Consider the following 56,747-nt stretch of genomic DNA (forward strand, 5'->3'; position numbering starts at 1 on the left):
ATTGCACCTCCGGGAAATTCACCGCGCCCATGGTCGATCCGGTGATGAAATAGTCGACCAGCTTGCGCGCGACCTCGCCGCCAATGCGCTCCTGCGCCTCCTCGGTCGAGCCGCCGATATGCGGGGTGAGGATGACATTGCCAAGGCCTTGCATCGGGCTCTTGAAGCGATCCGAATTCGAGGATGGCTCGACCGGAAACACGTCGACGGCGGCACCGGCGATGTGACCGTCACGCAAGGCGCCCGCGAGCGCATCGAGATCGACCACGGTGCCGCGGCTGTTGTTGATGAAGAACGAGCCCGGCTTCATCGTCCGCAGCTCCTTCTCGCCGATCATGCCTGCGGTTTCCGGCGTCTCCGGCACGTGCAGGCTGACGACGTCGCTCTGCGCCAGCAGCTCTTCCAGCTTCTCGACCGGCTCGGTGTTGCCATGACGGAGCTTGTCGGTGCGGTCGTAATAGATCACCCGCATCCCCATCGCCTCGGCCAGCGTCGAGAGCTGCGAGCCGATATTGCCGTAGCCGACGATGCCGAGGGTGCGGCCGCGCACCTCGCGGCTGCCCGCCGCGGATTTGTCCCAGCCGCCCTCATGCGCCGACACCGAGCGCGGAAAGATCTGGCGCAGCAGCATCACGATCTCGCCGATCACGAGCTCGGCGACGCTGCGCGTGTTGGAGAACGGCGCGTTGAACACGGGAATGCCGCGCTTGCGCGCTGCCAAGAGATCGACCTGATTGGTGCCGACGCTGAAGCAGCCGACCGCGAGAAGCTGGTCGGCGGCCGCGAGCACGTCATCGGTGATCTGGGTGCGCGAGCGGATGCCGAGCAGAGACACGCCCTTGAGCGCGCGCCGCAGATCCTCGCCGTCCAGCGCCTTGGTCAGCCGCTCGACATTGGTGAAGCCCGCGCTCTTGAACAGGTCGACCGCGCTGTCATTGACGCCTTCGAGCAACAGCGCCTTCGCGTTCCGCTCGAGGCTTTGGCCTGAGGCTGACATGGAATCTCCGTGAGTCACGATTTGCCGCAGCTCATAGACCGCGGAGGAGAGGCAGCACAATAGGGCTTGGATAGGGGGAGAAGATGGCGGAGTGGATGGGCCTGGCATCCCACTAGCCCGTCATCCTGAGGCGTGAGCCCCGTGGTGCGAATGCACCGCGGGGCGAGCCTCGAAGGATGAACGGCCCCGAGGCAGCCGGGAGCCGGGCCGTCAGATCACATAAAACCCGTGCGTGCCGTCAAGGCGAAGCTGCTCGACGAGGCCATATTCCCAGTCGAGATAGGCCTGCATCGCGGCTTGCGCGACGTCGGTACCTTCATAGGGGCGGCGGTAGCGGTGGGCCGGGTCGGGCTTGGGCAAAGCGCGCGGCGGGCCGACCTCGAGGGCGCCGTCATAGCCGCCTTCGAGCACGTAGACCTCCCAGCCCATTTGCGCGAGCCAGGACGCCGTCATGTCGGCGCGGACGCCCTTGTCGTCGGTCAGGAGAATGCGTGCGCCACGCACCGGCGCGGCCATGTCGGTTTCTTGGACGAGCTGGCCGCCGGGATAATGGCGGAAGCCCGGGAGATGGCCGGCCGCATATTCCTCGGCATCGCGCACGTCGAAGCGATAGAGCGTGCGATCGGTCTGCGCGACGAGCGCGGCCATCTCGCTCGCGCCGATATGACGAACGCCGGCGCGATAGGCCACATCGCGCGCATTGGCCGGGCCGCCCTCGAACGATCCGATCGCGCCGCGCCTGTCGGCACCGTGGTCGAGCGTATGCCGCGCCAGCGTCCAGCCGATGGTGCCGTTGCGCAGCGCCCGCACCTTGTTGGGCACGCCGGCATTGATCAGCGACTGGGTGCCGATGATCGAGCGCGTGCGGCCGGCGCAATTGACGATGATGGTGGTCTCAGGGTCGGGCGCGGCCTGCCCCGCCCGCAGCACCAGCTCCGCACCAGGGACGCTGACCGAGCCCGGGATGTTCATGGTCGCGTATTCGTCGAAGCGGCGGACGTCGAGGATGGCGACGTTGGCCTTGTCCGCGATGAGCTTCGCCACCTCGTCGGCGCTGAACGAGGGCGTGTGCCGCCGCGCCTCGACCAGCTCGCCGAATGCTTTGGAATAGGAATTGACGTCCTCGAACACCTGATAACGCGCATCGCGCCAGGCCTTCAGACCGCCGTCGAGCGCGCTGATGTTGCTGTAGCCGAGCGCAGCAAGCCGTTCGGCGCCCGCAGCGACGAGGCCTTCGCCGTCATCATAGAGCACGATGGCCACGTCCTTGCGCGGCAGCCGCACCTCGGCTTCGATCCCGATTCGATCCGCGGCCATGTTGCCGGCGAACAGCGGATGACCGGTCGCGAAGCCTGCCTCATGCCTGAGATCGAGCAGCGCGATCTCCTCGCGCAGCAGCAGCGCGCGGCGGATGTCGGCAGGGGTGACGGTCGGGAGCTTCATGGCGTGGACCCTGGGGGAGGACAGGCCATGGCTTTTGAACGATTGTCGAAGTGTTGGCTAGCCTTTCCGGCAGCGGCTCACTCACCCGGAACCAGCCGCCCGAGCGGCAGCTGCGCCGGACGGCGCAGCTTGCGGCGCGACAGATAGAGCAGGATTCCCGTGACCGAGAATAACGGCATCGAGATCGCGGCCAACATGAATGCGAGCTTGCCCGGCCACCCCAGGATCGCGCCGCGATGGATGTCGTAAATGGCGGCGATGATCTTCTCGCCGAACGTCTTGTCGGCATAGCGCTCCGCGGAAACCAGCTGACCGGTGACGGCATCGACGCGGAATTCGTCGCGCGTCGCCTCGAGCGTCATATCCTTCCCCCACGACCGGATCCGCATCACCGTGCCGGGGCTGGCCGGCAGCGTCAGCAGGGCCCTGGAGAAGCGGCCGCCTTCCTCGCGCTGGAACGCCGTCCAGGCCTGATCGAATCCGATTGGCACCGCCGGCTCGGCACGGCCGTCCGGGCGCGGCGGCTTTGCGGCCATCTTCGCTGCGGTGACGTGCGGTCGCGACAACAGCCAGGCGACTCCGTCCTTGTACCATTCGAAGGAGAACCACAGCCCGGTGAGCGTCATCGCCAGATAGACCGGAAGGACCCAGGTGCCGATCACGGTGTGCAGCGACCGGTGCAATCCGCGGCCGCTGAGCCCGAGATTCGGCTTCAGCCACATCTTCACGCTGCCCGCACGACGCGGCCAACGGAGCACGAGGCCTGACACCAGCATGACGATGAGGCCGAGCGCGATCGTGCCGGTGACCGGACGTCCCCAGCCCTTGGCATCGCCGGGAATGAGCAGCCAGCGATGCAGCCTGCGGACGGTCGCGAAAAACGCCTCGCCGCGCGGCGCACCCAGCACACGCGTGTCATAGGGATCGACATAGAGCGAGGCCGGCCGGCCGCCCTGCTCGTCGCGGCCGAAGCGGATGTGAACCGCCGAAGACGGGTCGCTCGACAGCGTGACGGCGACGACCTTGCCGAAATCCTGCGCCGCCTTCAGCCGCGCAACCAGCGCGTCCGGCATCAGCGCCGGCGTCGTCCGCGGCGCGACCTGCATGATGCCGGCGTTGAGATAGTCGACGATCTCGTCCTCAAAGCTCATGGTCGCGCCGGTCAACGCGATCAGGGACACCAGCAGCGCGAGGACCAGGCCGGCGATGGAATGGACCTGGAACAGGATCGCCTTGATCGTGTGTCCCCGCTGCACCGTCATCGCTAGAACTTCACCGTGGCCGACAGCGATACGCGGCGCGCATCGCCGATGGCGACGTTCAGAGCGCTGCCGGTGGTGGAGGTGTAATAGACCTTGTCGAACAGATTCTTGACATTGAACTGATAGGTTACCGGCAGCTTGTCGACCTTCGTGTCGTAAGTCGCAAAGATGTCCGCGACCGTGTAGGACGGCAGGAAGAACGTATTGGCGGTATCGCCCGGCCGGTCGCCGACATAGCGCGCGCCGCCGCCAAGGCGCAGGCGTCCGGGAAGCGCGTCGCCGAAATCGTAGACGAGGTAGAGTGAGGCCGTGTTCATCGCGGCGTTCAGTAGCTTGGCGTTGCCGACGACGGGATCATTGATCAGGCGCGCGTCGGTATAGCCGTAGCTGCCGATCATGCTCCATTGATCGGTCAGCCTGCCGGTGACATCCAGCTCGACGCCACGCGACCGGGCAGCGCCTGAGGTACGCGCCGCCCGATCGCCGCCGCCGAGGTCATCTATCACCAGCACGTTCTTCTTCTGGATGTCGTAGACCGCCAAAGTGCCCGATAAACGTTTGTTGACGTCGAACTTCAAGCCAGTCTCCCACTGCGTTCCCTCTTCGGGCGCAATGGTGGAGTCGACGACGAAGCCGGCAGGAGCACCGGAGAATGCGGCGATGGTCGAGGTCGGCTTCAGCGACTGCGTATAGCTCACGTAATAGGAAAGCTGGTCGTTCAGCTTGAAGATGACGCCACCGAGCGGCAGCACCTTGTCGCCCGAAAGATTGGTGTTCGTGATGAAGTTCGGCCGAGCCTTCCCGGCGAGCTGTTCGTATTCCATCCAGCGCACGCCACCGACCACGGAGAGCCAATTGGTCAGATGGAACGTGTCCTGGGCGAAGAAGCCGCGGGTGCCGAGCTTGTCGGTCTGCTCGCTGTCGGTTGCCGAAACGGTCGTGCCCGGCACGACCAGCCCGTAGACCGGGTTATAGAAATTGAAGCTCGGAGTCGCCTGGCGGATCAGATCGTGGCGGTCGATCGTGCGGTACAGCGCCTCGCCGCCGAACAGGATCTCGTTGCGGAAGCCACCTACCCAGACGTCGCCCTGCAGATAGGAAGTGCCGTAGCTGGCATTGCTCAGCGAGTTGCGCGTGCCGTCATTGCTGCGGGTCTCGACGCCGGTCGCGGCGTTGACGCCGGTGATGCGAAGCTGATTGGCGCTGAAGGTCTCGGTGTTGTAGCTGTAGGCCGCCGTGACCTTCCAGTTGTCGTCGAGCTTCTGCTCGACCGAGGCCTGGATCAGATCGGAGGTCCCCCACATGTTGTTGAAGGGCTCGTCGAGCCGGCGCGTCGCCGGGATCGCAAGCGGCGCGCCGTTGACGAAAGCCGTGCCGCGATCGAACGGAGTGATGAACTCGCGGTGCTCGTAGGTGAGCTGAACCGTCGCGTTTTCGCCGTACCAGGCAAGCGACGGGTTCACCAGCATTTCCCGATGGCGGCCGAAATTGCGCCAGTAATCCTCGCTGACGCCGTAACCGATGAAACGATAGGCGAGACCGCCGTCACCGATCGGGCCGGTGACGTCGAGCGTGCCGTCGGCGCCGGTCTTGGACGCACTGAAGGCCGAGCCGAGGAGCGTGACCGAACCGTGCTGATAGAGCTCCGGGCGCTTGCTGATGGTGTTGACGATGCCGCCGGGATCCATGATGCCGTAGAGCAGCGAGGCCGGCCCCTTCAGCACCTCGACGCTTTCGACGGCGGCGTTGAGGCTGCGGCCTTGCACCAGCGGCATGCCGTTGCGCATGATCGAGCCGTCGCGATTGTCGCCGAAGCCGCGGCGGATCACGGCGTCCTGGGTGCCGGCGAGCGTGTTGGTCTGGGTGATGCCGCTGATGTTGACCAAGGCATCGTCGATGTTGCGCGGGAGCTGGTCCTTCAGCACCTGCTCGGGCACGACGTTGACGGATTGCGAGGTATCGAGAGGCGAGGCGCCGCTGCGCAGCGTGGTCGCGCTCGGCATCGCGCGGTAGCCGAGTTTTGCGGCCTGCTGCGCGGCAGCCGCAGTTGCGGCTCGTTCCGATAGTGTCGGCGCTGCCGGCGCGGCGGCATTCCGGCTGCGCTGGCGTGCAGCAGCTTGTGTCCGGCGCTGGGGCGATTCAGATGCGCGCGCGGGCTTCGGCCGCTGCACCGGTGCATCCACCGTTACCGGCGGCAGCGCCGATTGCGCCTGCGCATTCGTCGAGGGGCATTCAGCGAGCAATACCGCTGCGCCAATGAGAAGACACGCACGGCTCTTGCCGGCGCGATGATGATGGCTGCTGACAGGCAGGCCATCCGCGGAGGCACGCACTTTCAATCCACTTCAAGTCAGAACATTGAAGTGTGCGGCTGTAACAGCCGCGGACTATGAAGAGAACCGTAGTCGGGATTGAATCGCTCTAGTGTTGAATCGTTCTAAGCGCATAGCGGTGCTGAACGGCAATCACCGATTGATGGCGCAGCGATCGCAACACGCTGCACGCGAATTCGCGGCAACGTGTCACGGAATTTTGACATCTCACGCAATGGCGGGCGTCATCAACGCGTCGAGTTGCCGCTTGAGCGCGGCACCGTCCGACAGGGCGCGGAACGGCGGGCGCACGCGCAGCCACGCGGTATCTCCGGTCTGCGCCGCCAGGACGGCCTTCAGGGTCGCGAGGAACGAGGGCGTGTTCAGCACGATGTCGATCGCGGCCTGCATGCGCGCCTCGACATCCTTGCCTTCGACCATGCCCTTGACCAGCTCGGGCACGACGTTGGCCATTCCACAGATGGTGCCGGCGCCGCCGGCAGCAATCGCACGGGTGATGTCGGCTTCGTTGCCGACGGTGATGGCGAGCTCAGGCGCGGCGGCACGGAACGCCTGGAACTGCTTGAAGTCGCCGCTGGAGTCTTTCAGGCCCGCGACCACCTTGCCGTAGCGCTTGCGCAGATTCGCAGCAACCGCCGTCGGGATCGCCACGCCGGAAACCTGCGGGATGTGATAGAGCGAGGCGCGCAAGCGATCGTCGGCAACGCCATCGATGATGGCGGCGAACGCATCCTCGATGCCCTCGGGCGAGACGTTGCGATCGAAGTAAGGCGGCAGATACAGCACGTGACGCAGGCCGAGGCCGAGCATCGCGCGCGTCAGCGCGATGCTGTCAGTGATCGCGGGAAAGCCACCGCCGATCCCGATGCGTTCCGCAGCAATGCCGGCCTCGAGCATGGCCTCGACGGTCGCGATGCGTTCGGTGACATTGAACGAGGTGCCCTCACCGGTGGTGCCGAACAGCACCACGCCGTCGACGCCCTTGCCGAAGAGCTGCCTGGCATGGACGGCGAGCCTTGCGGAATCCACGCTGCCGTCCGTCGCCAGCGGCGTCACCGATGCCACCCAGAATCCGTGAATTGCTTCCGTCATGACACCACCCATTGCTGCGGCCTCGGACTCAGCCTCTGATCTCAAACGATCCCGGGAAGCCTTATCGAGCCTTGTTTTTGCTTTACTTTTATTCTTGTACCTTACATACAAGAAAGACGCAAATCCTTTTAACCGTCGCTGCGCGCATGAGACGCAGCCGAATCTGGAGGAGGTCTCGCATGAACATGGTGACCCCCGTGAAGCGTCCGGACCAATTGCTCGGCGAGTTGCGCGACAAGCTTGGCGCGGCCGCCGTGCTGATCGGCACCGACGTGCCCGCGCGCAATTGCAACGACTGGAGCGCGAGCCTGCCGCAGACGCCGCTGGCGGTGATCCGCCCGGTCGATGCGCAAGGCGTGGCCGATGCGATTGCGACCTGCCGACAGGCGCGCCTGCCATACGTGCCGCAGGGCGGATTGACAGGGCTGTGCCGCGGCGCCTCGCCTGAAGCGGGCTGGGTCGCGATTTCGCTGGAGCGCATGACCGGCATCGAGGAGATCGATCGCGCCTCCGCAACGATGACGGTGAAAGCCGGCACGCCGCTGGAGGCGATCCAGAAGGCTGCGGACGAGGCCGGCTTCTTCTTTCCGCTCGACCTCGGTTCGCGCGGCTCCTGCGCCATCGGCGGCAATCTCTCGACCAATGCCGGCGGCAACCGCGTGATCCGCTACGGCATGACGCGCGAGCTGGTGCTCGGCCTGGAAGTGGTGCTGCCCGACGGCACCATCATCACCAGCCTCAACAAGCTGATGAAGAACAACGCGGGCTATGACCTCAAGCATCTCTTCATCGGCTCCGAAGGCACGCTCGGTATCATCACCCGCGTCGTGCTGAAGCTGTTTCCGAAGCCGCGCTCGACCATGGCCGCGCTGTGCGCGCTGAAGGATTATGCCGCGGTGATCGACCTGCTCGGTGCCGCACGCAGCGGGCTCGGCCCGCTGCTGTCGGCCTTCGAGGTGATGTGGCCGGATTATTGGGACGTGATCACGACACGCGCCGGCGTGAAGCCGCCGGTCGCCGCCGGCCACGGTCTCTATGTGCTGGTCGAAGCGCAGGGCACCGACGAAAGTCTGGATGCGCCGCGCTTCCAAAGCTGGCTCGAGGAGCTGATGGAGCGCGGGCTGCTGGCCGACGCCGCGGTGGCGCAATCGCTGGCGCAGACGCAGAGCTTCTGGCGCGTGCGCGACATCTGCGCCGAATTCGGCCAGGTGCTGGGGCCGCATATCTCCTACGACATCGGCCTTGCCGTGGCGCGCATGGACGAGTTCGCGACGCGCTGCAAGGCGGCCTTGGCCTCCGGCATCAAGGGCTGCGAGAGCGTCTATTACGGCCACATCGGCGACGGCAATCTGCATCTCGTGTCCTGGGTCACGGGCCTCACCGTCGAGCAGCAGCCGAAGGAAGAGATGGACGCGATCATCTACGGCCTCGTGCGCGAGCTGGGCGGCAGCGTCTCGGCCGAGCACGGCATCGGCACGTTGAAGAAGAAGTGGCTGGGCCACGCCCGCAGCGAGGCCGAGATCGCGCTGATGCGGACGCTGAAGGCCGCGCTCGATCCCGATCATCTGCTCAATCCCGGCAAGGTGATCTGAGAGCGCGCATGCGGTCGCTCAAGCTCGATACGCCGAAATCGCTGTCGCAGCGCGTGATGCAGCGATTGCGGCAGGCGATCATCGACGGCGAGTTTGCGCTCGGCGCCGCCATCTCCGAGGAGATGGTGGCGAACTCCTTCGGCGTCAGCCGCACGCCGGTGCGCGAGGCGATGGGCCAGTTGCAGGCGCAGGGCCTCGTCGTGATCCGGCCGCAAGTCGGCAGCTTTGTGTTCACGCCTAGCGCGGAGGACATCACCGCGCTCTGCACTTTCCGGATCGCGCTGGAGCCGAAGGCCGCCGAGCTCGCCTATCGCCACGACCGCGACGGCACGGTCGCAACCATGAGTGAGGCAATCGCGGCGATGGAGCCGGCGGTCGCGGCGAAAGACAACATCGCCTATGGCCGCGCCGATGCCGCCTTTCACGAGGGCCTGTTCGCGCATTGCGGCAACCGCTACCTGGTCGAAGCCTATCAGCTCGTCTCCGGCCGCGTCGCCGCGCTGCGCACCAATCTGACCTCGCCGATCGACGTGCGCACCCGCTCGTCTTTCGACGAGCATCGCAGGCTGCTCGATCTGTTTGCTCGCGGCGAGTTCGCGGCGTTCGAAGCGTTGATGACCACGCACATCACGAATTCGAGCGTGGTTTATGCCAAGGCACTGAAGATGAATTGAGAGCGACAGATTATTGTTTGAGCATGATCTTTCCGGAAAACCGCTTCACACTTTTCGGGATCATGCTCTACCGCGTATCCTTCGATCCCGGCCTGTCGAGAAAATCCAGCGCGGTGTTGATCTGTTCGAGCTGGTGCTCGATCTTGTCGCGGTCGTCGACCGACGAGGCCTTTTCGAGCTGTTCCACGAGCTTCTGCTTCCGCAACAGCAGGTTCTCTATGACTGTACTCACCGCTCCCCCATCGCCCCGAGGCGAATATCGAGGCAAATAACCAGACACTGGCGCCGGATTAGCGGACGCGCGCGCAAACGTGGCTCGCGCGGGTGCCTGAATCAGAATGTTCGCAGGGGCGGTTGGTTCCCAGGTGCACGAGACGAATTGGAACTCAACGGGAAAGATCCGCGATCAGGCGATCCATCTCCCGCTTGTTCACGCCGTCCTTGATCACGCCGTCGCCGAGCAGAAGACCATCGATTTCCGTGCGCGCATATCTCGAGAGCGCCCATCCCAGCGGGGCATCAAGCGCACCGGCAAGCGAGAAGTGATAGAAGCGGCTGTCGGGATCGGCCTCGACCCGTCGCTTCAATTGCCTGGCGACGCCGATGCCGCTGACCGTGCTCGCCTGCATAGCGACGCCGAATACGCCCGGCACCTGCTCCTCGGGCAACGGGTAGAGGAAGCGCCTGATGTGGATACGCGAGTTGTGCGACGTCGCCTTTCGCGCCTCCTCGCTGAAGAGTCCGACATTCGGCCTGACGAACTCGAATTCCTGCTCCCGCGCCTGCCGGATCTTCCGGCATTCGAGAATCCGATCAGGGCGCTCGTCCAATAGATGCGCCGTCCCGCAAACCGGATCGCTGGAGATTTGGACAACGAAAATCTTCGGCTTCACGCCCGACGCTGCGGCGAGCTGCTTGACCGCATTGTATGCCTCCAATGCCGTGGTGGCGCCGAAATTGTCGAAGAAGCCGCCGTCCGCGATGCCCTCCCTGTCCTTGCAACCGGTCTCGATCTCCTTTCTGCCTTTGAGCGCCGGATCAGTGACGGGAAACCAGCCCCATTCCTCGAGGCCCGGGAACCTGGCACTGCTATTTGCCGCCGTGCTCAGCGGCAGATCGACCTGCTCGGCGATATTGACCTTGCAAGGCCCAACCTCATGCATCCAATCCGTGCGCAGATCGCTGACCGGCATGCGGTCGCCGCCATAGATCGAGGTGGTGTTGAGGACCAGAGATAGCCTGGGGCTGGTGTCGGACCAACGGCTCCTCATGGGAGTGCTGAAGAGGTCGGAGGAGCGCGTGTCGAAGGGTGTGACGAGCGAACGCCACCTCGCCTCCCATGTCCGCTCGAGCGCAACACTGCGGGCCGCAAAGATCGGAAGGACGATATTGATCGGTTCGCTAGTCACCGTGGCTCCAAGGATGCCGGCCAGAAAATCCTGCTCATGAAACTTGTCCGAGCACGATTCCAGCGGGCCTATCCGCTCGGTGGGGCTGCAGCTCGCATTTGGAACGGCCAGCAGCGATCGGAACAGCGCGAGGCCGACCGATCCGCCCGAGACGCCGCTGGCAATGAAGAACTTTGGCCGTGAGCTCGGGACGCGATCGACGATGTGGGTCAGTATCTTGGATGTCCAATAGCTCGCCCGAATACCGCCGCCAGCAGCCGCAACGATAATAAGGGTCGGAGTTGCCGTGCCCTGTGCCCTGACCGACCGGCGTATCGCCTCGTCGAGTGGGGTCGCAGCCCTGAAGACCGCATCGCCCCGGATCGTATCCGTTCGAGGCGATGCAAGAAAATACAGCAGCACCTGTTCGGCGATCACCACTAGCACGACGGCCACCACAACCGCCCGGACGGTGCGCGAATCTCTCATCTCCAAAGAAAGCCCGACCAGCAGAAGCTGCCATCCGGCCAAGCCGACCGCCAGCGTGAGGGCTGACCCGAGCCACTCGCCAATCTGCGCCGGCACGGTCGCAATGGCGAGGACGCAACCGAGCCCGACCGCGCCGAGGAGCCAAGGAACTCGGGCCAGCAAGCACACCACGAGCGTCTGCCCGGCGACCAGCACCCCTATCAGGAAGTAGACGAGACAGAAGAGGAGATATTCCAGAGAGTAGACGCTCTCGGCGACCGCCGCCAGCAACAGCCCCGTTGGCAAGCTCACGACTCCGGCAATTCCGGCAGCTGCCAACTCATGCTCGCGAAATCCAAAACGGGTGGCCTCGTCCTCCCCGACCGTCCTGCCGGCAAACAAGGCTGGAACACATCCGAAGATACTCGCGAACAGAAACCCAATCGCAGCATAAAAGCAGAAGCCGGACCAGGCGTCATCCTGAGTAGATCGCAGGAGATCACGACCTTGATCCGGATAGACGATCGCAAGCCCGAAAACGGCGATGATCAGGCAGCCGGCCACGATGAACGGTATGTTCTTCAATGCGACCTCCCCGCGACCCCGGCCAAGGAATCAGTCGCCAGTCGGCCTGAACTCGCTTGGACGGGCGGACGCTGTGCGGGCAGCTTAAGACAAACACTAGCAGAAATTGTAGTCGGATCGAAACACGTCGGCATCACCCGGTCGGGTGATCGCCGCCATCCGGCGGCATCGACTACGTTCGCAAGCGCGCCCGGACGTCCCGAGGATCGGTAATCCGCCGAACAGATGGAAGATCGCAACGCCTAAGGTATCGAGGCGATGCCCGCAAGCTGCACGGACGCGACATGGGTGCGGGTGACCGAGACCGAGAACACGGCCAAGAGCGCGCAGAGCATGCAGAGCCTCATCCGCACCGTCCTGCGATCGGTGATCGGCAGGAACAGGAAAAACAGCATTGCCAGGATCAGCAGCGTATCGACCAGAAACATGGATCTCTCCCTTGATACGGGGAGAGGATGATGCGGCGTGGCCCGCTGGTCTGTGGACGGCATCACACACCTCGCGGCACTGACCTCGCGCGGCAGGCGTGATACGGTCATGCAAAACAAACGCCGTGCGTTCGGACGGATGAGGGAGGCGTGCCATGCACAAGGTCTGGATCGAGGCGGCGTTGAACGGACCCTGGAGCCGCGCGCTTCAGCCCGGCATTCCCGACACGATCGAAACGATCATCGCCGAGGGCATCGCCTGCGCGAAGGCCGGCGCGGCCATCATTCACACCCATGCCTATGACGGCAGCGGGCCGCAGAGCTTCGACTGGCAGGTCTATGCGCGCATCATCGAAGGCATTCGTGCCAGGGTCGACGTTCCCGTCTATCCGTCCATCCCCGGCCTCGACGCACGCGGCAATATTGCGGACCCCAAGACGCGCTTCGTCCATATCGAGGCGCTGGCCGAACGCGGCCTGCTCGAATTCGCGGTGATCGATCCCGGCAGCGTCAACTTCACGCTGACAGCGACCACGGCAGAGGCAAAACCGGCGGAGACCTATCTCAATCCGGAGACCCACATCCGGCACGGGCTTGGCGTTGCCAAGCGGCACGGCATCCATCCTGCCTTCGCCATCTACGAGCCCGGCTTCATCCGCGCCGGCGCGGCGCTGGCGCGCGCGAGCGGCGTGAAGACGCCGATCTATCGCTTCATGTTCTCGCAGCAATTCGCGTTCTGCTTTCCGCCAAAGCCTTACGGCCTCGCCGCGCTGGTCACGCTGGCGCAGGAGGAGGCGGCCGGCGCACCCTGGATGGTCTCCGGCCTCGGCGTCGACATCACGCCGCTGGTCGGCGAGACCGTGGCGCGCGGCGGCCATATCCGCGTCGGGCTCGAGGATGCGCTACTGGGCTCAACGGCAACCAATCTCCGCCTTGTCGAGGATGCCGTGAAGATGGTGCGCGCGCACGGCGGCGAGCCGGCGACGGTCGCCGAGGTCCGGCAGGCGCTCGCGAACGGTTAACGCGCCCCCTCACCCGGATTACGCCCGGCGGAACCGCAATCTTTCACGCGTCCGTCGGTTGTATTCGCAGGCCCGGAGTCTTATGCGTAACGCCATGGACACCCAGATCATCGCCGCCGAAAAGCCCCTGATGGCACAGGCGCGCCCGCGCAAGCCGGCGCCGTTCCTCCCGATGAGCCGCGCCGAGATGGATGCGCTCGGCTGGGACGCGTGCGACATCGTGCTGGTGACCGGGGACGCCTATGTCGACCATCCCAGTTTCGGCATGGCGATCATCGGCCGGCTGCTCGAAGCGCAGGGCTTTCGGGTCGGCATCATCTCGCAGCCGGACTGGCACTCGGCCGAGCCGTTCAAGGCGCTCGGCAAGCCAAAGGTGTTCTTCGGCGTCACCGGCGGCAACATGGATTCGATGGTGAACCGCTACACCGCGGACCGGCGCATCCGTAGCGACGATGCCTACACGGCCGGCGGCGAAGGCGGCAAGCGGCCGGACCGCTGCACCGTCGTCTACGCCCAGCGCTGCCGCGAGGCGTACAAGGACGTAGCCGTAGTGCTCGGCGGCATCGAGGCCTCGCTGCGCCGCATCGCGCATTACGACTACTGGTCCGACAAGGTGCGCCGCTCGGTGCTGGCCGACGCAAAGGCGGATCTCCTGCTCTACGGCAATGCCGAGCGCGCCGTGGTCGAGGTGGCGCAGCGGCTCGCCGCCGGCGAAGCGCCGCGCGCGCTCGACGACATCAGGGGCGTCGCACTGTTCCGCAAGGTCCCTGCGGACTATGCCGAGCTGCACGCCGACGATCTCGACTCCGCCGACGAAGGCGCAACGCGCCAGAAGGGCGCGACCGTGATCCGGCTGCCGGCGCTGGAGCAGGTCGAGCAGGACAAGGAAGCGTATGCGCGCGCGTCGCGCGTGCTGCATCGTGAGAGCAATCCCGGCAACGCGCGGCCGCTGGTGCAGCGTCACGGCGATCGCGACCTCTGGCTCAACCCGCCGCCGATCCCGCTGACCAGCGAGGAGATGGACGCGGTCTACGACCTGCCTTACGCCCGCGCGCCGCATCCGTCCTACGGCGAGGCAAAAATCCCCGCCTGGGACATGATCAAGTTCTCCGTGACGATCATGCGCGGCTGTTTCGGCGGCTGCACCTTCTGCTCGATCACCGAGCATGAAGGCCGCATCATCCAGAACCGCTCCGAAGGTTCGATCCTGCGCGAGATCGAAAAAATCCGCGACAAGACGCCGGGCTTCACCGGCGTGATCTCCGACATCGGCGGCCCCACCGCCAACATGTACCGGATGGCGTGCAAGGATCCGAAGGTCGAGGCGGCGTGCCGGCGGCCGTCCTGCGTTTTCCCGGAGATCTGCCCGAACCTCAACACTTCGCATGACGATCTGATCCGGCTCTATCGCAAGGTGCGCGAGACCAAGGGCATCAAGAAGGTGATGGTCGCCTCCGGCGTGCGCTACGACCTCGCGGTCGAGAGCCCCGAATACATCAAGGAGCTCGTCACCCACCACGTCGGCGGCTATCTGAAGATTGCGCCCGAGCATACCGAGCGCGGCCCGCTCGACAAGATGATGAAGCCGGGCATCGGCGCCTACAACCAGTTCAAGCGGATGTTCGATGCCGCGGCCGAGCAGGCCGGCAAGAAATATTACCTGATCCCCTATTTCATCGCGGCGCATCCGGGCACGACCGACGAGGACATGATGAACCTCGCGCTCTGGCTCAAGAAGAACCGCTATCGCGCGGATCAAGTGCAAACCTTCCTGCCCTCGCCGATGGCGACCGCGACGGCGATGTACCACACCGGCGTCAACCCGCTGCGTGGCGTGCGGCGCGGCGGCAGCGACAAGGTCGAAGCGATCAAGGGCCTGCGCCAGCGCCGCCTGCACAAGGCCTTCCTGCGCTACCACGATCCCGACAATTGGCCGGTGCTGCGCGAGGCCTTGATCGAGATGGGCCGCCGCGATCTGATTGGCTCGCGTCCCGACCAGCTCGTGCCTGCGCATCAGCCGCCCGGCACCGGCAAGGCCGCCGGCACCAAGCGTCCCCTGCGCCCCGGCGGCAAGACGCAGCGGTTCACGACCAAGGGTCTGCGGGTGATGAAGTAGCAGGCCGCTCGCCTGCTAGAGATCGAGCACCACCTCGCCTGACACGGCATCGGTCACGCCGCGTCCGTTGCCCTGGTCCTCGAGCACGGACCTGAAACTGTCGAGCGTCTTGATCATCGCCGAACGCGCCGCGACCAGCGCGTCCTGACTGGACCATAGGCCGATCAGGCAGAAGGTCTGCTCGCCGGTCTTGATGATGACGCCCTGCTTCAGGCCCGGCCATTTGGCCTTGCCGTCCCGATGCGCGTCGAGGAAGGCGGCTTCCTCACCCGGCTTCACCCTGAACCTGACGACGTTATAAACCTGCATGATGCGCCTCCTGAAAATGGATTGATAAAAGCGGGCGCCGTTCGAGGGTCTCGACGAAATGTCCGGACGGCAACCCGGCCGATTGTTGCCCTCGCACGCAGCGCCGTCACCGTGACAAATCATCATGGCGAAGCGAAAGGCGCGAGCCGGATCAGGTCCCGGTTCGGCCGGCCGTTGATCATGCTCCCAGAACCAAAATGTCGAAAACAACCCCATGCACAGTAGACGGCATGAGCGGGATCAATGGGTTAGACACTCTGCGCAGCGGTTGATCGGAAGGGCAAAAAGTCGTTGCTCCGTCGGGCAAAACAGGAGCAGGATGGCATCATCGGGCGTTGCATGAAATACGACCGCGAGGCAGCGGCGCTTTCCTTGTTTCCGGCGTTAGTCGGCCGCGCCGATATCGAGATCCGAAAAATCCAATTTCCCTGTCGTTGCTTCGCGCTCTGTTGATGCGCGATCGATCGTGCGCGGAAATCTCTTGACCGCTTCGCAATCATGTAACATATCAAGTTACATGAAACGCGACAGCCGATTGTCCGGCGTGCTCCACGTCCTGCTGCACATGGCGCAGCAGCCGGGCCCCTTCACGTCCGAGACGCTGGCGAAAGCCATGGACACCAACCCGGTGGTGATCCGCCGCATCATGGCGGGCCTGCGCGACCTCGGGTACGTCCGCTCGGAAAAAGGGCATGGCGGCGGCTGGACGCTTGCCTGCGACCTCTCGAAGGTGACGCTGCGCGACGTCTACGCCGCGCTCGGCAGTCCCTCGTTGCTCGCCATGGGCAACCGCACGGAGGCGCCCGGCTGCCTCGTCGAGCAGGCCGTCAATGCCGCGCTCGATCAGGCCTTTCACGATGCGGAGGCGCTGCTGCTGTCGCGCCTCGGCGAGGTGACGCTGGCGATGCTCAGCGACGACCTTCGCAAGCGGCTCGGCTCCCGCAAGCATCAGGGCATGAACGCGCATCGCGCGTGATCGCTCCATTTATCAAGGCAACATCATGACCGACGTTCAAGCCATGTTCTCCGATCCGCAAGCCGTGGCGCGATACACCGAAGGCCCGCCGCGCTTCGTTCCCGGCTACAATGCCATGCTGTCCATGGCAGCGATCCTGCTGGCCGAACGCGTTCCGGAAGCTGGGAAGGTGCTCGTGCTCGGTGCCGGCGGTGGCCTGGAGCTGAAGGCCTTTGCGCAGGCGCATCCCACCTGGAGTTTTGACGGCGTTGATCCCTCCGCGGCGATGCTGGCGCTCGCCGGGCAAACGCTGGGACCGCTCGCGCCGCGCGCGCGGCTTCATCACGGCTATGTCGACGACGCTCCGCGAGGACCGTTCGACGGTGCCAGCTGCCTCTTGACGCTGCACTTCGTCGACGTCGCGGAACGGCGCCGCATCGCCTCGGAGATCCGCCGCCGCCTCAAGCCGCGTGCGCCGTTCGTGGTCGCGCATTTGAGCGCGCCGAACGGCGAAGACGAGCGCCCACTGTGGCTATCGCGGTACTCCGCATTCCTGGCTGCCTCCGGCGTCGAGCCCGACAAGGCTGCGGCGGCGCGGAACGCCGTCACCAACCATCTGGAAATCCTCGCGCCCGCGCAGGATGAGGCGATCTTGCGCGAGGCCGGCTTTTTGGATCCCACCCTGTTCTATACCGGGTTCGCCTTCCGCGGCTGGGTCGCCTACGCGTGAGGCGTCACCACGGCCGGGCATTCATGCCAGAGCCGGATGCGCCGGGGTGTGTGGACATGATTCCTTATTCCGCGAAATCGGCGATGTCCGTTCTGCCATCAAATCCGGACATGGCCAGTTCGCCCCTGCGAGTCGGCAAAGGGCCATTTCCGGAAGTCAGTAGCCTCGCATCATGTCGATGTTCGCGATCAGCATGAGCCTGCTACTTCCTCAGGTAATAAGTGTTGGCAGAAGTGTTACATCAGCGTATACAACCTCACGATGCTCTCGGTGACGCGTAGCTTAGTTGGAGGATGAAAGGGTTGGCACCCAGACCCTTCGCTTAGCGCTCACCCCAACAGGGGGCGATAACATGCACCCTTTTCAGCTAAAGTCGTCCTGGCGATTGCGGGGATGATCGCTGGGTTTGGGCCCATCAATGCGGGTCCGTTGGACAAGTCGATGGAACCTCAATCGGCAATTCGGCACGTCCGGTTCGAGACGCCGACGCTGCCGCCGATGGCCTACACGATGTTTTGCCTGCGCTACGAGGATGAGTGTCGCGTACAGCCACAATTTCGCGGAGGGCTGGTTCGCCTAACCGGAGAACGCTGGGCTCTTCTCAGACAGATCAATCAGATCGTCAACCGCAGCATCATTCCTGACACCACCGAAGCAGGCTCGGGCGTCGAAGCCTGGTTGATCAATCCGGGTCGTGGCGATTGCAATGATTACGCAGTGACTAAGCGCCACGAACTGCTCAATCGCGGCTGGCCTTCAGGTGCACTGCTGCTGAGTGAGGTCGTGACGGACTGGGGAAAGCATCACCTCATTCTCGTCGTGCGTACCAGAAGCGGCGATCTGGTTCTCGACAATCTGACGCCAGTGATCAAGCCGTGGGCGCGTGTGCCCTACCGCTGGGTTCGAATTCAGTCGCCGAACCATGCTCGCCTGTGGACCACTATCGCCGACCGTGGGGAGTGCGCATCCGAGTTCTGCCACCGGCAAATCTTGCCTGCGTCAGCCTTGGGTCACAAGCGGCGCTCGAGCAGGTCCTAGCCCCGCGTCCGCTCTGCGTCCCATAGCCGACATTGCAAATGCCTAAGCCCAGTTCGGCTGAGGGCCAAAAGCGGGCCTGAGCTGGCCAAGCCGCTTCCTTGCGGAGACTTAGATGGCAAACGAGGCCGGCGCTTCGCCAGCGCAATGCCAGCGCCACATTTCATTGAAGGCCGTTTCGATGTGTCGAGCCATGCCGACCGTGTCGAACAGCGGCCAGGTGGACCGCTGCGCCGCCAGCTTGCTCCTGAGGGCGGTCTGCAGTTCGGGATCGTGTGCGATCCGAAGCGCCAAACCTTCATAGTCGTCCAGCGATGTTGTCACCAGCTCGGGAAGGCCGACAGCCTTCAAGAGACTGGCTGCAACACGCCCCACAAAGGCGGTGCCAAGGCAGGTCAGGACTGGCAGGCCAGCCCAAAGGGCGTCGCTGGCCGCGGTATGACCGTTGTAGGGCAGCGTGTCCAAATACAGATCGGCGAGCCGGTGGCGTGCCAAATGTTCGTTGGCCGGGACCTGTGGGGCGAACACGATTCTCTCGGCGGCGATGCCGCGCGCAACGGCTTCATGCCTCAGATTCCCGTTGGCGATCGGGTCCCCATCTAGCAGCCAAAGGACGCTGCCGGCGGTTTTGGCAAGCAGCCTCATCCAGACATCGAACAGCACGGGCGTGATTTTGATCGTTCTGTTGAACGCGCAGTAGACAAATGCATCGTCCCGCAGCCCGACCGCGCTGCGGGTCGGACCATCGGGCAGCAGCGGTCGCCTCGCGTCGGTCGGCAGATAGCTGTCGGGAAGATAAATCACCTTCTCGGCGTAATATTCCCGCTCGGCTTCCGGGATGACGATCCGGTCGGCCATGATGTAGTCGATATAGGACGCGCCCATCGTACCGGGAAAGCCGAGATAGTTGACCTGGATGGGAGCCGGCCGGCGCGCCAGGATTTTCGGCCGCGCACCGGCGGTGAAGCCTCCGAGATCGACGAGAACCTCGATGCCCAGCCGGCGTATCAGCTCGACCACGTCCTCGTCGGTCAGATCGCTGACATCTTCGAAGCGTTCGAAGGCCGTCTTCAGGCGGTCGCGCATCTGGCTGCGATCATCGGGTCCGTAAGAGATGGCGCTGACCTCGAAGCGCTCGCGGTCGTGCGCCTCGAAAACGCCGGCCATCAAATGCGCCATGGCATGATTGCGAAAATCGGCAGACAGGTACGCGACGCGCAGCCGGGAAGCCGGTGACGGCGTCGGGGAGATCGCGGCACCTCGTTCCGGGGCAATGTTGGCGACATAGGTCTTCGCACAGGTCAATTGGCGTGCAGGAGACGACGAGGCATGAAAGAAGATGAAGGGATCGACCGGCACGCCGGTATCGACGGCCTCGTCGAGAGCGGCCTGGTCACGTTCGAAATTGCGCCAGTCGGCGCGCGTCCGCCTCGAGGCAACGAGCTTGCTCAGCGCGAACGGGAAGGCCTTGGTCAGTGCGACCGTTCGTTCGAGCGCTCCGATCGCTTCGTCCTCTCGGCCCATCTGGGTGAGGAGCTCGGACAAGGCGAAATGGTACTGGGGATCCGACGGTCCAAGCTCGACGGCACGTTGGTAGCAGCCGCGCGCTTCATCGAGCTGGCCGAGCTGCCGGAGTGCACTGCCTCGGTTTGCGAACGCCCCGCTTGATGGCGCGATCGCGATGGCGCGATCAAACTCCGCGATGGCGCCATGAAACTCCTGCCGCGCCATCAGGATCGCGCCGCGATTGAGATGCGCATCGGCGAAGTTCGGCGACAGGGCAATCGTTTTCGCAAGCCAGGCGAGCGCGTCGTCCGTCTTGTCCAGTGCACGCAGCACGTTGGCATAGTTGAAAAGAACGTTGGGATTGCCGGGATCGACGCGGGCGGCCTTCTTGAGCAACGGCTCGGCGTCCGCAAACTGGCCGCGCTGGGCGTGCAACAGCCCGAGCATATGAAGCGCGACCGGATGCGTTCTGCTTCCCTTCAGAATGACCGCGTAGGCCCGTTCCGCGTCCGACAGATTGCCCGCGCGGTGCGCCACAATTGCCTGATCCAGACCAGCCGACGGATGGAGCGAGGAGGCGGCCGTCCCACCCTTGCTACGGCCTTGCTGCGACATGTGATGAAGTTCTTGGCTCCGCTGACGAAGTCGCGCTTTTAGAAAGCGGGCGTAATCTCGCGTCAAAGTTGGTGGCAGTCAACCCAAAATAGAAACACTGCAAGCAAACTCAGCACTCATATGGCCGCTTAGGGTCAAAAGCAGATGGTTTGCGGGCTGGGCTACAAGGTCCGCTAAGGGCCAGAAGGCGACATTCTTAACTATTGCGGCCTGTCATGATAACCTCCGACTAACATCTCGATCGTTCGGAGGAACAGTGGTCCACGATCTAGTGTCGTTAGCTGATGCCGTTTCTGACGAGCAGAGTTTCATTCGACTTCTGCAAAGAATGGCATTCGATCGGAAGGACGAGCAGCAGAAGGGATTGGCCGCCCCAAGCTCGCCATACGAACCCGGAGCTAACGGCTGGGAAAATGGTTCGATAGAAGCCTTTTTGGAAGCGGCGGCAGCCTGGGCCGAAGCGACACAGGACACTTCCAGTCTGGAGGCAAAGGCGGCCAACATCTGGCGTCGCGCGGCGCAGATCATTGTCGCGGGAGCATTCTATGAATGATCTCGCCGGAAGCGCGATGTCCGCAATGGGTCAATCGCGACGGTTTGGCCCCTGACAGCCGACATATCCCCGGCCATGGGATGCGGCAGCGATGGGCCAAAAGACGACAATCCACGCCCGACTTGATACAAGGACGCCGTCACGACGGGGCGCTAGGGCACGACCGCGAAAGCCGCACATGAGCGAAGGCCAAGACAGCAGCCGACTTCCCCCTATCCAGGCGATTGATGCAATTCGTGGAGCGCCAAGCATGTACGTTGGAGAGCATCCGACGGGAGCGCTGCTTGCGGGACGCATGGCGGAGACTCTGATCTTGCTGGACGCAACTCCCCTGAAGGTTGTGAATGCCGGGGCATGGTATTCAGTTTATGCAGAGAAAGACTGGCTGGCGAGGGAAAATGGCACCCCTTCCTTCGATGCATTTTATCGCTTAGTTCCTTTGCAAGGTGGCGGGCGCTTTTGTGACAGAGCCGAGGTCTTACTCACCGCGTTGGCCCATGCTGTCGCAACGGTCGGCGTGGATGGCACGAACTGGATCAGGGGCGAACCAGCGGAAGGCCATTTACCTGACGGGATTACCTTGTCGTTGCCTCAAAATAGAGGGCGATTGGTTGTTTTTTGCTATGCGCAACCCGTTGCAGCGGGGTCCAAGGCGTCCAGCTAGGTGGTCCGCTTAGGGGCAAAATGCGAAGAACTCAGGTTGAGCAGATCTGGCCCGCTCTGACTCAATGAGCGGACCTGCGGCAGGCGAGGCGCAACTTCGCAGATGGGCCACGTCCAGACATCGCCGATGGGTATATAGAATCATCGTCCACCCTGGAGAACAGCCAAGTGGCCCGAATAGAATCCTTCGTATGGATCGTAACGACTTTCATAATCATTTTGGCCGCCACTCAACTACGGGCTTTAGCAACACCAGAAGCGTCTGCATGCGGCTACCTCACTGGTCTAATTGATAAGGCACCGTCATCAGGGCCGTTGTTCCTGCCCAGCTATCCGACCGTCGAACCGGGGCCTCTGCATGGCGCCGCCTACCTCTATGACAATGCGGTAGCCGCCATCGCATTGGTCGGTTGCGGTGAGCAAGACAAAGCGTATCGGATTGGCTCGGCGATTCTCTGGGCCATCGACAACGACCGCACCTGGCATGATGGACGGCTCAGGAACGCTTACGCCGCGGGTGTGGTGACGAATGGCCCCGTAAAACTTCCAGGTTGGTGGGACAATACTCAGAACAAATGGTTAGAGGATCGATATCAGGTGGGCAGCGATGTTGGTAACATGGCATGGGCCATGTTGGCGTTGCTGTCGATTGACGTGAACGCCGGCTCTCGGTTCCGCGATGGTGCCGCACGGCTTGGCGCCTGGGTCGCGCAATGGGCCGATACGCGCGGTACTGGCGGTTTCACGGGCGGTACGTTTGGGCACGAGCCGACGCCGGAAGTGCGGACATGGAAATCGACTGAACATAATACTGACCTCGCCGCCGCGTTTGGCCTTCTTGCGATCCGTACGGGCGATTCGCGCTGGCGCGATAAGGCAACCGTTGCTGAGTACTTCGTAAATACGATGTGGGATCCGGGGTGCGCCTGTTTCGCCGCAGGGACCGCTGAAGACGGTGTCACGCATAATCCGATTTTGGCTCTGGATGCCCAGATCTGGCCCTTAACAGCGCTTCACGGAGCGGCCGGGAAATTTGCATCGGCAATGACGACCGCCGAACAGCGAATGAGTGTCGGCGGAGGCTTTTCTTACGGTGAAGACCGGCACGGTGTGTGGACCGAAGGGACGGGCCAAATGGCTCTCTTGATGAAATTGCTCGGCAAGACTGAGAGGGCAGAATCGTTGATCGCTGTCATCGAATCCCAGAGGTCGCCCGATGGTGGGTTCTATGCCACGACTGTCCGCGCGTTACCGACGGGGTTCGTGTTGGACACCGACCCGACCAAGCCGCGAAACTATTTCCGATTGTCACATCTTGGCGCAGCTTCGTGGGCTGCCCTCGCGGAACGTGGGTTCAATCCCTTTACGATGACAAAAGGACTTCCCTAGCTGAGCCGCAGTTGACCGTGGCTCTCTCAGTGCTCAGTTCGCATCCGCCGACACACCATCTTCCGACGACGAAGTACGGTCTCCCACCGACGTGAGCGGCGGCATTCTCAGCGGCTGCAGAAGCAACGCCGCCGTTAACCCTGTCGGCAAATGATTCGCCGCAGGTCGGCAATCGCCGACAAGTTGCCTCATTGCAGCGGAGAATTTCCAGCGGCACTAAGCTAGGTTAGAGGCGCTGTATGCTGAAAATGGCGTTGTTGGGCTTCCTCATCCTGTTGAGTGTAGGGGTGCTGTCGGCAATGGAGCTGAACGCTCCACCGCGCCGCGCCCTCGCGATCGCCCAGCCGCTTGCCGAGCAGAGCGCAAGCGTCTCCGATTCACATGACGCGTTGCCGAAGGCCGATCGCCTCGAGGTTGCCGCTGTGAGCAGCGCGATGCCGACACAAATTGCTCCGGTCGATAACCACGTTGCTCCGCAAGACATCCAGGTCGGTTCGTCCGCGCCGGAACCGATTGTCCGTCATCGGCGCGACGCAAAGACGATCGCGACCGCCGAACGCCCCAAGCCGAAGCCAAAGGCAATTGTTGCCAAGCGAACTGCGAATGCTCAACGTGCAAAGGCCGCCGGCGAGACCGAGCCCTGTCGGCTCAAGGCGTTCGGCGGCCTGCTCAAGGCATTGAATTTGACAGGTTGCGAAATCTGAGGCCGCTTCCGAACACGGCCAGAGCAAGGTCGAACGACCTGACGTCGTGGTGCGAACCCGGGCCTGCTTACGGGCACACCCCTTGCAGCCATTTTCCCTCGGCCGACGTCTCGCAAACTCTCCCGATCATCCATATGTTGCCCCCATGAAAAAGATCGGCTTTCTCTCCTTCGGCCACTGGACGCCCTCGCCGCAGTCGCAGACCCGCTCGGCGGCGGATACGCTGCTGCAATCGATCGAGCTTGCGGTTGCGGCCGAGCAGCTCGGCGCGGACGGCGCCTATTTTCGCGTGCACCATTTCGCGCGACAGCTCGCCTCGCCCTTCCCGCTGCTCGCCGCCGTCGGTGCCAGGACCAGCAGGATCGAGATCGGCACGGCCGTGATCGACATGCGCTACGAGAACCCGCTCTACATGGTCGAGGACGCCGGCAGTGCCGATCTCATCGCCGGCGGACGGCTGCAGCTCGGCATCAGCCGCGGCTCGCCCGAGCAGGTGATCGACGGCTGGCGCTACTTTGGTTATCGCCCGGCTGACGGCCAGAGCGATGCCGACATGGGCCGGCGTCATGCCGAGGTCTTCCTCGACCTGCTGCGCGGCGAAAGTTTTGCCGAGCCCAATCCGCAGCCGATGTTTCCGAATCCGCCGGGGCTGCTACGCCTCGAGCCGCATGCCGCGGGCTTGCGCGAACGGATCTGGTGGGGCGCCGGCTCGAACGCGACCGCGGTGTGGGCGGCGCAGCTCGGCATGAATCTGCAGAGCTCGACGCTGAAGAACGACGAGACCGGCGAAGCCTTTCACGTGCAGCAGGCCGCGCAGATCCGGGCCTATCGCGCAGCGTGGAAAGAGGCCGGCCACAGCCGCGAGCCCCGCGTGTCGGTCAGCCGCAGCATTTTCGCGCTGATGAACGATCGCGACCGCGCCTATTTTGGCGGCGAGCGCGGCGGCGAAGACCAGATCGGCTTCATCGATCCGCGCACCCGCGCGATCTTCGGCAGGTCCTATGCCGCCGAGCCCGATGCGCTGATCGAGCAGTTGCGGCAGGACGAGGCGATCGCCGAGGCCGATACGTTGCTGCTGACGATTCCGAACCAGCTCGGCGTCGACTATTGCGCGCATGCGATCGAGGCGATTCTGAAGCATGTCGCGCCGGCGCTCGGGTGGCGGTAGTCCGCCGGCTTGATCAGGATGAGGCGCTCCATGAGCGCGTTACGTTCGACAGGTCGATCCGCAAGGGCGGATGCTGCCGAGTTCGAGGTTGCTTCGCGCCGGATGCTGGGCCGGTTTCCGGGGTCTTGTGACCCGGTTCAGCCGCCGCTCAGGCTGTGGCTGATGCGCGTCACGACCTCGTCCCATTGCCGCTTCTCGGCCGCGGGATAGTTGATCAGCACGCAATGAACGTAGCGGCTCGAGAAGTTGCAGCGGTCATACCAGATCTTGTCACGCTTGATGCTGGAAACGACGAAGAAGCCGGGCGTGATCCGCTTGTAGACGATCGCCGATGGCGGTTGCTTCGCCGCGAGGAACGCGGCGGGCGAAATACCCTGTTCGCGGCGAACGGCCTGCACGGTGAGATCGGCGCCGCCGTCGGGCGTACGAAATTGTTGGCCATATCCGTCTGGTTTTCCGGCCTGTTCCGTGAAGACCGAGGTGGGAATGTCGACCGATGTTCCAGTCTCGGGAATGCGATAGGTGGTCCAGCTGTCGGCCCGGGCAAGAACCGGGGACATGGCAGAGAGTGCAATGACAATAGCGGCTATCGTCTTCATGTCGGCCTCATCAGTTGCGCGGCGCCAATTGCAGCTCCAGCAAGGCGATCCGCTGCAAATTCGCCACGTCACGCTCTCCCGCACCAGCCGTACGCAGGATGGACTCGGCGAGCGCATTGACGTGCGAGGAATGCACGGGCTCCGGCAGGGTCGCGACCGCAGCTTCCAGGGCGGTGGTCATGAGCTCGATCACCTCGGGGGAAAATTCTGTGTTGGAAAAGTTCTTCATCTCGCGAGCCGGCCGCTTGTGCGAGCCATCGGCCTAACGCCGGGAAAAAGTGGAAGTTCCTGCAATGGGCCTGCGCAACCTCTGGCGATCGCGCAGCCAGATCGATGCCATACTATCCTTGTCTTCCTGACGGCGCGTTCGCCGCCATTCGCCGGATTGCGCGATGAACCAGCATCTGTCCCTCGTCAGTCTCGTGGTCGCCGACTATGACGAAGCGATCGCCTTCTTCACGCGCGCGCTGAATTTCGAGCTTTGCGAGGACTCGCCGCTCGGCGGCGGCAAGCGCTGGGTGGTCGTGCGGCCACGGGGCAATTCCGGCACTGGCCTGCTGCTGGCGCGCGCGGACGGTCCGGCGCAGACGGCGCGCATCGGCGACCAGACCGGCGGGCGCGTCTTCCTGTTCCTGGAAACGGATGATTTCAAGCGCGATCACGCGCGCATGACCGCCGCTGGCGTACGCTTCGTCGCGGCGCCACGGCATGAAGCCTATGGCGTCGTGGCGGTGTTCGAGGATCTCTGTGGCAACCGCTGGGACCTGATCCAATCAGTCAAGCGCAGTTGACGCAGGCGCCGCCTCGCGCAGCCTCACCCCGTCTTCGTGCCGGTGACGACGGCGAGCGCCTCGACGAGGCGGTCGAGATCGGCCTCGTCGGTAAAGAGCGCCGGGGTGACACGGATGCATTGGCCCTTGGCGACGCCGGCACGGCGCACCGTCATGACCTTGTGGCTGTCCCGGAGCTTCGCCACGATGGCGTCGTTGTCTACCTTGCTGGTCTTGCCGGCGAGGCGGAACGACGTGATCGCGCCGTATGAGCCGACTTCATCCGGCGTCAGGATCTCGATGTCCTTGAATCCACGGGCGCGGCTCACCCAATAGTCGCGCAGATGGCGCAGGCGGGCCTGTTTCGCCGCCGCGCCGATCTGCTGATGCAGCGCCACGGCCGTCGGCACCGTCAGCACCGTGGCGAAATTGACCGTGCCGGTATGAACCCGCGAGCGGATATCGGTCTCCGCAAAATCCTCGTCACCCATGTCACGGTCGATGTCGGCGAGGCGGTCCTTTCTGATGTAGAGGAAGCCCACGCCGAGCGGCGCGCCGATCCATTTGTGCAGGTTGAAGCCGACGAAATCGGCCTCGAGCTCGCTGACCCGGAAGTCGATCTGTCCCCAGGAATGCGCGGCGTCGACGATGGTGTCGATGCCCTTGGCCCTGGCCATGCGGGCGATCTCGGCGATCGGCATCACGAAGCCGGTGCGATGGCTGACATGGGTGAGGAGGAGAAGTCTTGCCTTCGGGTTCGCCTCGAGGATTCGGGCATAGGCGTCGAGCACCGCTTGGCGGGTGGCGGGCTCCGGCACATCGAACTTGACCACGTCGACACCGCGGCGGCCCTTCAGTGCGTTCATCGCATATTGCATCGAATCATAGTCGAGGTCGGCGTAGAGCACGCTGTCGCCGGGCTTCAGCCTGTTGTAGCCGCCGATCAGGAGCTGCAGCGCTTCGGTCGCACCGCGGGTAAGCGCGATCTCCTCCGGCGCCGCGCCGACCGCCTCCGCCACCTTGACGCGCACGGCCTCGAAATCCGCTCCCGCGCGTTGCCGCGCGTAGTAGGTGTTCTGAAAGTTGATCATGTCGGACTGGCGGATGAACTCGCGCCGCACCGGCTCGGTCATGATGCCCCAATAGCCGTTCTCGAAATTGACGACATCGGGCGTCACGGCATAGAGCCCCTTCACGGCCGACCAATAGGCCTTGTCGGTGGCGATGGCCGCGGCAGATCCCGTCGGCTGCGCCGGAAGGCTCTCGGCCGCCACGGCCGGTGCCGCCAGCGACGCGACGGCTGCAGCCGCAAGGCCCTTCAGGATCGACCGGCGGTCGGACGACATTGTCTCAGTCGGATGCATATCAGTCTCCACGATGCGCGGGATAAGGAGCAGCGATCGATAGAGCGTGAATGACGGAGCGATGACAATTCGATGATGCCGAGGTGAGTTCGATCAAACTCCGCGAGCCGATTCCGGCGAGGCAAACCGCGTCAGCCAATACCGGCGGGCCGAATGAGATCGACAAGATCGCGATTAGAAACGGACGACGGCGTCGTCAAACCGCCGCGCTGAAGGCGCCGCCGTCGGGATGAGGCGCCACCGAGCCCGCGGGGGCATGATTGACGACGAGGCCGGTCGGCACGGAGTTGTAGCGCGACAGCGCTGCGGTGACCCGCCGCATCGCCGCCGAACCGAGCTCGCCGGCGCGCACCACCGGGATGATCAGATCCGCATGCGCGGCCAGCGCGATGGCGTCGGGCTGAAGCGCGAGATTGCTGGCATGGACGACGATCAGGTCGAACTCCGAGCGAATGTCGTCCTCGGGCCGTGCGTCGGCTTTACGGCCGGCACTCAGCAGCTCGACGATCGACTGAAGTCCGGCCGTGGTCGAGCCGTCCTGCCATTCGGTCACCGGCGGCTGGGCACCGGCGAATTCCGGCTGCAGCCGGATCAGCACGCTCATCATGCCGCGATTGACTGCTGCGCGATTGAGCGAGCGCGCCACGGTATTGCCGCCGGCGCTCTTGCCGACCGACAGCACGAGGGCGACCTTGCAGCCGCGCACCGGCGTGCGATCGATCCGTTCGAGCAGCGGACGCAAGTAGGCGCCGAGATCGATCTCGGCTGTGGCGGCAACCGGCTTTTGCCAGACCGTGTTGAGAACCGCTCCGGATGCCAGATCGGGAATGCGCGCCCAGACAGGCAAGTTTGGCATCGGCTCGGGCGGGGGCGCGGCAGGCGCTGGAGGCTGGACTTGCCGATGGGGCGTGCCCTCCGCTTTCGCACGTACAGGCGCTTGAGCGGGAGCCTCTGCCGGATCGCTCTTGTCGGACACGCTTCCCATCGCCGCGACAGCGGCGGTCGAGGTCAGCAGCGAGCCGATGGCGAGCGCGGCAAGCAGCAGAGCGAGCGGCGGGCGCGTCGAGCGTCGCGGCGGAATGGCGGGCGATGCGATCTTGGTCTGGGAGCTCTGAAGCTGGCGCTGCTCGTTGGTCGTCTTGAACCGCGACAGAAACTGCTCGTAGATGTTCCTGTTGGCATCGGCGTCGCGCTGTAGCTCCTGGAGCTTCACCAGCGCCTGGCCGTCGACCAGCATCTGCGTCTCGAGCGCCTTGAGCTGCTTTTCCAGCGCGTTCTGCTGTTCGAGCTGGGCCTCGTACTCCGACTTCGCGGTGTCGATGTTCTTCTTGCGCTCGACCTCGATCTGCCGGTTGAGATCGGCGAGCTGGCTGTAGGAGATCGCCAGATCGGGATGGCGGTCGCCGTAGACCGCCTTCTTCTGTGCGATCTGGTCATTCAGGGTCGAGCGTTGCGCGCGCAGCATGCTCAGGAGGTCCTGCTTCACGGGACCTTCGACATTGGCCTTGAGATCGCGCTGCACCTGCTCGTAACGCGCCTTGGCTTCCTCGGTGCGCAGGCGCGCGGCGGAGACCTGCTGGTTGAGATCGGTCACCCGCAATTGCTGGGTGGTGGAATCCTTGCCGGCATTGAGGATCTTGTGCTCGAGCCGGAAGGCCGCGACGGCATCTTCCGATGCGCGCAGGCGCTCGTTCAGTGTCTTGAGGCGGTCCTTGAGCCAGTCGGCCGCCTCGTCCGTCGCGTCGGTGCGGACGCGGCCCTGGCTCGCAACGAAGGCATCGGCGATGGCATTGGCGTAGTACGCCGCACGCTCAGCACTGTTCGAGGTGAACGAGATGGCGATGACATAGGTCAGGCCGCGGCGCGAGATATCGAGACGGTTGCGGAATTTTTCGAGCAGGCGCGTCATGTCGGTGTAGCCGCCCGCGATATCCTCGTCCTCGGCGATCTGGAGCTTCTCGATCAGCGGGCGGAGAAAGCCGTCCGATTTGGCGATCTCGATCTGGCTCTGGAGCGCAGCGGCGTCCTGGCCGATGCCGGGCAGCACGTCCTGGTCCGGGGTCACGCGCAGTTCGCGGGGATCGACGACGACCAGCGCCGTCGCAGCATAGCGCACCGGCAGAACCATCAGCACGACGACGCCGAGAGCAAACAGCGCTGCTGCCAGCGTCAGAATGCGGCGGCCGTTCTCGCGCAGGAAAGCGAGTGCGCCCGAGACGGTCAGCGATCCCTCGATCCGCGCAGGCGCAGCGCCGTCAGGCTTTGCCGCAGCAGCCCGCGGCGCTTCCCACGAAGCCGCAGGCTCCGTCGGGGCGATGCTTCGCGGAGATGCGCTTCGACCGAACGCCATAGGATTGGACTCGAAATCAACTGACAACCACGGCTCAGAGGCTTGCTACACCGTAAATATCCATGGTTAACCGGCGGTTACGGCTGGGAGCGCGGGGCGGTCATAGCTCGCGGCTTTGCTCAGCCGGAAACGCCGGTTCTTCGCTTCGAACATTCGCCTGCTGGCCTGCTCTCGGCCTTGCGCAGGAGTGGCGGGCCGTTCGGAACAGCTCATGCTCAAACCATTGAAATCGCTATTAGATAAATGCGGCGGGTTGCGCTGATCCCGACAATTTCCAAAACGGGTCAGAAGCGGCACGTGCTGCCCAGCCGGAAGGATGGCCAAGACGCGACCAATGCGTGGAGCCCCCGATGACAATTGTACTTGCCGACGCTTTGGCGATTAGATCAGCTCATTCACTCCGCGTTGCCGGGTACTGTGCCTGACCGTCGAGATCACTGGAGCCCGGCTTGCTTTGGCGTAACGCTTTCCTGACCGTGCTCGTTGCGCTCATTGCGGTGAGCTTTTTGCCATTGCTTCGGAGGCCGTGGCGCAATCCGGTTCGGTTCGATTCCAATCGGCCTTATCGGGCCTATACCCGAGACTACGACCTGGAGATCAAGGCCGACGATCTGGACGCCGTCCTGACGATGCTCCCTGACCGCCACTGGGCCGAGCGCTTTCCGGAGGTCGACGCGGAACCGCTGTACGACTTAGAAGCGGACCTTGCCGCTCGACGTGCGGGCATGGCGGCTTCCCAACCGCAAGACAGCTCCGCTCTTGGTGCCGCTGATGCGGTCGTGTCGCTGCTGATCGATCATTCCGGATCGATGCGGGGACAACCGATGCTGTTCGCGGCCAGGGCTGCGCTGGCCGCCTCCGACCTGCTCGACAGCCTCGGCGCAAGGCAGGAAGTGCTCGGCTTCACGACGACGCGCTGGAAGGGCGGCCGGAGCCGGGAAAAATGGCTGAGCGACAGCCAACCTTCCTATCCCGGGCGATTGAACGACCTGCTGCATATCGTCTATTGCAGCACCGACGAGAAGCTGAGCGCGCGACGCTGTGCCACCATGCTGCGGCGAGATCTCGTCAAGGAGAATATCGACGGCGAAGCCATCGAGTGGGCAGCGTCGCGTTTGCGCCGGCGCGAAGAGAGGCGAAAATATCTGATCGTGCTGTCCGACGGTGCGCCGGTCGACGATTCCACTTTGCTCACGAATGGCGACGGGTATCTGATCCACCATTTGCGCCAAATCATCGGCGAGATCGAGCAGGCCGGCGACGTCCAGATTGCGGCGATAGGCATCGGCCATCCGGTCGAGCAATATTACAAGGACGGCGTCACCATCGGCTCTCCGGAAGAGCTGGAGAGCACGCTGCTTCAGCTCATCAACCGGCTCATTGTTGCACCTCGATGTTCGCGTCCTTGACCAGCTTGCGCCAGCGGTCCTCCTCCTGCCCCACATAGCGATCGAGCGCTTCCGGAGAGCCGCCAACCATGATGAGGCCTTCGTTGGCCTCGAGTTGCTTGAAGCCACCGGACTGAACGGCCTTTGCGACCGCCTGATTCAGGCGGGCAATCACGGGCGCGGGCGTCTTGGCCGGGGCGTACAATCCGTACCAGGACTCGGCGGCATAGCCGGGCACGCCTGCCTCGGCGACGGTCGGCAGTTGCGGAAACGCCGCCGAACGCTCGGCGGATGTGACCGCCAGCGCCCGGAGCTGGCCCGCAGCCACCAGCGAGGCCGCGCTTGCCACGGTGGTGAACATCACATCGATCTGCCCGCCCAGGAGATCGCTGATCGCGGGCGCCGCGCCCTTGTAGGGCACCGCCGTCATCTTGACCTTCGCCATCGCGTTGAACAGCTCGCCCGCGAGATGGGCCGAGGTGCCGGTGCCGAACGTCCCGAAATTGAGCTTGCCCGGATTGGCCTTGGCTTCAGCGATCAGATCGGCGATCGAGTTGATCTTGGATGCAGGGTTGACGACGACGATATTGAAGGACCGCGCGATCAGCGAGACCGCCGCGAAATCCTTGTGCGGATCGAACGGCAGCTTGTTGTACAGGCTCGGGTTGACTGCGTGGGCGAAGGTCGCCATCAGCAGCGAGTAGCCGTCGGGCTCGCTGGTGGCGACCGTCTGGGTTCCGATGATGGTCCCGGCGCCCGGCTTGTTCTCGATGATGACGGATTTGCCGAGGTCCGTCTGGATGTCCTGCGCCGTCGTACGCGCGATGATGTCGGTCCCGCCGCCGGCTGCGAAGGGCACCACGATCTTGATGATCTTTTCTGGATATTCCGCGCGCGCCGGCGCAACGCCCAGTCCTGCGACCATCGGCATGACGGCAAAGGCGAGGATGGCGAGGTCCAGCCAGCGCCGTACGGCGAAACCCTTCTTGCGAGCGCCGTCGTGATTGATGATGTCGCCAATGGCCATCTGGAGCTCCATGCGATCTTGTTCAGACATTGAGAACGACCAATCCGTCGGCTGCCTTCACGCCCTGGCCCGCCGGCAATACGAAAACCGGATTGATCTCGGCTTCAGTGAGGTGGTCGCCGAGTTGCGCAACCATGCGCGAGAAAGCGACGATCGTTGCGGCGAGCGCTTCGACATCGCATTTCGGCCGGCCCCGAAAGCCGTCCAGCAAGGGCCACGTGACGAGATCGCGCGCCATCGCGCGAGCCTCGGCCATGCCGAGGCCGCCCTCCGGTGGGAGCAGGCGCATCGTCGTATCCTTGAGCAGTTCGGCGGTGACGCCGCCCATTCCGAGCAGGATCGCTGTCCCTAAGGGATCGCGATGCATCCCGAGAATGATCTCGACGCCACCTGAAATCATCTCCTGAACCAGGAATTGGTCGGGTCGCTTCCCGGCTCTCGCCTCGACCTCCTCCGCCATCACGGTCAGGCGGCCGCCGATCGTTTCGGTGGTCAGGCCAACCGCGACGCCGCCGACGTCGCTCTTGTGCGCAATCTCGCGCGAGAGAATCTTGAGCACGACCCGGCCACCGAAGTCGCGCGCCGCCTGCTCCGCTTCGCCCGATGTTGCGACCACCTTCTCCGCCACGACCGGAACGTCGAAGCGCGCGAACAGGGTCTTGGCCTGTGCTTCATCAAGCGATCCCGCCGGAAAGTCGCCGAGATCGACCGCCGGCGCGATCGAACCGGATGTCTGGACCTGTTCCGGCATGCTGGCCCGCAAGAGCCCGTCGAGCGCGGCGGCACAGCTCTCGGCGGACGTATAAGCCGGGACGCCGCGCCGGGTGAGGACGGAGACCACGTCGGGCGCGTGGGGACTCACATAGGCGATGACGGGCTTGTCGCTCATCGGCAGGCAATCGTGGATGGCATCGGCCATCAGGGCCGGCGATCCCACGGCCGACGAGCCGACAATGATGGTCAGCGCATCGTAGGATGGACTTGCAAGCAGGATGCGGATCGCGGCGCGAAGCAGATCCGGCTGCAGACCGGCCAAGGTCACGTCGATCGGATTGCGATCGAGCGCGGCCTGCGATCCCGACTGAAGGCTGCGCAATTGCGCGGCCGTCTCAGTGTCGGGCGCGGGCGTTGCAAAGCCGGCGACGCCGAGACTGTCGGAGACGATCGTGCCGGCGCCGCCGGTCGAGGTCAGGATCGCCACACGCCTGCCGGACAACTTCCGTCCCACGCTAAGGGCTGCGGGAATGTCGAGCAGGTCTTCGAACGTCCTGGCGCGGATCACGCCGAGCTGACTGAACAAAGCGTCGTACATGCGATCAGAACCCGCAAGCGCCCCCGTGTGCGAGACGGCGGCCTTCGCACCCGCTTCCGATCGCCCGATCTTGAAGGCGACAACGGGCTTGCCGGCGCGGCGCGCCTTGAGGACCGCCTCGCGAAAGCGGGCGGGATTGCGAATCGCCTCGATATAGAGCGCGATGACCCTGGTCGCGCTGTCGTCAGCGAGAAAGTCGATGAAATCAGCAAGCTCGAGATCGGCTTCATTGCTGGTCGACACCAGCTTGGACAGCCCGACCCCGCGCGCTGCGGCGCGCGACAACAGGGCGCCGAGAATGCCCCCGCTCTGCGAGACCAGCCCGATCGCGCCTAGCGGGAAGTGATCCATCGCCAGCGCGCCGGAGGCCGACAGCACGATATTGTCGGTGAGATTGACCAGGCCGATCGTGTTCGGCCCGAGAAGGCGCATGGATCCGGCGGCTGCCATGAGCTGCTTCTGACGCGCGGCGCCCTCTGCTCCGGTTTCGGTGAAGCCGCTGGCGAGAACGATCGCCGCGACGGCGCCGCGCTCGGACAATTCGCGCACCGCGACGTGCGCGCGTTCCGCACCGAGCAGGACGATGCCGACATCAGGCACATCAGGCAGCGAAGCAACGTCGGCATAGCAGGTCAGGCCGCCGATCTCTGCGACCTTCGGATTGACGGGATAGATCTCACCCGCAAAGCCGTGCTTCTGGAGATAGGAGACCGGTCGCCCCGACGTCTTGCCGGGGTCCGCCGATGCACCGATCACCGCGACGCTGCGCGGCCGGATCAGGCGTTCGATCGCATTCATGGCTCACCCCTTCGACGGGGATTGCGCGAGGAACGCCGCCACGGCGTCGCGATGCTCCGCGCTGGTGTAGCAGATGGCCTGGGCCTGGCTGCCGAGATTGAAGATATCGTGCGCGGAATGCTCGAAGGTTTCATTCAGGATCTTCTTGCCCAGCGCCAGCGCAGTGGGAGACCCGTCAGCCAGTTCGGCCGCCCAGGCCTGCGCGGCCGGCAGAAGCTCGATCGAGGCCACCTTGCGATCGACGATGCCGAGCGAGAGCGCTTCGTCGGCCTCGACCATGCGCCCGGTGAAGATCAACTCCTTTGCCTTGGGAAGCCCAACCCGGCGCGGCAGGAAATACAGGCCGCCGCCATCTGGTATCAGCCCTCGCTTGATGTAGGACCAGGTGAATTTCGATCGTTCCGTTCCCATCACGAAGTCGCAGGCCAGCGCCGTGTCTGCACCGAGGCCCGCCGCAGCGCCGTTGACGGCGGCAATCGTGGGTTTCGGCAGGCCGAGCAGGAACGACTGCACGTGATGCACGCCCTGCTGGCGGCTCCATCCGTTGAATGCAATTTCGCCCTGCGGCGCCTCGAGCCGACGCTTCATTCCGCTGATGTCGCCGCCGGCACAGAAGGCGTTGCCGCGCCCGGTCAGCACCAGGGCCTTGATCGCCTTGTCGCGGGAGACAGCTTCAAGCGCATTGACGAACTCGGTGCGCATCTCGTCGCTCATGGCGTTGCGCCGCTCCGGCCGGTTGAATGCGATCGTCGCGACACCGGCTTCGACGGAAAATTCGATGAGCTGATAGGACATGGCAAGCTCCCTGGCTGGAGTCGTTAAGCCCTGCGCTGGCAGGCATTTTTCTTTCCTGTGCCTATAGCGGCTTGCATCCGCCGGGACATCCCCTTAATTCCACTTAGTGGAAATGTCCAAAGAGGCTGGATGTGGCGCAGGCGCGCAGATATGCAGGCGGAGTTGACGGCAACCGGTCGCTCGAAAGGGGTGTCGAGATCCTCCGGGCCTTCCGGCCCGGCGTCGACACGCTGGGCAACGGCGAGATTGCGGAGCGAACAGGATTGCCGCGATCGACGGTCAGCCGGCTGACGCGAACGCTGGTCAATTCCGGGATGCTCGACGAAGTGCGCAGCGAGCGGAACTATCGCCTTGCCGCGTCCGTCATCAGCATCGGGCATGCGATGCGGACGGGATCGCCCGTGCTCAACGCGATCGGAGCGATGATGCGGGCCGAGTCGGCGAAGCGCCGGCTCAACGTGGGGTTAGCGACCGCGGATAGAACCATGATGGTCTATCTCGAATCGATCCGCTACAGCCCCCGCGCGGCGCTGCGCAACGTGGTCGCCGGTCAGCAGGTGCCGATGGAGCTGACGTCGCTCGGCCGCGCTTATCTCGCCGGCATTGAAGCGGCCGAGCGCGAGCGATTGCTGAGACTGTTCAGACGGCGCAGCGCTGCGGCCACGAAGGCGCTGCTTGCGGACGTCAGGAGATCGATCAGCGCCGTCGAACGCGACGGCTATTGCGCGGTGTCGTGGCAGCCCGCCGTGCTTGCCGTCGCAACGCCCATCGTGCTGGAGGGGCTTCCGGTCTACGCACTCAACATGAGCCTGCAGAATGTCGATCGGTCCGACGCGCTGACGAGCGAGATGGGCGCGTACCTCAACGCCTTTGCGGCGAAGTGCAAGGAGGTGCTGGCGGGCCGGTGAAGACCGTTCTTTCGCCGTGGCGCTGTGATGCAGCAACCCATTGGGCGCACCCATCGGCAGGCTCGACTCAATGGCCCTCAATTTCGGCGCGAGCGCGATCGAACCGCCCCGCTGCGGCGTCCGGCGCCGAAATCCAGAACGTCAGATTGCCCCCATCCCACCAGCTTAGACGTGGCCCCCATTCATCCGAGTCCAGTTGCAACAACAGGATTGGCTCCTCCCCACTCATCGTGTCGCCCTGGACATCGTATGGCGGACCGAGCATGCGGTGGGAAATAGCTCGCCGTCTCTGTTGTCCGGGATGAGCGGCCGCTACCTCGTCGCCGTGTTTCCGTGCAATTTCCGGGTGCTGCAACAGGAGCGTGGCCAGCGCCATCCTCGATGCCATTGGACCACGACTGTCAAGATACAGTCCATAGCGGCTCACCTGTCGTGCCAGACGGTCGCCAGCTTCGACCACGCCGTGTACCGCTTCGCGCTGGTCGTCGAGAAGAAGCGTGTCCCGGCCCAAGGCAAGAAGCTGTGCCTTCAAAGAGACCGCCTCATCCCGCCAATGCGAATAGTCCGTTCTGAACGTGGCCCAGAAAGCCTCGGACAGGCAGTTGTCGACGTAAATCGGTCGCGGCTGTTGTGGAGGCACCCATCCACCCGGAAGTGGTTTCCCCTCGAAGTTCACATACTCCCGCGCTTGCCTCGTGAAGTGGTCTCGCATGCCATCAAATGGAATGATATTTTCACGCCAGTGATTTCGCGCAAAGTTGATATAGAGCGTCGCGTCTTCCACGCGGCGCGGGAGCGACGCCCTGTAGAAGTCGAAGGACGTCTCGATCCTATCGATCGCCGCGTCCGCGATCCCATCGCTTCCGATCTGCGCACCTCGCGCGACCACGGGACAGCGAGGGTGCAACTCGCCACGTGGCGCGTCGGTGTCACGGTATTCGGCCGCAACAGTTCGGCCGTGATTCAGCTCGTCCTGATTCCACCCCGCGTTTGGTGGTGGACGTCGGGGCTGCACGCCCCGCGCGCTGACAGGAGAATAGAGCACGCGCGCCGCCCCGGGGCCGAACTCCTCCAGCGGCACGTGGCTCTGTGACAATGCGAAGAAATAGAGTGTTCCTGCCGCTGGAAGCAGAGCACGTTGCGTCACATTCGGCAGCTCTGCCAAATCGATCTGCGCCAGAAAATCGAGAGCGACCCGACCGCCATCTGCGAGCACGATTTCTGGCCAGTCCATTTCTGCCGGCAAGTTCGGCCAGCCGCCGATCTGGCTGACGTGGCCTGGATCGGGAATTGCCGGCGGCCACACTCGCTCCAGCAGAACAACGTCGGCGGACATAACGGTAATGCTCCATGCCTGCATCGTGCACGAGACGCGCGATCAAACCTTAGGCGTGCGGAAGGCCATCGGATTTAATCCTTACCATCGACCAAATTCATACGCAACCTAAGCGGGCTCTCGCCTCACTCGTCTCCTGGATACGCCCACACAGCGCCGTTACAATTTTCCATAGACGCGTCCGGCGACCGCCTTCAGGCGCTCGACCGAGCCGGACTCGGGATGCGGCTTGACGGGCGCGAACAGGATCGAGGCCTGCCTGCCGTTCTTCCAGACATAGATGGTGACGGCGTTGCCGTTGCCCTTGGTGCAGGAATGCTCGCCGAACGCTTCGCTGCCGAGCTCGGGTATCGCCACGTGCTTGCAGGGACCTGCGCGTTTCATCATGCCGATGGCCGTATCGCGCGAGGTCGCGATCACCGCGACGGTCATGGCGTTGGCCTCGCGATCGAACATCATGCAGCTGCCCGCGCCGGTGCGCTGGACCTCGAGCGTGCTCTTGTCGAGAAAGCCATCGGCATCCGTGGCCGTGAGCCACTCGCAATTGCCGAACCGCTCGCTGCTCTTGCTCACGTTGGCGATGGCAACGCGCGCCGCATCTATGAGCGGCCTGAGCAGCGCCTCATCGGCACGCCGGCCGGTCGGATAGACGGTGACCTGCAGAATGTCATCGCCGGACAAAGCGACGACCGAGGCCTCCTGGCGCTCCGCGCCGGCGGCGGTCGTTCCGCCCTGGCCTTCGTCGCCGATGCCCGCGACCGCGTTGAGCGGCATGCGCTCGCCAAGCGTCTTGACGAAGGTCGCGTACAATTCCCTGGCGCGATCCTTGTCGGGATTGCGGAACACGGTCAGCATCATCGTGTCGCCGCGCCCGCCCCGGTAGATGCAGCCGCGCCCGTCCTGATTTGAAATCAGTGACCATTTGAGCGCCGGCATCGCGGCGGCGAGCTCCTTGGCACTGATGAACGGGCAGGTCTCGGCCGCGCGCGTCGGATGCACCGGGACGGCTGCGAATGCAAGGAACAGAGCGAGGCAGGAGAAGAGGCGATCGATCGTACGCATGGGACTACTTACTACCGCAAATGGCGCCAGGGCCGATGAAGATGGGCACTATAGTTTCGCCGTGGCGCTATGATGCCGCGGCCCGCCGCACGCTCCAATCGGCAAATGTGCGACTACCTGATTTTGCACACTGCCTCGTGTGCGGCTGTCTTCCCGATTTCCAGGGTGGTCCGGTTACCCCCGATAGCGGCCCACACGGTCGATTCCGAGATCGACGTGATGCGCCATCAACCGACTGGCGCTGCGCAGCAATGCCGGCGTTCCTCAGCGGCCCAGGCCCGCACCCGACGCCCACGCCAGCCTGCCGAAGCTGCCACCCCCTCAAATTATTTTTTGGGCCGCGACCCCGGCGCCGGGTTTGCGCCCTCTTGTCTGGATGAATGCGCCATAGCGGCGCGTCACGAACCGGAGCACAGAACCATGTGGTATAGGAAGAACGTTGGCGGGTGGGAGCGCGCGGCCAGGCTGATCGGCGGGGGCTTGATGCTCATCTGCGGCGTGGTTGCGCTGCACGCTTCGCCGCTCGGGCTACTGCTCAGCGGCGCGGGTGTGGTGACGCTGGTCACCGGCGTGTTCGGCTATTGCCCTGCCTGCGCCGTCGCCGGGCGCGAGCCACTGAAGGGATGACCGCCTTGGCGCGCGTATCAGACGATCTCTTTCTCGCGGCACAGTCGGGCGATCGGCACGCGCTCACACAGCTCTTGGTGGCGCTGCAGCCGGACATTCGGCGCTATGCCCGGCGCCTTTGCTACCGCGCCTCGGTCCTCGAAGATGTGGTGCAGGAAGCACTCATCGTCGTGTACCGGCGCGTGGGCACGATCCGCAGTCCAGCCGCACTCGCCGGCTGGCTGCTGACCGTCATCGCGCGCCTTTGCATGCTGCCGGCGCTGATGCTGATGCGCGGAGTCGAGGAGATCGCCAGCCTGGAAGAGTCACGCGAGCTCGCAAAGGTCCCGCCGGACGAGTTACGCATAGACTTGGTCAATGCGATCGAGTCGCTTTCGCCGTCGCATCGCGAAGTGCTGCTGCTGCGAGATCTCGAAGATCTGACGATTGGAGAAATCGCCGGGCGGCTCGACGTGACGCGCGAAGCGGCCAAAAGCCGCCTGCGCCGCGCCCGCACATTGGTGCGCGAATACCTGCTCGGCACGAAGGACAGCGGACGAGAGGGCACATGAATTACTTTCGTGGAGCCGGCATGTTCGGGAGCGCTTTCCTGGGCGCACACCTGATGCGCGGCGCAGCTGCGGCGGCGCTACTCGCTTGGGCCATCGTCCACCAGACCGCGCACCCCTGGCTATCCTTGGGCGCGGGCGTTGCCGCCCTCGTCGCGCTACGCGGATGCCCGATGTGCTGGACAGTGGGGCTGGTCGAGACGCTTTCGCAAGGCCGTCGCGATTCAACCGCTGAACGCGCTGACCGGACATCGCTGCACTAACAATGCGACAGGACCGGAAGGAGGTGCCATGCCGAAAACGATCGCGGTCTTGGGCTCTGCTCTGTTCTTCGTCGTCGCGCCCTTGGTGCTGGCGGGATTCATCCCATGGTGGACCACACATTGGGAGTTCCGGCCGGCTTTTTTCGGCTTTGAACTGACCCGCGCCATCGGACTTATGTTGATCATTGCCGGAGTGCCCGGAGTCGTGGATTCGTTCGCGCGGTTCGCACTGCAGGGGCTGGGAACGCCAGCCCCGATCGCGCCGACACAGAAGCTGGTGGTCACGGGTCTCTATCGCTACGTGCGAAATCCGATTTACGTCGGGGTCGCCGCTGTCATTCTTGGCCAAGCACTTTTATTCGGCGACCAGCGCCTCCTCTGGTATGCCGCGCTGCTGTGGCTCTTTTTCCACGTCTGGGTCCTGGTGGTCGAAGAACCAACCCTCAAGGAGACATTTGGCGCGCAGTACGAGGATTTCCGGGCCAATGTCCCGCGCTGGATTCCGCGGCTCACGCCCTGGCGAGCCGTAGGACGCCGGAATCATTCGTGACGCGGGCGCCACCACGGGAAGGGCGTGGTAGCGTGCCCTGTCGTAAGATGGCGCGCCCGGAACGATTCGAACGTCCGACCCTCAGATTCGTAGTCTGATGCTCTATCCAGCTGAGCTACGGGCGCGTTTTTCGCGAACAGTGCGAGCCTAGGCCCGCAGGCAGCCTCCGGACAGCGCCGGAGGGGTGCGAAAGAGCGCTCTGACTAACCGCTCTTGTCTCGATTGGCAAGGTCCGGGAGGGGGAGATTTTTCAGGGAAATGACAGTTTCCGGTGTCGGCCGCTGGCCGACTATTGTTTGAGCGTGATCTTTTCGGAAAACCGCTTCGCACTTTTCCGGATCATGCTCTATGCCCTCTGCCGCTCGTTGCGGATGGTGAGGAGTTCCACGGGGCGGTCGGGGATGACGATCCGGAAGGTGGCGCCGAGGGTGCCTTCGACCAGATGGATCTCGCCGCCATGGGCGCGGACCAGCTCGGCGGCGATGGCAAGGCCAAGCCCGCTGCCGCCGGGACGGCCGGAGGTCTGGAACGCCTCGAACAGATGCTCCCGGGTCTTCGGCGGCACGCCCGGGCCGGTGTCGGAGACCTCCACGATGGCGACGGCGCCTTCGCGCTTTCCGGTGATCCGGATCTGCTGCACGCCACTGTCGCCGGATGCGGCATGGCTTTCCAGCGCCTGGGCGGCGTTGCGGACGAGGTTGAGCAGCACGCGGAAGAGCTGGTCGGGATCGGCATCGACGGCGAGCCCGCGCTCGATCGCGGCGACCCAGGCGATCGAGGCGTCGCTGGCGAGGCCCGCGGTCTCGCGCACCTCCAGCACCACCGGCTCGATCAGGATCATGCGGCGGTCGGGTGCGGCCTCCTGGGCGCGGCCGTAGGACAGCGTCGACTGGCAGAAGGCGATGGCGCGCTCGAGCGAGCGCACCAACTTCGGCGCGAAGCGCTGCACCCGCGGATCCGGCACGCTGGCGAGCTGATCCGACAAAAGCTGGGCCGAGGCGAGCAGGTTGCGCAGATCGTGGTTGATCTTGGACACCGCAAGGCCAAGGGCGGCGAGCCGGCTCTTCTGATGCAGCATCGACATCAGATCGCGCTGCATGTCCGACAATTCGCGCTCGGCAACGCCGATTTCGTCGCTACGCTGGCTCGGCACGATGATCCCGGCCGAGCTCTCGGGGTTCTCGTGGAAGCCGACCAGGCTGGCGGTGAGCCGCCGCATCGGCCGCACGAACAGATAATGGAGCGCGAGATAGACGAGGCCCGCGGTCAAAACCGCGATGATCAGCGCGACGACCACGACGTTGCGGGAGAAGCGGTACATCGACTGGCGCAACGGCAGCTCGTCGGTCACGATCTCGATGAACTGGGCGTTGCCGACGCCGGGCCCGACGATACGGATGGCCTGGTTGCCGGTCTCCAGCATCATCCGGAACGAGCCGGTGATCGCTTCCCACACCGTCATGTCGCGCAGGTCGATGTCATGCTCGATGGCGGTGGGCAGGTTGTCGCTGGCGAGCAGCCGGCGCTGCTGCCCCATCTTGATGGCGACGGCGCGGGCGTTGATGCTCTTCAGGATTTCCCGCGACAGCGAATCCGGAACCATGCCGAGCGGGGCGGCGTCGAGCACCAGCGCGGCCGTGTTGGCCGCCGCGACGCGGTCGTTGAGCCGGTTGACCCAGAAGTTGGCGATGGCGGGCACATAGAGCAGGATTGCGGCAATCATCACCAGGGGCACGGTGAGCAGCAACAGCTTGCCAGACAGCCCAAGCCGGCGCGGACCACCGGGCCGCATCGCCGGCTGGCCCGGCTGATCCGGATCCTGGATCGGCTGGAGGTCTGTCGCTGCCACGAAATTCGCCCCTATCGGCTTTGTAATAGAGCCTAGCTGATGGAGGATGCGACCCGCCCGGGGACGGGTCAAATTACGGATCGCTAATCTCCCAAAGTGGGATGTAAGCGCAGATATCGCGAGTCGCCACCACAAGGGTTAAAAACCCCGCACAAACAGCGATATTCACCGGAATCGTGCCCTTGTGCGGCGTTGACGAAAAGAAGGCACTCCCTTATAAGCCGCGCAAATTGTCCGCGATGACCCGGTGTGACGCGCCGGGAGCGGCTCTCTTAGGGCCGAAAAAGCCCGTTTGGGCCGCATCTTCCGGACTTTATCATCAATTCTACAGGCAAATTGCCCGGTCAGCGGAGAAAAACCCGTGAAGCGGACTTATCAACCCAGCAAACTGGTGCGCAAGCGCCGTCACGGCTTCCGTGCCCGTCTCGCCACTGCCGGCGGCCGCAAGGTTCTCGCCGCCCGCCGCGCCCGCGGCCGCAAGCGTCTGAGCGCCTGAGCCGGACCCCCTTTTTGGGATTTCATCATGGATCGGCTGAGGCAGCGAGCGGATTTCCTCGCCGTTGCCAATGGCGCGCGGGTGAATAGTCCCGCGTTCGTCCTGCAAAGCCTTGACCGCCGAAGCCTTGGCCGCCAAAACCTTGGCCGCGACGACAGCGGCCCGATCCGGATCGGCTTCACCGTCACCAAAAAGAACGGCAACGCCCCCGAGCGCAATCGCATCCGGCGCCGGCTTCGCGAACTGGTGAAGCGGCTCGATCCGGTGTCGATGCAGCCCCATCATGATTACGTGCTGGTCGGCCGACGGGACGCGCTCTCGCGCGACTTCACGACCATGCTCGACGATCTGCGCATAGCGTTCACGAAGCCCGCGCGGCATACGCACAAGGGACGCGGCCCAAGAATCGATAGCCAAAGAATCGACGGCTCAAGGCCCGGCCCCGCTCCTGCGACCAGCCGCAAACCGGATTGATGACGAGAGAATGATGACCGACAATCGTAACACCATCCTCGCCGTCATTCTGTCCGGCCTGGTGCTGATCGCCTGGCAGTATTTCTACAACGTGCCGGCGATGGAGAAGCAGCGCGCCCAGCAGCAGGCGCAGGCCGAGCTCCAGAAGACCACGCCGCAGCCGACCGCGTCCGCGACGCCGGGCTCGACGCCGCAAGCCGGCGGCGCCGCTCAGCCGTCGACGCCGGCCACGAACCAGGCCCAGCCGGTCGTCGCCCGCGATACCGCCATTGCGGCCAGCCCGCGCGTCAAGATCGACACGCCGCGGCTGACCGGCAGCGTCTCGCTGAAGGGCGGCCGCATCGACGACCTCGCGCTGGTGCAGTACCGCGAGACGGTCGACCCGAAATCGCCCGCGATCGTGCTCTATTCGCCCTCGGGCACGGCTGAGCCTTATTACGCCGAGTTCGGCTGGGTGCCGGCAACCGGCGTGACGGCGAAGCTGCCGGACGCGCAGACCGTCTGGCAGCAGGACGGCAGCGGCAGCCTGACGCCGACGACGCCCGCGGTGCTGAAATGGGACAATGGCGAGGGCCTCACCTTCCGCCGCACCATTGCGGTCGACGACCACTACCTCTTCACCGTCAAGGACGAGGTGAGCAATGTCGGCAACACGCCGGTCACGCTCTATCCGTTCGCGCTGATCTCGCGTCACGGCACGCCGCAGGTCTCGGGCTACTACATCCTGCACGAAGGCCTGATCGGCTATCTCGATGGCTTGCAGGAATACGCCTACAAGAAGATCGACGAAACCAAGGCGGTCAACTTCAAGGCCACCAACGGCTGGCTCGGCATGACCGACAAGTACTGGGCCTCGGCGCTGCTGCCGGACACCAGTGCCACGCTTCAGGCGCGCTTCTCGTCGAACCCGGTCGGCAACGTCCACACCTACCAGACCGACTATCTGCTCGACCCCGTCACCGTCGCGATCGGCGGCAGTGCGACCACCAATGCGCGGCTGTTCGCCGGCGCCAAGGAAGCCGGTGTGGTCGGCGTGTTCCCGTTCGCCGGCCTCGGCGGCTACAACAAGGAGCTTGGCCTCAACCATTTCGATCTGTTGATCGACTGGGGCTGGTTCTACTTCATCACCAAGCCGATGTTCCTCGGCCTCGATTTCTTCTATCGCTTCTTCGGCAATTTCGGCATCTCGATCCTGCTCGTGACCGTCATCGTGAAGCTGCTGTTCTTCCCGCTGGCGAACAAGTCCTACGCCTCGATGGCGAAGATGAAGTCGGTCCAGCCGCAGCTTCAGGCGCTCAAGGAGCGCTATCCCGACGACAAGGTGAAGCAGCAGCAGGAGATGATGGAGATCTACCGCAAGGAGAAGATCAACCCGGTCGCCGGCTGTCTTCCCGTGGTGATCCAGATCCCGGTGTTCTTCTCGCTCTACAAGGTGCTGTTCGTCACCATCGAGATGCGGCACGCGCCGTTCTACGGCTGGATCAAGGACCTCTCGGCACCGGATCCGACCAATCTGTTCAACCTGTTCGGGCTGATCCCGTTCGATCCGACCACGATTCCCGTGTTCGGCCATTACCTCGCGCTCGGCATCTGGCCGATCATCATGGGCATCACGATGTGGTTCCAGATGAAGCTGAACCCGACGCCGCCGGATCCGACCCAGCAGCTCATCTTCAACTGGATGCCGCTGATCTTCACCTTCATGCTGGCGGGCTTCCCGGCGGGTCTCGTGATCTACTGGGCCTGGAACAACACGCTCTCGGTGCTCCAGCAGAGCTTCATCATGCGCCGCAACGGCGTGAAGGTGGAATTATTCGACAATCTCAAGGCGACGTTCGCGAAGAAGGCGACGTAGCGATACTTCGAGCTCATCCTGAGGAGCGGCCGCAAGGCTGCGTCTCGAAGATGGCCACGAGCACCGGGGCCTGCATGGTCCGAGACGGCGCTTACGCGCCTCCTCACCATGAGGGACTAACAAAGAGCTTCGCATGACCGACGACAAAGATGCGAAGCTGATCGAGGCCGGGCGAAAGCTGTTCGCGCGCGACTGGCAGTTCATCTGGGCCTCGCCCTCGATCCAGACGCTGCCGCCGATGGCGGGGCTGGAGATCGCCTTTGCCGGCCGCTCCAATGTCGGCAAGTCGAGCCTGATCAACGCGCTCACGGGCCGCAACGCGCTGGCGCGCACCTCGCACACGCCGGGCCGCACCCAGGAGCTGATCTTCTTCGAGGTCCCCGGGAAAGGCGACCTGCGCCTCGTCGACATGCCCGGCTATGGCTATGCCAAGGCGCCGAAAAGCCAGGTCGCGTCCTGGACCGAGCTGATCCACACATTCCTGCTGGGACGCGCCAGCCTCGCGCGCGTCTACGTGCTGGTCGACGCGCGGCATGGCCTCAAGGATGTCGACCTCGAGGTCCTCAAGACGCTCGACCGCTCCGCCGTCAGCTACCAGATCGTGCTGACCAAGGCCGACCAGGTGAAGGCGACCGAGCTGCAATCGCGCATCGCCGAGACCGAGGCCGCGCTGGCCAAGCACCCGGCCGCGTTCCCGAACGTGCTCGCGACCTCGTCGCGCAGCGCGACCGGTATGGAGAGCTTGCGCGCCGCGATGGCGAAGCTTTTGGAAGAGCGGAGCAAGTAATGGTGGCGTTCCGCCTATTGATCGGGCTTGCCGGTTTGATGGGCGCCGCCGGGGTCGCGCTGGCCGCCGCCTCCGCCCACGGCGCTGACGCGAGCCGGCTTGCCTCCGCGAGCGCCATGCTGCTGTTTCATGCAACTGCCATACTCGCACTTGCAGCGGTCGCCTTGCACGCGCGCGGCCTTCTGCATGGCGGAATTGGCCTCATCGCGGCGTTCGGCTTCGTGATCGGTGCCGCGCTGTTCGCGGGCGACCTCACCTTGCGGCAATATGCCGGACACTCGCTGTTTCCGTTCGCGGCGCCGACGGGTGGAACGGTGATGATCTTGGGCTGGCTGGCGGTGACGCTGGCGGCGATGGTGGCGCGGAAGTGACGCTTTCTCTTACCCTCCCCTGGAGGGGGAGAGTAAGAGCGAACACCACACTTTGCGCCCCGCGCGCCAATCGGATAGAACGCGCACCGACCGACCCGCCAGCGAGACCGTGACATGACCGACATCTCCCCGCTCGACCAGGCCCGCATCCTGTCCGAAGCGCTGCCGCACATGCAGCAGTATGACGAGGAAACCATCGTCATCAAATATGGCGGCCATGCCATGGGCGACGAGGAGACCGCGAAGAACTTTGCCCGCGACATCGTGCTGCTGGAGCAGACCGCGATCAATCCGGTCGTGGTGCATGGCGGCGGGCCGCAGATCGCGACCATGCTCAAGCGCCTCGGCATCGTCTCGGAGTTCGCAGCGGGCCTGCGCATCACCGACGCTGCGACCATCGAGATCGTCGAGATGGTGCTCGCCGGCTCCGTCAACAAGCAGATCGTCGGCTACATCAACGAGGCCGGCGGCAAGGCCGTGGGACTGTCGGGCAAGGACGGCAACATGGTGAAGGCGTCGAAGACGACGCGCACCATCATCGATCCGGACTCGCATATCGAAAAGGCGGTCGATCTCGGCTTCGTAGGCGACCCCGAGAAGGTCGATCTCACGCTGCTCAACCAGTTGATCGGCTATGAGCTGATCCCGGTGCTGGCGCCGCTCGCGACCTCCAAGGAAGGCCTGACGCTGAACGTCAACGCCGACACCTTTGCCGGTGCCGTCGCCGGCGCGCTGAAGGCAAAACGCCTGCTGCTGCTCACCGACGTGCCGGGCGTGCTGGACAAGTCCAAGAAGCTGATCCCGCAGCTCTCGGTGAAGGACGCGCGCAAACTGATCGCCGACGGAACCATCTCCGGCGGCATGATCCCGAAGGTCGAGACCTGCATCTACGCGCTCGAGCAGGGCGTGGAGGGTGTCGTCATCATCGACGGCAAGATGCAGCACGCGGTGCTGCTCGAGCTCTTCACCAACCAGGGCACGGGAACGCTGATCCACAAGTGATGAGCGCGCGGCCAGGAACAGAGCTGGGAGAGCGGCGGCCTCGCCGCTCGCCCCTCACGCGTTTCCTGATGACGCTGCCGGCCGCGGCCGTCTCATTTGTCTTCTCCTCCGCGCCCGCCTTCGCCGACCTCAAGATCTGCAACCGCATGTCCTATGTGGTCGAGGCCGCGATCGGCATCGACGACAAGGCGGCGACCGCGACGCGGGGCTGGTTCAGGATCGATCCCGCCACCTGCCGCGTGGTGGTGCAGGGCACGTTGATCGCCGACCGCATCCTGCTCAATGCCCGCGCGCTCGGCGTCTACGGCGCCTCGCCGATCCCGCAGAACGGCAGCGACATGCTGTGCGTGGCGCAGGACAATTTCGTCATCGCGGCCGCACGGCAGTGCCGCAGCGGCCAGACGCAAGTCGCCTTTACGCAAGTGACACCGACGCAAGGAGCGGACGGCAATTTGGTCTCCTATCTCGCCGAGGATTCGGAATATGACGATGAGCAGGCGCGCCTTGCCGGCATCCAGCGGCTACTGGTGATCGCGGGCTATGACGCCGCCCCAATCGACGGCGTCGACGGGCCGAAGACGCAGGCTGCGCTGGCCGCCTTCCTGAAGAGCCGCGGATTGCCGGCGGACATCGTGTCGTCGCCCAACTTCTTCAAGACCATGATCGACGCGGTGCAGACGCCGTCTGCGACCGGCCTGACCTGGTGCAACGACACACCGCACAAGGTGATGGCGGCGATCGCGACCGACGACGGCAAGTCCGTGACGAGCCGCGGCTGGTATCGCATCGATCCCAGGACCTGCCTGCATCCAGATGTGACCGGCCAGCCGAAACAGATCTTCAGCTTCGCGGAAGCCATCGACGCCGACAACCGCGTGATCAAGCTGAAGGACAGGCCGCTGAACTGGGGCGGCGACAAGCAGCTCTGCACACGCGAGACAAAATTCGAGACCGTTGAGCAGACCGATTGCGGCGCGCGCGGTTTCGGCGCGACGGGCTTTGGCGCGGTGGATATGAGCAGCGGCGGCAAGACGCTGCGGTTTGCGATGCCGTGATTGAGAGAGTGTTGATGAAATCTCCCCGCACCTTCGCCCATGTCGACACCTGGGTGTTCGACCTCGACAACACGCTTTATCCGCATCACGTCAATCTGTGGCAGCAGGTCGATGCGCGGATCGGGGAGTTCGTCTGCAACTGGCTGAACGTCAGCCCAGCGGAAGCGCGCAACATCCAGAAGGACTATTATCGGCGCTTCGGCACCACCATGCGCGGCATGATGACCCTGCATGGCGTCTCCGCCGACGACTACCTCGCCTATGTCCACAAGATCGACCATTCGCCGCTGGAGCCGAACCCGGCACTCGGTGCAGCGATCGCAAAACTGCCCGGGCGCAAGCTGATCCTGACCAACGGCTCGGTCGACCATGTCGACGCGGTGCTGGCGCGGCTCGGCTTTGCTGCGCATTTCGACGGCGTGTTCGACATCATCGCGGCCGGCTTCGAGCCGAAACCGGCGGAGCAGACCTACCGGAAATTCCTCGGCGACCATGCGGTCGATCCGGCCCGCGCCGCGATGTTCGAGGACCTCGCCCGCAACCTCACCGTCCCGCATGCGCTCGGCATGACCACCGTGCTGGTGGTGCCTGACGGCACCAAGGAGGTCGTGCGCGAGGACTGGGAACTGGAAGGTCGGGACGCCGCCCATGTCGACCACGTCACGGACGATCTGGCGGGGTTTTTGGCGGGATTGTCTCACCCCAAATAGCCGTCATACCCCGCGAAGGCGGGTATCCAGTAATCACCGCTATCGCGTTTCATCACCACCGCCGCGGCGTACTGGATCACCCGCTTTCGCGGGTGATGACAGCTGAGTATGCCTTGACTCCGTCCCGCCAAATCCCGAAAAAGCGCTCCAATCCATCAAAATTCCCGTCCTGAAGAGGAAATCCCGATGTCCCTGTCCGCCCTCGAATCCACTATCAACGGCGCCTTCGACGCGCGTGACGGCATCTCGACCACCACCAAGGGAGAGGTGCGCGAGGCCGTGGACCAGGCGCTGGAGATCCTGGACAAGGGCGAGGCCCGCGTCGCCGAGCGCGATGCGAGCGGCAAGTGGAAGGTCAATCAATGGCTGAAGAAGGCCGTGCTGCTGTCCTTCCGCCTCAACGACATGGGCGCCATTCCCGGCGGCCCCGGCAAGGCGACCTGGTGGGACAAGGTGCCCTCGAAGTTCGACGGCTGGGGCGAGAACCGCTTTCGCGATGCCGGTTTCCGCGCGGTCCCCGGCTCCATCGTGCGCCGCTCGGCCTTCATCGCCCGCAACGTCGTGCTGATGCCGTCCTTCGTCAATCTCGGCGCCTATGTCGATGAGAGCACCATGATCGACACCTGGTCGACGGTCGGCTCCTGCGCGCAGATCGGCAAGCGCGTGCACATCTCCGGCGGCGTCGGCATCGGCGGCGTGCTCGAGCCGCTCCAGGCCGAGCCCGTCATCGTCGAGGACGATTGCTTCATCGGCGCCCGCAGCGAAGTCGCCGAGGGCGTGATCGTGCGCAAGGGCGCGGTGCTGGCGATGGGCGTGTTCCTGGGCGCCTCGACCAAGATCGTCGATCGCGAGACCGGCGAGATCTTCATCGGCGAAGTGCCGGAATATTCGGTCGTCGTTCCCGGCGCGCTGCCCGGCAAGCCCATGAAGAACGGCCAGATCGGCCCGAGCACCGCCTGCGCCGTCATCGTCAAGCGCGTCGACGAGCGCACGCGCTCCAAGACCAGCATCAACGAGCTGCTGCGGGATTGAGATCAGTCTGCAGGATGTAATCCGTCACCCTGAGGTGGCCGCCCCTTCAGCGGCCCTCGAAGGGCGACGGCCCGGCTGGTAGCTGCATCCCGGCCGTTCATCCTTCGAGGCTCGCTACGCGAGCACCTCAGGATGACGGGTCCCATAGCCTTATCGAACCCACCCTCCCTCCATCGCGACCAATTTCCGGGCGGCCTGCACCGCCCGGAGCCTCGCGCATGGACTGGACCTGGTACCTCTTCCGCTTCGACGGCCGCATCAACCGCGCCTTGCTGTGGCAGGCGCTGCTGATCGTCATGCTGCTGGCCTGCATGCTCGGGATGATCGATCAGGCCATCAAGGTCTTGAACGGGGCCTCGACCTTCGCATTCAACCTCAAGCTCGACTTCGATTTCGGCATCGACGACATCTTCAACGCGGTCGATCCCCGGGCCTATCGTCTGCTGGCTTCCACCGACCGCGCGCCCCTCATCCTCAAAGTGCTGGGCACCTCGCTGTTTCTGTGGATCTACCTCGCAACCGCGATCAAGCGGCTGCACGATCGCGACCGGAGCGGCTGGTGGCTCGTCCCGTTCTTCGTCGTGCCCGCCCTGTTCGACCAATTCTCGGACCTGTTGCCTACCGAATCCAACTGGTTTGTTGCGCTCGCCTGGATCATCCATGTTCCGTGGTTTTGGGGCCTCGTCGAAATGTTCTGCATACCCGGCACCTCCGGTCACAACCGGTTTGGCCCCGACCCGCTGGCGGACATCGAGGGCAGCTCTGCCGCACCGACTGCGAAAAGCTGGGACCAGAGCAGCGAGCTCGAAATTGTCCCGCCCAGCGCTAGCCCACCCGGCGGCATGCATGTTAAGCGGGGCGCATGACCGATGCTCTCTCGATTGCCCGCGATCTGATCCGCTGTCCCTCGGTAACTCCTGAAGATGCCGGTGCACTGGGCGTGCTTGAAACAGCTCTGAACGCCGCCGGCTTCATTTGCCACCGCGTGACGTTCTCGGAGGCAGGCACCGCCGACGTCGACAATCTTTATGCGCGGATCGGCACTGAAGGTCCGCACATCACCTTTGCCGGCCACACCGACGTGGTGCCGGCAGGCGACGAGAGCGCCTGGAGCGTCGGCGCGTTCTCGGGCGAGGTGAAGGACGGCTTTCTGCACGGCCGCGGCGCGGTCGACATGAAGGGCGGCATCGCCTGCTCGGTCGCCGCCGTGCTGGAGCATCTCGCCGCGAATGGCGGCAAGCCACGCGCGGACGGAAAAGGTTCGATCTCGTTCCTGATCACCGGCGACGAGGAAGACGTTTCCATCAACGGCACGATCAAGCTGCTGAAGTGGGCCGCCGAGCGCGGCGAAAGATTCGATCATTGCGTGCTGGGCGAGCCCTCGAACGTCGAGACGCTCGGCGACACCATCAAGGTCGGCCGCCGCGGCTCGCAATCCGGCACGCTGTATGTCGACGGCGTGCAGGGCCATGTCGCCTACCCGCACCGCGCGTCCAACCCGGTGCCGGACATTTCGCGGCTGATCGTGGCGATCTCCGATGAGCCGCTCGACCATGGCAGCGCGCAGTTCCAGGCCTCCAACCTCGAATTCACTTCAGTGGACGTCGGCAACAAGGCGAGCAACGTCATCCCCGGCGAGGCCCGCGCCAAGTTCAACATCCGTTACAACGACAACCACACCCAGGCGAGCCTGCGCGAGTTGGTCGAGACGCGCCTTGCAAAAGCCTGCGGCAACCGCATCAAGGCCCGCATCGTCTGGGAGCCCTCGAACTCCAACGTGTTCCTGACCAAGCCCGGCCCGTTCACCGATCTCGCCGTCGCCGCGATCGAGGAGGTGACGGGCCGCAAGCCGGAGCTGTCGACATCAGGCGGCACCTCGGATGCGCGCTTCATCTCCAGTTATTGCCCGGTGATCGAGTTCGGCCTGGTCGGCCAGACGATGCACCAGGTGGACGAGCGGGTGCCGGTGACGGATCTGGAGAAATTGACGCGGGTGTATCGGGGAATACTGACGCGGTATTTTGGGTAGGGCGCTCCTGCCGCCACAAATAGCGCCGTCATCGCCCGCGAAGGCGGGCGATCCAGTATTCCAGAGACGGCAGTGATTGAACCGAGAGGCCGCGGCGTACTGGATGCCCCGCCTTCGCGGGGCATGACACCGAGGGCGGGTGAGAGTGCGGGCTCTCCGCGCCGTTACTCAACTTCAATAATCCACCTTCATCAGATACAGCCCATCCGGCGGCGCCACGATGCCGCACGCTGCGCGGTTGCGGGCCTCTAGCGCGGCGGAGAGATCGTCCGCGGTCCAGCGGCCCTCGCCGACCCAGACCAGCGAGCCCACCATCGACCGCACCTGGCTGTGCAGGAACGAGCGCGCCGAGGTGACAATCGTGATCTCGCGCCCGTCACGCGTCACGTCGAGCTGGTCGAGCGTCTTCTCCGGCGATTTGGCCTGGCATTCGGTGTCGCGGAAGGTCGTGAAATCGTGCCTGCCGAGCAGGCGTTGGGCCGCCGCATGCATCGCATCGGCGTCGAGCCGACGCGGCACGCGCCAGGCATGGCCGGCATCGAGCGCGAGATTGGCGCGGGTATTGACGACGCGGTAGCGATAGTGGCGCTTCACCGCCGAGAAGCGCGCCTCGAACGTATCGGGCACAATCTCGGCCTCGAGCACCGCGACCGGATGCGCGCGCAGATGCGCGTTGAGACCATCGCGAAAGCGGCCCTGCGGAAACTGCTTGTCGATGTCGACATGCGCGACCTGGCCGCGCGCATGCACGCCGGCATCGGTGCGGCCGGCGCCATGGACCCGCGCGTCCGTTCCGGTCATCGCCTTCACGGCCGCTTCCAGCGCGCCCTGCACCGAGGGCAGCGTCTCCTGCACCTGCCAGCCGAAGAACGGCGCGCCGTCATATTCGATGGTGAGCTTGTAGCGGGGCATCTCAATCCGGGTGGTGTCATCATCCGCGAAGGCGGATGATCCAGTACTCCGAGACATCTCTATTCAGCCGAGAAGCCTCGGCGTACTGGATACCCCGCCTTCGCGGGGTATGACAGCGTCAGGTGAATTTGGCGCCTGCTTTCAGCGGTACGCCGCGCAAAAAGTCCGCGGCCTGCATCCGGCCCTTGCCTTCGCGCTGGAGCTCGATGATGCGGATGGCGCCGTCGCCACAGGCGATGGTGAGGAGATCGTCGAGCACCTCGCCCGGCGCACCCGAGCCTTTCGCGAGCTCACAGCGCAGGATTTTGACGCGCGCACTCTCGAGCTCGACCCAGGCGCCGGGGAACGGCGACAGGCCATGGATGTGGCGCAGCACGGCGCGCGCCGGTTTGGTCCAGTCGATCCGCGCTTCGGCCTTGTCGATCTTGGCAGCGTAAGTGACGCCGTCCTCGCTCTGCTTCTTGAGCTGGAGCCCGCCGCGGGCGAGCGCGGCCATGGCGCGCACCATCAGATCGGCGCCGAGGCGGGAGAGGCGATCGTGCAGGTCGACGGCGGTCATCGTGTCGGTGATCGGAAGGCGCTCGGCCATGGCGACATCGCCGGTGTCCAGGCCGACGTCCATCTTCATCACCATCACGCCACTCTCGGCATCGCCGGCCATGATCGCGCGATTGATCGGCGCCGCACCCCGCCAGCGCGGCAAGAGCGAAGCATGCAGATTGTAGCAGCCGAGCTTCGGCGCATCGAGGATCGCCTGCGGCAGAATCATGCCATAGGCAACGACGACGGCCGCATCGGCGTCGAAGGCGCTGAACTCGTCGCGCGCTTCCGGTGTCTTCAGCGTCTTCGGCGTCAGCACGGGAATGCCGAGTCTTCGCGCGGCCTCCTCGACCGGGGTCGGCTGCAATTGCAGGCCGCGCCGCCCGCCAGGCTTCGGCGCGCGGGTGTAGACGGCGACGATCTCGTGGCCATGCGCGACCAGCTCGAGCAGCGTCGGCACGGAGAAATCGGGCGTGCCCATGAAGATCAGGCGGAGGGGCATCAACGGAACCTCACTCCGCGCGCTTGGCGGCTTTCTCGAACTTCTTGATCACGCGGTCGCGCTTGAGCTTCGACAGATAGTCGACGAACAAGACGCCGTTGAGGTGGTCGATCTCGTGCTGGATGCAGGTGGCGTAGAGGCCTTCGGCATCCTCCTCGTGCACCTTGCCGTCGAGATCGGTGAAGCGGACGCGCACCTTCGCCGGTCTCTCGACCTCCTCGTAATATTCGGGGATCGAGAGGCAGCCCTCCTCGTAGACCGAGAGCTCCTCCGAGGCGGAGAGAATCTCCGGATTGATGAAGACGCGCGGAAGCGGCGTGGTCTCGCCGTTCTCGTCGCGCTTGGCGAGGTCCATGGTGATCAGCCGCAACGGCTGCGCGACCTGGATCGCGGCAAGCCCGATGCCGGGCGCGTCGTACATGGTCTCGAACATGTCGTCGGCAAGCTTGCGGATCTCCGGCGTGACCTTTTCGATCGGCTTGGAGACCAGACGCAGCTGCTTGTCGGGCAGGATGATGATTTCTCGGAGGGCCATGGCCGCGATTTAATCCGCGCGCCCGATGCGGTCAATGCGGCCGGGAACCCCGTTAACCCTCCGCTAACCATAAAACTTCAGGTTTCGTTAACCATGAAAATTAAGAGATGATTAACCATAAAAATTAGGAGGCGATTAACCCATAACGTTCGCTATTCGTTCGCGGCAGGCGCCGAATCGGCTACAAGCGGGCATGAACGAGATCATTTTCTTGGCTGGCGACTGGCCGGTGCGCACCATCGATGCGCTGATCGGCTTTGGCGCCCTCGTCCTCATCCTGCTGGTGGTGATTGCCGTGGTGATCGCCCGCTCGGGGCGGCGCGGCGCGGAACTCGCGATGGCGAGCGCGATCCGGGCCGACGAGCTCGAGGAGCGCCTGAGCCAAGTGCTGCACGCCCAGAGCGAGGCGGCCGGGCGGGCCGACGCCATGACCCAGGCGCTGGCCGGTCGCCAGGCCGAGATGGCGCGCGCGGTCAACGAGCGGCTGGATTCGGTGACCCATCGTGTCGGCCAGTCCATGGAGCACACCACCCGGAACACCATGGAGAGCCTGCGCGCGCTGCACGAGCGGCTCGGCATCATCGACAGCGCCCACAAGAACCTGACCGACCTCACCACGCAGGTGACCACCTTGCGCGACGTGCTCGCCAACAAGCAGTCGCGCGGCGCCTTCGGCCAGGCGCGGATGGAGGCGATCGTCCAGGACGGCTTGCCGAAGGGCGCCTACGAATTCCAGTTCACGCTCTCGACCGGCAAGCGGCCCGACTGCGTGGTGTTCCTGCCCGATCAGCGCCCGCTCTGCATCGACGCAAAATTTCCGCTGGAAGCGATGACCGCGCTGCACGACGCGCGCACCGACGAGGAGCGCAGGGTCGCCACGCAGCGGCTGCGCGGCGACGTCATGAAGCATGTCAGCGACATCGCCGAAAAATATCTCGTCGCCGGCGAGACCCAGGAGATGGCGCTGATGTTCGTGCCGTCGGAATCGGTCTACGCGGAAATCCACGACGGCTTCGACGACGTGATCCAGAAGGCCTACCGCGCCCGTGTGGTGCTGGTGTCGCCGTCGCTGCTGATGCTGGCGATCCAGGTCATGCAGCAGATCATGAAGGACGCGCGCATGCGCGATGCCGCCGACCAGATCCGCACTGAGGTCATCAAGCTCGGCGACGATTTGGGACGCCTGCGCGACCGCGTGCTGAAGCTGCAGAAGCATTTTGCCGACGTGAACGAGGACGTGCGGCAGGTGCTGATCTCCGCCGACAAGATCGAGAAGCGCGCCGGGCGAATCGAGGAGCTCGATTTCAGCAAGACCGACGCACCGGAAGGCCCGCATCTCGTCGCGACGGGGGCGGCGGAGCTGTTCCCAAGGAAGCTCCAGGCGGGGGAGTGATTCTGCTCCACGATCCGGTAAGCTGCCGCCCCAACACCGCTGTCGTCGCCCGGCTTGACCGGGCGACCCAGTATTCCAGAGACGGCAGATGGGCGAACGCTGCTACTACGTCTACATCCTCGCCAGCAAGATCGGCGGCACGCTCTATATCGGCGTAACGAATGATCTCATCCGCCGCGTGGCAGAGCACAAATCAAAGCTGATCGAGAGCTTCACGGAAAAATATGACGTCGCCAGGCTGGTCTATTTCGAACAATTCGATGATCCCGAGAATGCGATCAAGCGGGAGAAGCGGCTGAAGAAGTGGAACAGAGCCTGGAAAGTTCGGTTGATCGAGAAGAACAATCCGAATTGGGATGATCTGTATCACGAGATTGCCGGCTCACCATGATGGCGTCATGCCCCGCGAAGGCGGGGCATCCAGTACGCCGCAGCGGTCGTGATTGAACCGAGACGCTGGTGAGTACTGGATCGTCCGCCT

Annotated in this window: 54 protein-coding genes and 1 tRNA gene (1 of these 55 cut by a window edge); 31 read left to right on the forward strand and 24 right to left on the reverse strand. The window is 64.2% G+C overall.

What is annotated here, in order from left to right:
* The 5 genes from serA to I3J27_RS36825 all read right to left on the reverse strand — a co-directional run.
* Positions 1-997: the 5' portion of a phosphoglycerate dehydrogenase gene (serA, locus tag I3J27_RS36805; RefSeq protein ID WP_270163698.1), read on the reverse strand. The gene continues 248 nt to the left of window position 1, outside the view; 997 of the gene's 1,245 nt are visible here — the first part of the coding sequence; it begins with the start codon at positions 995-997; its stop codon lies beyond the left edge, outside the window.
* Between the two features lie 210 nt (positions 998-1,207).
* Complete coding sequence (locus I3J27_RS36810) at positions 1,208-2,440, reverse strand: rhodanese-like domain-containing protein (protein ID WP_270163699.1); 1,233 nt, start codon at positions 2,438-2,440, stop codon at positions 1,208-1,210.
* A 77-nt stretch (positions 2,441-2,517) separates the two neighbouring features.
* On the reverse strand, positions 2,518-3,702 hold the full coding sequence (locus tag I3J27_RS36815; protein WP_270163700.1) for a PepSY-associated TM helix domain-containing protein: 1,185 nt from the start codon (positions 3,700-3,702) through the stop codon (positions 2,518-2,520).
* 2 nt (positions 3,703-3,704) lie between these two features.
* Entirely contained in the window at positions 3,705-6,041 is a 2,337-nt protein-coding gene (locus I3J27_RS36820) for a TonB-dependent siderophore receptor (RefSeq protein ID WP_270163701.1), read from the reverse strand.
* A gap of 201 nt (positions 6,042-6,242) precedes the next feature.
* Positions 6,243-7,127, reverse strand: a complete 885-nt coding sequence (locus I3J27_RS36825; RefSeq protein ID WP_270163702.1) for a dihydrodipicolinate synthase family protein — start codon at positions 7,125-7,127, stop codon at positions 6,243-6,245.
* Between the two features lie 179 nt (positions 7,128-7,306).
* On the opposite strand from I3J27_RS36825, the gene I3J27_RS36830 reads away from it, so the two are divergent.
* Together I3J27_RS36830 and I3J27_RS36835 are read left to right on the forward strand one after the other, a co-directional pair.
* Complete coding sequence (locus tag I3J27_RS36830) at positions 7,307-8,719, forward strand: FAD-binding oxidoreductase (protein ID WP_270163703.1); 1,413 nt, start codon at positions 7,307-7,309, stop codon at positions 8,717-8,719.
* An 8-nt stretch (positions 8,720-8,727) separates the two neighbouring features.
* Entirely contained in the window at positions 8,728-9,393 is a 666-nt protein-coding gene (locus I3J27_RS36835) for a GntR family transcriptional regulator (protein ID WP_270163704.1), read from the forward strand.
* A 67-nt stretch (positions 9,394-9,460) separates the two neighbouring features.
* On the opposite strand, the gene I3J27_RS36840 is transcribed toward I3J27_RS36835, so the two are convergent.
* The 3 genes from I3J27_RS36840 to I3J27_RS36850 form a co-directional block, all read right to left on the reverse strand.
* A complete protein-coding gene (locus I3J27_RS36840) occupies positions 9,461-9,625 on the reverse strand; it encodes a hypothetical protein (protein WP_270163705.1) in 165 nt (54 codons plus the stop codon).
* A gap of 154 nt (positions 9,626-9,779) precedes the next feature.
* Positions 9,780-11,834 (reverse strand): hypothetical protein, encoded by a 2,055-nt coding sequence (locus I3J27_RS36845; protein WP_270163706.1) that lies wholly within the window; start codon positions 11,832-11,834, stop codon positions 9,780-9,782.
* Between the two features lie 242 nt (positions 11,835-12,076).
* Positions 12,077-12,262, reverse strand: coding sequence for a hypothetical protein (locus I3J27_RS36850; protein WP_270163707.1), 186 nt, complete (start codon positions 12,260-12,262; stop codon positions 12,077-12,079).
* A gap of 155 nt (positions 12,263-12,417) precedes the next feature.
* Here I3J27_RS36850 and I3J27_RS36855 point away from each other — a divergent pair, with 155 nt between their 5' ends.
* Positions 12,418-13,284 (forward strand): beta-keto acid cleavage family enzyme, encoded by an 867-nt coding sequence (locus I3J27_RS36855; RefSeq protein WP_270163708.1) that lies wholly within the window; start codon positions 12,418-12,420, stop codon positions 13,282-13,284.
* Positions 13,285-13,378: 94 nt separating this feature from the next.
* A complete protein-coding gene (locus tag I3J27_RS36860; RefSeq protein WP_270172981.1) occupies positions 13,379-15,400 on the forward strand; it encodes a YgiQ family radical SAM protein in 2,022 nt (673 codons plus the stop codon).
* 15 nt (positions 15,401-15,415) lie between these two features.
* Here the strand turns inward: I3J27_RS36860 and I3J27_RS36865 are convergent, their stop codons facing one another.
* Positions 15,416-15,709: a DUF718 domain-containing protein gene (locus I3J27_RS36865; protein WP_270163710.1), complete on the reverse strand. Its 294-nt coding sequence runs from the start codon at positions 15,707-15,709 to the stop codon at positions 15,416-15,418.
* 517 nt (positions 15,710-16,226) lie between these two features.
* Here I3J27_RS36865 and I3J27_RS36870 point away from each other — a divergent pair.
* From I3J27_RS36870 to I3J27_RS36880, 3 genes are all read left to right on the forward strand, one after another.
* Positions 16,227-16,685 (forward strand): Rrf2 family transcriptional regulator, encoded by a 459-nt coding sequence (locus I3J27_RS36870; RefSeq protein ID WP_270163711.1) that lies wholly within the window; start codon positions 16,227-16,229, stop codon positions 16,683-16,685.
* 25 nt (positions 16,686-16,710) lie between these two features.
* Positions 16,711-17,394, forward strand: a complete 684-nt coding sequence (locus I3J27_RS36875) for a class I SAM-dependent methyltransferase (protein ID WP_270163712.1) — start codon at positions 16,711-16,713, stop codon at positions 17,392-17,394.
* Positions 17,395-17,835: 441 nt separating this feature from the next.
* Positions 17,836-18,432 (forward strand): transglutaminase-like cysteine peptidase, encoded by a 597-nt coding sequence (locus I3J27_RS36880; RefSeq protein ID WP_270163713.1) that lies wholly within the window; start codon positions 17,836-17,838, stop codon positions 18,430-18,432.
* A gap of 108 nt (positions 18,433-18,540) precedes the next feature.
* Here I3J27_RS36880 and I3J27_RS36885 read toward each other — a convergent pair whose 3' ends face one another.
* Positions 18,541-20,550, reverse strand: a complete 2,010-nt coding sequence (locus I3J27_RS36885) for an O-linked N-acetylglucosamine transferase, SPINDLY family protein (RefSeq protein WP_270163714.1) — start codon at positions 20,548-20,550, stop codon at positions 18,541-18,543.
* 256 nt (positions 20,551-20,806) lie between these two features.
* Here I3J27_RS36885 and I3J27_RS36890 point away from each other — a divergent pair, with 256 nt between their 5' ends.
* The 5 genes from I3J27_RS36890 (at position 20,807) to I3J27_RS36910 (ending at position 25,027) form a co-directional block, all read left to right on the forward strand.
* Positions 20,807-21,103: a DUF7660 family protein gene (locus tag I3J27_RS36890; RefSeq protein WP_270163715.1), complete on the forward strand. Its 297-nt coding sequence runs from the start codon at positions 20,807-20,809 to the stop codon at positions 21,101-21,103.
* 178 nt (positions 21,104-21,281) lie between these two features.
* Positions 21,282-21,767: a hypothetical protein gene (locus tag I3J27_RS36895; protein ID WP_270163716.1), complete on the forward strand. Its 486-nt coding sequence runs from the start codon at positions 21,282-21,284 to the stop codon at positions 21,765-21,767.
* Between the two features lie 167 nt (positions 21,768-21,934).
* Complete coding sequence (locus I3J27_RS36900) at positions 21,935-23,155, forward strand: hypothetical protein (RefSeq protein ID WP_270163717.1); 1,221 nt, start codon at positions 21,935-21,937, stop codon at positions 23,153-23,155.
* A gap of 239 nt (positions 23,156-23,394) precedes the next feature.
* Positions 23,395-23,859 carry a hypothetical protein gene (locus I3J27_RS36905; protein WP_270163718.1) on the forward strand — a complete coding sequence of 155 codons (465 nt, stop codon included), beginning with the start codon at positions 23,395-23,397 and terminating at the stop codon, positions 23,857-23,859.
* Between the two features lie 145 nt (positions 23,860-24,004).
* Positions 24,005-25,027, forward strand: coding sequence for an LLM class flavin-dependent oxidoreductase (locus tag I3J27_RS36910; RefSeq protein ID WP_270163719.1), 1,023 nt, complete (start codon positions 24,005-24,007; stop codon positions 25,025-25,027).
* Positions 25,028-25,164: 137 nt separating this feature from the next.
* Here I3J27_RS36910 and I3J27_RS36915 read toward each other — a convergent pair whose 3' ends face one another.
* Together I3J27_RS36915 and I3J27_RS36920 are read right to left on the reverse strand one after the other, a co-directional pair.
* Entirely contained in the window at positions 25,165-25,626 is a 462-nt protein-coding gene (locus tag I3J27_RS36915; RefSeq protein WP_270163720.1) for a hypothetical protein, read from the reverse strand.
* Positions 25,627-25,636: 10 nt separating this feature from the next.
* Complete coding sequence (locus I3J27_RS36920; RefSeq protein ID WP_270163721.1) at positions 25,637-25,855, reverse strand: hypothetical protein; 219 nt, start codon at positions 25,853-25,855, stop codon at positions 25,637-25,639.
* Positions 25,856-26,018: 163 nt separating this feature from the next.
* On the opposite strand from I3J27_RS36920, the gene I3J27_RS36925 reads away from it, so the two are divergent.
* Positions 26,019-26,417 carry a VOC family protein gene (locus I3J27_RS36925; protein ID WP_270163722.1) on the forward strand — a complete coding sequence of 133 codons (399 nt, stop codon included), beginning with the start codon at positions 26,019-26,021 and terminating at the stop codon, positions 26,415-26,417.
* A gap of 23 nt (positions 26,418-26,440) precedes the next feature.
* On the opposite strand, the gene I3J27_RS36930 is transcribed toward I3J27_RS36925, so the two are convergent.
* Both I3J27_RS36930 and I3J27_RS36935 read right to left on the reverse strand, forming a co-directional pair.
* A complete protein-coding gene (locus I3J27_RS36930; RefSeq protein ID WP_270163723.1) occupies positions 26,441-27,760 on the reverse strand; it encodes an aminotransferase class V-fold PLP-dependent enzyme in 1,320 nt (439 codons plus the stop codon).
* A 196-nt stretch (positions 27,761-27,956) separates the two neighbouring features.
* On the reverse strand, positions 27,957-30,110 hold the full coding sequence (locus I3J27_RS36935; RefSeq protein ID WP_270163724.1) for a GumC family protein: 2,154 nt from the start codon (positions 30,108-30,110) through the stop codon (positions 27,957-27,959).
* 449 nt (positions 30,111-30,559) lie between these two features.
* Between I3J27_RS36935 and I3J27_RS36940 the strand changes: the two genes are divergently transcribed.
* On the forward strand, positions 30,560-31,519 hold the full coding sequence (locus I3J27_RS36940; RefSeq protein ID WP_270163725.1) for a cobaltochelatase CobT-related protein: 960 nt from the start codon (positions 30,560-30,562) through the stop codon (positions 31,517-31,519).
* On the opposite strand, the gene I3J27_RS36945 is transcribed toward I3J27_RS36940, so the two are convergent.
* The 3 genes from I3J27_RS36945 to I3J27_RS36955 are packed head-to-tail and all read right to left on the reverse strand — an operon-like array spanning position 31,488 to position 35,430.
* Positions 31,488-32,525: a tripartite tricarboxylate transporter substrate binding protein gene (locus I3J27_RS36945; protein ID WP_370692000.1), complete on the reverse strand. Its 1,038-nt coding sequence runs from the start codon at positions 32,523-32,525 to the stop codon at positions 31,488-31,490. The two genes, I3J27_RS36940 and I3J27_RS36945, sit on opposite strands and share 32 nt — an antisense overlap.
* Positions 32,526-32,547: 22 nt before the next feature.
* On the reverse strand, positions 32,548-34,635 hold the full coding sequence (locus tag I3J27_RS36950) for an acetate--CoA ligase family protein (protein WP_270163727.1): 2,088 nt from the start codon (positions 34,633-34,635) through the stop codon (positions 32,548-32,550).
* A 3-nt stretch (positions 34,636-34,638) separates the two neighbouring features.
* Positions 34,639-35,430, reverse strand: a complete 792-nt coding sequence (locus I3J27_RS36955; RefSeq protein WP_270163728.1) for an enoyl-CoA hydratase/isomerase family protein — start codon at positions 35,428-35,430, stop codon at positions 34,639-34,641.
* 131 nt (positions 35,431-35,561) lie between these two features.
* Between I3J27_RS36955 and I3J27_RS36960 the strand changes: the two genes are divergently transcribed.
* Positions 35,562-36,338 (forward strand): IclR family transcriptional regulator, encoded by a 777-nt coding sequence (locus I3J27_RS36960; protein ID WP_270163729.1) that lies wholly within the window; start codon positions 35,562-35,564, stop codon positions 36,336-36,338.
* A gap of 67 nt (positions 36,339-36,405) precedes the next feature.
* Here I3J27_RS36960 and I3J27_RS36965 read toward each other — a convergent pair whose 3' ends face one another.
* Complete coding sequence (locus I3J27_RS36965; RefSeq protein ID WP_270163730.1) at positions 36,406-37,674, reverse strand: DUF1963 domain-containing protein; 1,269 nt, start codon at positions 37,672-37,674, stop codon at positions 36,406-36,408.
* A 159-nt stretch (positions 37,675-37,833) separates the two neighbouring features.
* Positions 37,834-38,736 carry a hypothetical protein gene (locus tag I3J27_RS36970; RefSeq protein ID WP_270163731.1) on the reverse strand — a complete coding sequence of 301 codons (903 nt, stop codon included), beginning with the start codon at positions 38,734-38,736 and terminating at the stop codon, positions 37,834-37,836.
* A 420-nt stretch (positions 38,737-39,156) separates the two neighbouring features.
* Between I3J27_RS36970 and I3J27_RS36975 the strand changes: the two genes are divergently transcribed.
* The 3 genes from I3J27_RS36975 to I3J27_RS36985 all read left to right on the forward strand — a co-directional run bounded on the left by I3J27_RS36975 (position 39,157) and on the right by I3J27_RS36985 (position 40,724).
* Positions 39,157-39,363 carry a YgaP family membrane protein gene (locus I3J27_RS36975; protein ID WP_027558682.1) on the forward strand — a complete coding sequence of 69 codons (207 nt, stop codon included), beginning with the start codon at positions 39,157-39,159 and terminating at the stop codon, positions 39,361-39,363.
* Positions 39,360-39,914 (forward strand): RNA polymerase sigma factor, encoded by a 555-nt coding sequence (locus tag I3J27_RS36980; protein ID WP_270163732.1) that lies wholly within the window; start codon positions 39,360-39,362, stop codon positions 39,912-39,914. Before I3J27_RS36975 ends, I3J27_RS36980 begins: the two co-directional genes overlap by 4 nt.
* A gap of 288 nt (positions 39,915-40,202) precedes the next feature.
* Positions 40,203-40,724, forward strand: coding sequence for a methyltransferase family protein (locus tag I3J27_RS36985; RefSeq protein ID WP_270163733.1), 522 nt, complete (start codon positions 40,203-40,205; stop codon positions 40,722-40,724).
* Positions 40,725-40,772: 48 nt separating this feature from the next.
* On the opposite strand, the gene I3J27_RS36990 is transcribed toward I3J27_RS36985, so the two are convergent.
* Positions 40,773-40,849, reverse strand: a tRNA-Arg gene (locus I3J27_RS36990).
* Between the two features lie 221 nt (positions 40,850-41,070).
* Positions 41,071-42,573, reverse strand: coding sequence for an ATP-binding protein (locus I3J27_RS36995; RefSeq protein WP_270163734.1), 1,503 nt, complete (start codon positions 42,571-42,573; stop codon positions 41,071-41,073).
* A 361-nt stretch (positions 42,574-42,934) separates the two neighbouring features.
* Here I3J27_RS36995 and rpmH point away from each other — a divergent pair, with 361 nt between their 5' ends.
* The 11 genes from rpmH (at position 42,935) to dapE (ending at position 52,384) form a co-directional block, all read left to right on the forward strand.
* The gene (gene rpmH / locus I3J27_RS37000; protein WP_008542748.1) at positions 42,935-43,069 is read left to right on the forward strand and encodes a 50S ribosomal protein L34; all 135 of its coding nucleotides are present in this window, start codon (positions 42,935-42,937) and stop codon (positions 43,067-43,069) included.
* 27 nt (positions 43,070-43,096) lie between these two features.
* Positions 43,097-43,543 (forward strand): ribonuclease P protein component, encoded by a 447-nt coding sequence (rnpA, locus tag I3J27_RS37005; protein ID WP_270163735.1) that lies wholly within the window; start codon positions 43,097-43,099, stop codon positions 43,541-43,543.
* Positions 43,544-43,556: 13 nt separating this feature from the next.
* The gene (gene yidC, locus I3J27_RS37010; RefSeq protein ID WP_270163736.1) at positions 43,557-45,398 is read left to right on the forward strand and encodes a membrane protein insertase YidC; all 1,842 of its coding nucleotides are present in this window, start codon (positions 43,557-43,559) and stop codon (positions 45,396-45,398) included.
* Between the two features lie 133 nt (positions 45,399-45,531).
* The gene (gene yihA, locus I3J27_RS37015) at positions 45,532-46,185 is read left to right on the forward strand and encodes a ribosome biogenesis GTP-binding protein YihA/YsxC (protein ID WP_270163737.1); all 654 of its coding nucleotides are present in this window, start codon (positions 45,532-45,534) and stop codon (positions 46,183-46,185) included.
* A complete protein-coding gene (locus I3J27_RS37020; protein ID WP_270163738.1) occupies positions 46,185-46,556 on the forward strand; it encodes a DUF423 domain-containing protein in 372 nt (123 codons plus the stop codon). The genes yihA and I3J27_RS37020 overlap by 1 nt, the downstream gene beginning before the upstream one ends.
* 114 nt (positions 46,557-46,670) lie before the next feature.
* Positions 46,671-47,558 (forward strand): acetylglutamate kinase, encoded by an 888-nt coding sequence (gene argB, locus I3J27_RS37025; protein WP_270163739.1) that lies wholly within the window; start codon positions 46,671-46,673, stop codon positions 47,556-47,558.
* A 68-nt stretch (positions 47,559-47,626) separates the two neighbouring features.
* Positions 47,627-48,613 carry a DUF1036 domain-containing protein gene (locus tag I3J27_RS37030; protein ID WP_306417045.1) on the forward strand — a complete coding sequence of 329 codons (987 nt, stop codon included), beginning with the start codon at positions 47,627-47,629 and terminating at the stop codon, positions 48,611-48,613.
* A gap of 14 nt (positions 48,614-48,627) precedes the next feature.
* On the forward strand, positions 48,628-49,323 hold the full coding sequence (locus I3J27_RS37035) for a pyrimidine 5'-nucleotidase (RefSeq protein WP_270163741.1): 696 nt from the start codon (positions 48,628-48,630) through the stop codon (positions 49,321-49,323).
* Positions 49,324-49,509: 186 nt separating this feature from the next.
* The gene (gene dapD / locus I3J27_RS37040) at positions 49,510-50,355 is read left to right on the forward strand and encodes a 2,3,4,5-tetrahydropyridine-2,6-dicarboxylate N-succinyltransferase (protein ID WP_270163742.1); all 846 of its coding nucleotides are present in this window, start codon (positions 49,510-49,512) and stop codon (positions 50,353-50,355) included.
* Between the two features lie 218 nt (positions 50,356-50,573).
* Positions 50,574-51,221, forward strand: coding sequence for a DUF805 domain-containing protein (locus tag I3J27_RS37045; protein WP_270163743.1), 648 nt, complete (start codon positions 50,574-50,576; stop codon positions 51,219-51,221).
* A complete protein-coding gene (gene dapE, locus I3J27_RS37050) occupies positions 51,218-52,384 on the forward strand; it encodes a succinyl-diaminopimelate desuccinylase (protein ID WP_270163744.1) in 1,167 nt (388 codons plus the stop codon). Before I3J27_RS37045 ends, dapE begins: the two co-directional genes overlap by 4 nt.
* 174 nt (positions 52,385-52,558) lie before the next feature.
* On the opposite strand, the gene truA is transcribed toward dapE, so the two are convergent.
* The 3 genes from truA to def all read right to left on the reverse strand — a co-directional run bounded on the left by truA (position 52,559) and on the right by def (position 54,873).
* Positions 52,559-53,296 (reverse strand): tRNA pseudouridine(38-40) synthase TruA, encoded by a 738-nt coding sequence (gene truA, locus I3J27_RS37055; RefSeq protein WP_270163745.1) that lies wholly within the window; start codon positions 53,294-53,296, stop codon positions 52,559-52,561.
* A 118-nt stretch (positions 53,297-53,414) separates the two neighbouring features.
* Complete coding sequence (gene fmt, locus I3J27_RS37060) at positions 53,415-54,338, reverse strand: methionyl-tRNA formyltransferase (protein WP_270163746.1); 924 nt, start codon at positions 54,336-54,338, stop codon at positions 53,415-53,417.
* Between the two features lie 10 nt (positions 54,339-54,348).
* The gene (gene def / locus I3J27_RS37065) at positions 54,349-54,873 is read right to left on the reverse strand and encodes a peptide deformylase (RefSeq protein WP_270163747.1); all 525 of its coding nucleotides are present in this window, start codon (positions 54,871-54,873) and stop codon (positions 54,349-54,351) included.
* Positions 54,874-55,066: 193 nt separating this feature from the next.
* Here def and I3J27_RS37070 point away from each other — a divergent pair, with 193 nt between their 5' ends.
* Together I3J27_RS37070 and I3J27_RS37075 are read left to right on the forward strand one after the other, a co-directional pair.
* A complete protein-coding gene (locus I3J27_RS37070) occupies positions 55,067-56,266 on the forward strand; it encodes a DNA recombination protein RmuC (RefSeq protein WP_270163748.1) in 1,200 nt (399 codons plus the stop codon).
* Positions 56,267-56,354: 88 nt separating this feature from the next.
* A complete protein-coding gene (locus tag I3J27_RS37075) occupies positions 56,355-56,657 on the forward strand; it encodes a GIY-YIG nuclease family protein (protein WP_270163749.1) in 303 nt (100 codons plus the stop codon).
* Positions 56,658-56,747: the final 90 nt, after the last annotated feature.

The sequence above is a fragment of the Bradyrhizobium xenonodulans genome (assembly GCF_027594865.1).
GTDB classification, from domain to species: Bacteria; Pseudomonadota; Alphaproteobacteria; order Rhizobiales; family Xanthobacteraceae; genus Bradyrhizobium; species Bradyrhizobium xenonodulans.

Coding starts and splice junctions, on each gene's coding strand:
- I3J27_RS36810 (WP_270163699.1), bottom strand. CDS start 2,440: ATGAAGCTCCCGACCGTCACCCCTGCCGACATCCGCCGCGCGCTGCTG.
- I3J27_RS36815 (WP_270163700.1), bottom strand. CDS start 3,702: ATGACGGTGCAGCGGGGACACACGATCAAGGCGATCCTGTTCCAGGTC.
- I3J27_RS36825 (WP_270163702.1), bottom strand. CDS start 7,127: ATGACGGAAGCAATTCACGGATTCTGGGTGGCATCGGTGACGCCGCTG.
- I3J27_RS36830 (WP_270163703.1), top strand. CDS start 7,307: ATGAACATGGTGACCCCCGTGAAGCGTCCGGACCAATTGCTCGGCGAG.
- I3J27_RS36835 (WP_270163704.1), top strand. CDS start 8,728: ATGCGGTCGCTCAAGCTCGATACGCCGAAATCGCTGTCGCAGCGCGTG.
- I3J27_RS36850 (WP_270163707.1), bottom strand. CDS start 12,262: ATGTTTCTGGTCGATACGCTGCTGATCCTGGCAATGCTGTTTTTCCTG.
- I3J27_RS36855 (WP_270163708.1), top strand. CDS start 12,418: ATGCACAAGGTCTGGATCGAGGCGGCGTTGAACGGACCCTGGAGCCGC.
- I3J27_RS36860 (WP_270172981.1), top strand. CDS start 13,379: ATGGACACCCAGATCATCGCCGCCGAAAAGCCCCTGATGGCACAGGCG.
- I3J27_RS36865 (WP_270163710.1), bottom strand. CDS start 15,709: ATGCAGGTTTATAACGTCGTCAGGTTCAGGGTGAAGCCGGGTGAGGAA.
- I3J27_RS36870 (WP_270163711.1), top strand. CDS start 16,227: ATGAAACGCGACAGCCGATTGTCCGGCGTGCTCCACGTCCTGCTGCAC.
- I3J27_RS36875 (WP_270163712.1), top strand. CDS start 16,711: ATGACCGACGTTCAAGCCATGTTCTCCGATCCGCAAGCCGTGGCGCGA.
- I3J27_RS36880 (WP_270163713.1), top strand. CDS start 17,836: ATGGAACCTCAATCGGCAATTCGGCACGTCCGGTTCGAGACGCCGACG.
- I3J27_RS36885 (WP_270163714.1), bottom strand. CDS start 20,550: ATGTCGCAGCAAGGCCGTAGCAAGGGTGGGACGGCCGCCTCCTCGCTC.
- I3J27_RS36895 (WP_270163716.1), top strand. CDS start 21,282: ATGAGCGAAGGCCAAGACAGCAGCCGACTTCCCCCTATCCAGGCGATT.
- I3J27_RS36905 (WP_270163718.1), top strand. CDS start 23,395: ATGCTGAAAATGGCGTTGTTGGGCTTCCTCATCCTGTTGAGTGTAGGG.
- I3J27_RS36910 (WP_270163719.1), top strand. CDS start 24,005: ATGAAAAAGATCGGCTTTCTCTCCTTCGGCCACTGGACGCCCTCGCCG.
- I3J27_RS36915 (WP_270163720.1), bottom strand. CDS start 25,626: ATGAAGACGATAGCCGCTATTGTCATTGCACTCTCTGCCATGTCCCCG.
- I3J27_RS36920 (WP_270163721.1), bottom strand. CDS start 25,855: ATGAAGAACTTTTCCAACACAGAATTTTCCCCCGAGGTGATCGAGCTC.
- I3J27_RS36925 (WP_270163722.1), top strand. CDS start 26,019: ATGAACCAGCATCTGTCCCTCGTCAGTCTCGTGGTCGCCGACTATGAC.
- I3J27_RS36930 (WP_270163723.1), bottom strand. CDS start 27,760: ATGCATCCGACTGAGACAATGTCGTCCGACCGCCGGTCGATCCTGAAG.
- I3J27_RS36935 (WP_270163724.1), bottom strand. CDS start 30,110: ATGGCGTTCGGTCGAAGCGCATCTCCGCGAAGCATCGCCCCGACGGAG.
- I3J27_RS36945 (WP_370692000.1), bottom strand. CDS start 32,525: ATGGCCATTGGCGACATCATCAATCACGACGGCGCTCGCAAGAAGGGT.
- I3J27_RS36950 (WP_270163727.1), bottom strand. CDS start 34,635: ATGAATGCGATCGAACGCCTGATCCGGCCGCGCAGCGTCGCGGTGATC.
- I3J27_RS36955 (WP_270163728.1), bottom strand. CDS start 35,430: ATGTCCTATCAGCTCATCGAATTTTCCGTCGAAGCCGGTGTCGCGACG.
- I3J27_RS36965 (WP_270163730.1), bottom strand. CDS start 37,674: ATGTCCGCCGACGTTGTTCTGCTGGAGCGAGTGTGGCCGCCGGCAATT.
- I3J27_RS36970 (WP_270163731.1), bottom strand. CDS start 38,736: ATGCGTACGATCGATCGCCTCTTCTCCTGCCTCGCTCTGTTCCTTGCA.
- I3J27_RS36975 (WP_027558682.1), top strand. CDS start 39,157: ATGTGGTATAGGAAGAACGTTGGCGGGTGGGAGCGCGCGGCCAGGCTG.
- I3J27_RS36980 (WP_270163732.1), top strand. CDS start 39,360: ATGACCGCCTTGGCGCGCGTATCAGACGATCTCTTTCTCGCGGCACAG.
- I3J27_RS36985 (WP_270163733.1), top strand. CDS start 40,203: ATGCCGAAAACGATCGCGGTCTTGGGCTCTGCTCTGTTCTTCGTCGTC.
- rnpA (WP_270163735.1), top strand. CDS start 43,097: ATGGATCGGCTGAGGCAGCGAGCGGATTTCCTCGCCGTTGCCAATGGC.
- yidC (WP_270163736.1), top strand. CDS start 43,557: ATGACCGACAATCGTAACACCATCCTCGCCGTCATTCTGTCCGGCCTG.
- yihA (WP_270163737.1), top strand. CDS start 45,532: ATGACCGACGACAAAGATGCGAAGCTGATCGAGGCCGGGCGAAAGCTG.
- I3J27_RS37020 (WP_270163738.1), top strand. CDS start 46,185: ATGGTGGCGTTCCGCCTATTGATCGGGCTTGCCGGTTTGATGGGCGCC.
- argB (WP_270163739.1), top strand. CDS start 46,671: ATGACCGACATCTCCCCGCTCGACCAGGCCCGCATCCTGTCCGAAGCG.
- I3J27_RS37030 (WP_306417045.1), top strand. CDS start 47,627: ATGACGCTGCCGGCCGCGGCCGTCTCATTTGTCTTCTCCTCCGCGCCC.
- I3J27_RS37035 (WP_270163741.1), top strand. CDS start 48,628: ATGAAATCTCCCCGCACCTTCGCCCATGTCGACACCTGGGTGTTCGAC.
- dapD (WP_270163742.1), top strand. CDS start 49,510: ATGTCCCTGTCCGCCCTCGAATCCACTATCAACGGCGCCTTCGACGCG.
- I3J27_RS37045 (WP_270163743.1), top strand. CDS start 50,574: ATGGACTGGACCTGGTACCTCTTCCGCTTCGACGGCCGCATCAACCGC.
- dapE (WP_270163744.1), top strand. CDS start 51,218: ATGACCGATGCTCTCTCGATTGCCCGCGATCTGATCCGCTGTCCCTCG.
- truA (WP_270163745.1), bottom strand. CDS start 53,296: ATGCCCCGCTACAAGCTCACCATCGAATATGACGGCGCGCCGTTCTTC.
- fmt (WP_270163746.1), bottom strand. CDS start 54,338: ATGCCCCTCCGCCTGATCTTCATGGGCACGCCCGATTTCTCCGTGCCG.
- def (WP_270163747.1), bottom strand. CDS start 54,873: ATGGCCCTCCGAGAAATCATCATCCTGCCCGACAAGCAGCTGCGTCTG.
- I3J27_RS37070 (WP_270163748.1), top strand. CDS start 55,067: ATGAACGAGATCATTTTCTTGGCTGGCGACTGGCCGGTGCGCACCATC.
- I3J27_RS37075 (WP_270163749.1), top strand. CDS start 56,355: ATGGGCGAACGCTGCTACTACGTCTACATCCTCGCCAGCAAGATCGGC.